The following is a 56,225-nucleotide window of genomic DNA, read 5'->3' as shown; positions in this document are numbered from 1 at the left end:
GGGTGGTGGCGCAGGCGCTCAGGAGGACGAACGGCGCACAGGCGGCAAGAAGCAAACGACGCATGCCTGAGAGTCTGGGCGTGCAAACGCGCCGCCGCAAGCGCCGCGTGGTCACAGCCGCGCAATCTCCTCTCCCCCCGCGAAAATCTCCTCTTCCCCCGCGCAGCGGAGAGGGAGAGGGCAGGGAGAGGGCGGCGCAGGCGGGCCTGCATCCCCGGCGGTTCCTCGATGGCCCTCGGGCAACCCGCGGCGCAGGGCTGAAGCGCCGAGCCGCCCTCTCCCCGCCCTCTCCCTCTCCGTTCCGCTGCGCTTCTCGGGGGGAGAGGAGTTCTACATATTCGGGTAGTTCGGGCCGTCGCCGCCCTGCGGGGTCGTCCAGTCGATGTTCTGCGACGGGTCCTTGATGTCGCAGGTCTTGCAGTGGACGCAGTTCTGGAAGTTGATCTGGAACTTCGGGTTCTGGCCGGCCTCGTCGTACAGCACCTCGTAGACGCCCGCGGGGCAGTAGAGGCGCGCCGGCTCGCCGTACTTCGGCAGGTTCACGTCGATCGGGATCGAGGGGTCGCGCAGGTGCAGGTGCGCCGGCTGGCTCTCGTCGTGGTTGGTCGACGACAGGAAGACGCTGGAGAGCTTGTCGAAGGAGAGCACGCCGTCGGGCTTGGGATAGACGAGCGGCTTGTACTCGGACGCCTTGCCGGTGGAGTCGGCGTCGTTCTTGCCGTGCTTCAGGGTGCCGAAGAACGAGAACCCGCCCAGCAGGTAGGTGGTCCACATCTCGAACATGCCGAGCGCGCCGCCGACCTTGGTGCCGAACTTCGACAGGATCGGCTTGGCGTTGCGGACGATGTGCAGCTCCTTCCGGAGCCACGAGCGGTCGAAGTTCTCCTTGTAGCCCACCAGTTCGTCGCCCGAGCGGCCCGCGGCGATGGCGGCGGCGGCGGCCTCGGCGGCCATGACGCCCGACTTGATCGCCGCATGGCTGCCCTTGATCCGCGGCACGTTCACGAAGCCCGCGCTGTCGCCCAGCAGGACGCCGCCCGGGAAGTAGAGCTTCGGGATCGACTGCAGGCCGCCTTCGGAAATGGCGCGGGCGCCGTAGGCGATGCGCTTGCCGCCTTCGAGGTGCCTGGCGACCTCGGGGTGGTGCTTGAAGCGCTGGAACTCGTCGAACGGCGACAGCCAGGGGTTCTTGTAGCCCAGGTGGGTCACGTAGCCGATGGCCACCAGGTTGTCGCCGAAGTGGTACATGAAGCTGCCGCCGCCCGACTTGTCGTCGAGGGGCCAGCCCGTGGTGTGGGTCGCCAGGCCCGGGCTGAACACCGCGTCCGGGACCTGCCACAGCTCCTTGATGCCGATGCCGTACTTCTCGACGTCGGCGTCCTTGCCCAGGTCGTACTTCCGGCGCAGGACCTTGGCGAGCGAGCCGCGCACGCCCTCGCCGATGAAGACGTACTTGCCGCGCAGCTCCATGCCCGGCTCGTAGCTGGGGCCGGGCTTGCCGTCCTTGCCCAGGCCGAACTCGCCGGCCACGACGCCCACCAGGGTGTCGCCCTCGAAGACCGGCGCGGACGCCGCCATGCCGGGGTAGATCTCGACGCCCAGTTCCTCGGCCTGCCCGGCCAGCCAGCGGCACAGGTTGCCCAGCGAGGCGATGTAGTTGCCGTGGTTGTTCATGAAGGGCGGCATCAGGGCCATCGGCAGCGACAGGCTGCCCTGCGGGCCCAGCAGGATGAACTCGTCCTTGGTGACCGGCGTCTCCAGGGGCGCGCCCCTGGCCTGCCAGTCGGGGATCAGCTCGGCGAGGCCCTTCGGGTCGATCACGGCGCCCGAGAGGATGTGGGCCCCGACCTCGGCGCCCTTCTCCAGCACCGCGACGGTGAGCTCGGGGTTGATCTGCTTCAGGCGGATCGCGGCGGCCAGGCCCGAAGGCCCCGCGCCCACGATGACGACGTCGTACTCCATCGCTTCCCGTTGGATGGCTTCGCTCATCGTCGTCCCCTAGCCTGTTCGCGTCCTTCGGCCCTCGCCCGAGGCCTTTGAAGGTCTTATCGGAAGGTCACACCGCGGCGGTCAAGCGCGAAGGCGCCGCTCAGGGCCGGCCGTCGACCACCAGCTTGACCTGGCGGCCCGGCCGCACGGGCTCTCCCGGCTCCAGCCCGTTCAGCATCCGGAATAGCGCCAGCCGGTCGCCGTCGCCCGTCATCCGCGCCGAGAGCGACTCGGCGGTGTCGCCGCTGCGCGCCGTGACCACCGCGATCCGGCGGCCCGCCACCGCGGCGGCCTCGCGCTCGGGCAGGCGGCGGAAGGAGTCGAACATCGGCTGGAACGCCGGCATCCGGCCCACCGGCGCCATGGCCACGAAGTGGTAGGTCTCGTCGCCGCCCAGGTTGTAGGCCACGCAGATCAGGTCGACGGGACGCCCGCCCGAGAAGGCCCGCGCCTCCAGCACCACCGCCTCCATGCCGTTGATCGTGGCGCGCCGGGCCACGCCCATCTCGCTGCGCCCCTGGCGGATGATGGCGCGCAGCACGTTCTCGGCGTAGCCCGGCAACTGGCGCGACGTCGCCGTGCCGCCCGAGAACTGGGCCAGCATGCCGTCGGGACCGGTCACCCGCACCGCCTCGGGCGCGTTCTCCATGGCGAAGCCGCGCGGGGCGTCGAAGCGGATCCTGAGCGCCGGGTGGATGTAGGCCCCGCCGCGGACGAGGCCCTGCACGGGATCGTCGTCGTAGGGCATGCCGTCGACGGCCAGCAGGTAGGCGGTCTCCTCGATCAGCAGCGGCCCGCCCGCCGTGCTGGCGGTGGCGGCCGCCTGGGCGCGGGCGATGCGGTCGGTGGTCAGCGGGTGCGTACGCGCCCAGGCCGGCGTGCCGCCGGACCGGCCCCTGGTGCGGGTGGCGTAGGCGTCCTCGCGCTGCAGGTCGGCCAGCACGCGGGTCAGGCCGTCGGGCGCATAGCCGGCCTGCGGCAGGTAGCGCATGGCCAGGGCGTCGGCCTCGTATTCCTGGCTGCGCGAGTAGCTGAGCGTACCAAGCTTCGCGACGCGGCCGGCCACCGACCCGGCGATGTCCGACCTGGTCGCCGCACCGATCAGCGAGGCGGCGAGGCCCGACAGCGCCTCGGCGTTCTGCTGCCGCTGGGCGTGGCTGGCGGCGACGTGGCCCAGCTCGTGGCCCAGCACGGCGGCGAGCTCCGCCTCGGAGTTCATGATCGAGAGCAGGCCGCGGGTGATGTAGACGTAGCAGCCCGGGGGCGCGGTGAAGGCGTTCACCACCTCGGTATCCAGCACGGTGAACGAACAGCGCTGGCGGATGCCCGCCGCCTGGGCCATCTGCTGGCCGATCTGCGAGACATAGCGCGCCTGCGGGCCGGAATAGACCCCGCCCAGCTCGGCGACGAACCCGGCGTGCTCCTTCGCCGGCTGCGCCGCGGCGGGCGCGGCCAGCGCCAGCGCGAGGACCAGTCCAGCCAACCGCCGCATCATCACGTCGTCTCCCCCCGGCTTTCCCGGCTGACAAGCCGGGCGCTTCGCGCGAAGAGTGGACCAAGCCCCATCCGGAGTGAACAGGGACCTTATGCCGGCCGCCGCCGACCCGCCCGAGCGCCACTTCGGCGACCGCCAGCTCGCCGAGAGCCTGCTCGCCTTCTGGGCCGACGCGGGTATCGACGCCATGCTGCTGGAGGCGCCGGTCGATCGGATCGAGGCGGGCAAGTTCGTCCCGCCGCCGCGCCAGGCCCCGGCCGCCGCGGTCGCACCCGTGGCCGCGGCCCGTCCCGGCGCACCCGCACCGGCGGACGTCTCCGGCGCGATCGCCGCGGCGCAGGCCGCGGCCGCCGCCGCGACGACGCTGGAGGACCTGGCCGCCGCCATCGCCGCCTTCGAAGGCTGTCCCCTGCGCACCGCCGGCGCCGCGACGAAGGCGGTGGTCTGCCGCGGCGAGCCCGCCGCGCCCCTGCTGGTGATCGGCGAGGGCCCGGGCGCCGAGGAGGACGCGCGCGGCGAGCCCTTCGTCGGCCGCTCGGGCAAGCTGCTGGACCGGATGTTCGCCGCCGCCGGCCTCGAAGGGCGGGTCTTGATCACCAACACCGTCTTCTGGCGGCCGCCCGGCAACCGCGACCCGTCGCAGTTCGAGCAGGCGACCTGCGCACCCTTCCTCGAACGGATGATCGCCCTGGTGCGGCCGCGGATGCTGCTGCTGGTCGGCGCGCCGTCGGCCAAGTCCATCCTCAAGCGCGAGGAAGGCATCATGCGCATGCGGGGGCGGTTCTTCGAGTGGCGCTCGGCCGACGGGACCCTGGAACTGCCCGCCATGCCCACGCTCCACCCGGCGTTCCTGCTGCGCCAGCCGGGCGCGAAGAAGCAGGCGTGGCAGGACCTGCTGACGCTGACCGAACGGCTCGACCGTCCGCCACGCGACGCGTAGGTCCGGACTCAATAGAGTTGGCCCAAAATACAGTGTCATCCCGGCCGGAGGGCCGTATTCGGCCCGTAGAGCCGGGACCCAGGGGCTTCAAGCTCTGAGTCTGGTGTTCCTGGGTCCCGGCTCTCCGCTGCGCTACGGCCGGGATGACGATCTATATTATTGAATCCAGGTTACTTTCATGCATGTGCCTTGAATTCGGACCCTGGCCGCAACGTCGCGGGAAGCGGGGCGAGCGGCAATCCGCCCCTTGATCCGGCGCAGGCGCCGCCTTAGCCTGGGGTCGGTGGGACAATGAGAAAAAGGGTTTCGCGCTCAACCTCGCGTTAGTCGTGGTGCGCGAAAAGACGGCATGACGCTAAGACAGCGCCTGCGCGTCGGGGTATTGTCCCTCGTCGCCGGAGTCTCGATGGCCAGCGTAGCGGTCGCCGATTCGACGAAGGCCCTCTCCGACGACGACGCCCGCGCCTATGCCGCCGCCTTCGAGGCCGTGGACCAGGGCGACTTCCTGGGCGCCGAACTGACGGCCGCCGAGATCCACGACAAGTCGCTCGCGGGCTACATCTCGTTCCGCGCGCTGATGCACCCGACGGCCCACAAGGCCTCGTTCGAGGAACTTTCGGGCTGGCTCACGCGATTCCGCGACCTGCCGCTGGCCGAGCGCGTCTTCTCCCTGGCCGCCAAGCGCCAGCCCGGCGAGGCGTCGAGCCTGCCGACGCCCGAGGTGGCGCTGGTCGACACCGCCCGCAGCGAGATCACCCGCCCGGCCCGCGAAGCCTTCTATTCGGGCGACGCGCGCACCGCCTTCCGGCTGGCCGTCAACGTGGGCGAGCGCTGGATCGCCGGCCTCGCGGCCTGGCGCCTCAACGACTACGACCAGGCCCGCGACTACTTCGCCATGCTGGCCCGCGACGAGGCCGAGGACCCGTGGCAGCGCGCCGCCGCCGCCTACTGGGCCGCGCGCTCGTCGAGCGCCCTGAACGACTCCGTCGCCGCGACCGCCTTCCTGCGCCAGGCCGCCCAGTCGCCGCAGACCTTCTACGGCATGGTCGCCGAGCGACAGGTCCGGATGATCCAGGCCGAGGCGCCGACCGGCCAGCTCGTGCTCGCCAGCTACCGCGCGCCGCAGGCCCAGCCCGCCGTCGACCTGCGCCAGTTCCTGCAGGACAATCCGCGCGCCCACCGCGCCGCCGCGCTCGCCCAGTTGGGCCGCGCCGAAGAGGCCCGGCAGGAGCTGCGCGCCGGCCTGGCGCTGGCCCGCTCCACCGACGAGCGCAACGCCTGGTCCTCGCTGCTGGCCAGCCTGGCCCCGCCCGGCTCGGGCGCCCAGAAGCCGCAGTACCTGAACCTCTACGACTACCAGACCCCGCCGCTGTCGCCCAAGAACGGCTTCACGCAGGACCGCGCGCTGGTCTATGCGATCGTGCGCCAGGAAAGCGCCTTCAACCCGGGCGCGGTCAGCCACGCCGGCGCCTACGGCCTGATGCAGGTGATCCCGGGCTCGGCCGCGCTGGCGACGGGCGACCGGAGCTTCCAGCGCCGCCCGCGCGCCCTGCTCGACCCCGCCACCAACCTGAAGGTGGGCCAGGACTACCTCGCCTACCTGATGGACCGCGGCGTCGGCCCCGACCTGCTGAAGATGGTCGCCGCCTACAACGCCGGCCCGGGCGCGGTGCTGAACACCCTCCAGAAGGTGGGCGACGACGACCCCTTCCTGATGATCGAGTGCCTGCCGGCGCTGGAGACCCGCAACTACGTCGAGAAGGTCATGGCGGCCTACTGGACCTACAAGCGGATGTTCGGCGAGGAGACCAAGACCCTCGACGCGCTGGCGGGCGGCGCGCGCCGCGTGGACGCCCGGCTCGACCTAGCCTATCCGCCGCCCGCCCCGCAGACGCAGCAGGCGACGAACACCGGCGACGTCGATCCCATCAGCGCCCTGCTCGAGAAGACCTCGCTCAACTAGGACGCCTTCGGGCGTCCGGGCGAAGACGCCGCCCTCCTTCAGCCCCGCCACGACGGCCTGCGCGCCACCCCCGCCGAGGTGCGCCTCGAACGCGCCGATCCAGCCGTCGCGCAGGCGCAAGGCGGCCGGGAGGACGAGCACGAGATCGGCCCGCGCCGCGCGCGCCGCCGCCGGGATGGTCGGGTGGGCGTCGGCGCCCATGTCCTCGCAGAGCGCGTCGACGCCGGGCTGACCGGGCGCCGCCACGATCGCCACCTGCCGCACGAGGCCGTCCACGGCGCCCGCCGTGAGCTGGGCCAGCAGCGCCGGCAGCCGGTCGGCGTCGCGCCGGGCGTCGATGATCACGCTGAGCATGGCCGTGCTTCGCCCGCCGCCGGCGCTTCGGCAAGCTCAGTCGTCGGCGAGCAGCGTATCGAGCAGGGTCTGCCGATGGTTGAGGAAGCTGCGCGTGACCCGCACATGGTCCGTATCCTCGTAGGCCACCCGTTCGAGGCCGTTCGGGCCGGTCTGGTAGATCCACGCGTCCGGGTAGCCCAGGATGATCGGCGAGTGGGTGGCGATGATGAACTGCGACCGCGCCATGATCAGTTCGTGCAGGCGGACGAGGAAGCTGAGCTGGCGGTTGGGCGACAGCGCCGCCTCGGGCTCGTCCATGATGTAGAGGCCGTCGCCCTTGAAGCGGTTGTCGATCAGGGCGAAGAACGACTCGCCGTGCGACTGCTCGTGCAGCGAGACGCCGCCGTAGCTGTCCGTCACGCCCAGTTCGTCGATCTGGGTGGCGACGTTGAAGTGCGACTCGGCGCGGAGGAAGTAGCCGTCGATGGGCCTGAGCGTGGAGCGCACCGGCCGGACGAACCGGTTCAGCGACGAGTGCGAGGCGCGCGTCTCGAAGTTGAAGTTCCGCGTGCCGCCTTCGGGGTTGAAGCCCCAGGCCATGGCCAGGGCCTCGATCAGCGTCGACTTGCCCGAGCCGTTCTCGCCGACGAGGAACGTGACCTTCGGGTGGAACTTCAGCGTGTGGAGGTCGCGCACCACGGGCAGGTTGAACGGATAGGCGCCGGGGTCCCAGCCGTCGCCCCGGATGAAGTCCGCGGCGATCCAGTAGTGCTTGGCGTCGATAGCGCGCATGTCGGCCCTGCGTAGCCCGGCGCGGGGCTGGCCACAAGCTCAAATGTTCTTGTTTTGTTTCAGTTGAGACGCTAGCGTGCCGGCATGTCCAGCGGCTTCACCTCGCAGATCCCCAAGGCCATGCGCGGGCGCGGCGCGCGGTCGAACGCGAGCGGGCGCTACGAGGCTGAGCAGCGCGAGGCGTTCGACGACGGGTGGACGCCGGACGATCCGGAGCCTGCGAAGCTGCAGACCACCCTGACGCCCGAGAAGGCCAAGGTGATCATCAGCCGGAACGACAGCCCCGACATCGGCTTCTCGGCGTCGATCAACCCCTACCGCGGCTGCGAGCACGGCTGCATCTACTGCTACGCGCGGCCGGCGCACGCCTACATGGGGCTGTCGCCAGGCCTCGACTTCGAGTCCAGGCTGTTCTTCAAGCCCGAGGCGGCGCGGCTGCTGGAGAAGGAGCTGTCGAAGGCGTCGTACAGGCCCGAGTTCATCCACATCGGCGGCAACACCGACCCCTACCAGCCGCAGGAGCGCAGGCTGCGGATCACGCGCGGGGTGATCGAGGTGCTGGTCGCGTTCCGGCATCCCTTCTCGGTGATCACCAAGTCGGCGCTGATCGTGCGCGACCTGGACCTGCTGGCGCAGGCGGCGCGGCTGGAGCTGACGCGGGTGGCGATCTCGGTGACCACGCTGGACCGCCGGCTGGCGCGCTCGATGGAGCCCCGCGCCGCCACGCCCGAGAGGCGGATCGACGCGATCCGGCGGCTGACGCGGGCCGGCGTGCCGGTGAGCGTGATGTTCGCCCCCTGCATCCCGGGCCTCAACGACCACGAGATGGAGGCAGTGCTGGAGCGCGCCGCGGCGGCCGGGGCGTCGGGCGCGGGCTATGTGGCGTTGCGGCTGCCGCGCGAGATCAAGGACCTGTTCCGCGAGTGGCTGGAGAGCGACCATCCCGACCGGGCGCGGCGGGTGATGTCGCTGGTGCGCCAGATGCGCGGCGGCAAGGACTACGACGATGCGTGGGGCAGCCGCATGCGGGGCCAGGGTCCCATCGGCGACCTGATGGCCGCCCGCTTCGCCGCCGCCAGGAAGCGCTACGGCCTCGACCAGGGCTGGGGGACGCTCTCCACCGCCCGCTTCCGCGTCCCGCCCAAGCCCGGCGGCCAGATGGACCTGTTCCAAGAGTAAGCGACGACGAAGTTCCTCCCCCGCCCGCGGGGGAGGGGGACCACGAAGTGGTGGAGGGGGCGCTGGAGACATCATGAGAGTCACGAGCAATGCCGTTAAGCGGGCACGACAGCTTCGCCGGAAAATGACACTCCCGGAGGTGATCCTCTGGACGGCGCTGAGAGGTCGGGAGCCCGGCAAACCGACCTTCCGGAGGCAGCATCCGTTCGGGCCGTATGTTCTGGACTTCTATTGTTCCCGGGCGAAACTGTGCGTCGAGGTCGATGGCGGCAGTCACGCGTTCGGCGACCAGCCGCAAAGAGATTCGCGACGAGACGCCCTTCTTCGCGCGCACGGGATCACGACGGTTCGCGTCTCCGCGACGGGAGTGCTGGACGACGCGACCATGATTGCGAGTTCGCTGATCGAGCTCGCGAGACGCCGCAGCGCCCCCTCCACCACTTCGTGGTCCCCCTCCCCCGCTGACGCGGGGGAGGAACTTGGGGCGTCGGCTACCGGTTGAACACCCCCACCAGCTCCACGTGGGGCGACCAGAGGAACTGGTCGACGGGCAGGACGCGTTCCAGGGTGAAGCCGGCGTCGATGAGGGTGCGGGCGTCGCGGGCGAAGGTGGCGGGGTTGCAGGAGACGCCGATGACGCGGGGGACGGCGGACCGGGCGAGCTCGGCGGCCTGTTCGGCGGCGCCGGCGCGGGGCGGGTCGAAGACGGCGACGTCGACCTTCCTCAGCTCGTCGGAGAGCATGGGGCGGCGGACGAGGTCGCGGGCCTCGGCGGTGACGCCCTTGAGGCCCGGCGCGGTGGCGAGGGCGGCGGTGAGCGCGCCTACGGCTCCGGGCCCGAAGTCGGCGGCGTAGACCGGCGCGATCTCGGCCAGGCGGAAGGTGAAGGTGCCGACGCCGCAGTAGAGGTCGGCGATGCGGGAGGCGCCGGCGGCGGCCTCGCCCACGAAGGCGGTCATGGCGGCCTCGGCGCCGGGCGTAGCCTGCAGGAAGGCGCCGGCGGGCAGCGCGACGCGGGCCGGGCCCAGGCGCACCGTCGGCTGGCGGGCCAGGTAGGCCATCTCGCCGGCGAGGGTCACGCGGGCCAGGTCGGCGGCGGCCGCCTGCTCGGCGAGCTGCGAGCGGGCGTCGGCGGAGAGGCCGCCGCTCCGGGCCTCGACGCCGGTGATATCGATGTCGAGGCCGGTGTCGGTGAGCGTGACGTGCAGGGTGGGCGCCGACTTCGGATGCTCGAACAGCGGCGCGGCAAGACGCTTCAGCGCCGGGATCGCGGCCTCGATGCACGGGTCGGCGATCGGGCAGACGGCGATGTCGACCAGGTCCCAGGACCTGCGCGCCTTGTAGCCCAGGCGCGCGGCTTCGGCGGTCCCCTTGCGGGCGTGCAGGCCGACGCGGCGGCGCGTGCCGGGGCCGGCGGCGAAGGCCGGCAGGATCTCGGTCTCGATGTGCTGGCGCGCCAGCGTGCCGCGCAGGCGCTCGACCTTCCAGGCGAGGTAGGGGCCGTGCGCCCAGTGCTGCAGGGCGCAGCCGCCGCAGGCGAAGACGTGCGGGCACGGCGGCGGCACGCGCTCGGCGCTGGCCTCCAGCACCTCCACCAGCTCGCGCCGGTCGCCCGACCCCTTCGCCACGACGCGCTCACACGGCAGGGTGAACGGGATGAAGACCGGACCGCCCCGGTCCGAGGCGGCCACGCCGTCGCCCTCCCCGCCCACGGCGTCGATTGTGAACTCGGCCGGCGGGCCCGGCGGGGGCCGCGGATCGGGACGGCCCTGAACGCGGCGCTTCGGCGATCTCATATCCGCTCCATGACCGGCGCCGCGGTTAAGCTCACGTGAACGAACATGAACGACTTTCTTAAGCGCCGTTCAGGTTGGGCGGCGCATCTTCCGGGCAAGCGTCGCCGTAAGGACGCGCAAGCACTCGATTTGAGGGATACCCAATGACCAAGCGTGTCGCCATCGGCAAGGCCGGCGCCGCCGCCTTCGCTCTGGCTCTCGCCGCGGGCGCGGCCCAGGCGCAGTCGTATCCGATCTCGGCCAACGGCCCCGGCTCGCCGGGCTACAACTACGATCCCTGCCGCCGCGACGCGAACCAGCGCGGCACGGCCGGCGCGCTGATCGGCGGCGGCATGGGCGCCGTGATCGGCTCGAACGCCGCGGCCCGCAACGCGCGCACCGAAGGCGCCCTGCTGGGCGGCCTGCTGGGCGCCATCGCCGGCGGCGTGGTCGGCAACAAGACCGCCGCCTGCACGGGGACGGGCTACACGACCGCCTCCGCGCCGCCGCCCCCGCCGCCCGCGCCCAGCGCCGGCAGCTACTACGACCGCGACGCCTACGCCGCGCGCGCCGAGCGCGACGCCCGCACCGACCCGTGGGCGGACGAGCGCCCCGTGGCCGCCGACCGCGGTCCAGGCGCCGACGGCTGCACCCTGGCCGAGAGCCCGATCTACATGCCCGACGGCCGCACCCAGACCCGCTTCGTCCGCGTGTGCCGCGACGCGACCGGCAGGTACGCGGTCGTCGACTGAACCCGCTTCAAGTCGAGTACCCTCGGGCCGTCCTGCGTATCGGGGCGGCCCTTTTCTTTGGGACCCAATCAACTCGCTGAAGAATAAGCACGGCATGGCCCGGCCCGTCCGGGCCACCCATTGGGCTGTGCGTTCGTGATGATCGGCGGCGTCGACGCTGCGCAGGTCCTGAAGCGCCCAGCGCAATGGGTCCCCCGGACAAGCCGGGGGATGACGAGCGATGGAGATGGCGCACAGCTAGAGCCCGGTGCGTGATTCGGGAATCACGCACCGGGCTCTAGATTTTTGATTTCGCATCGTTTTCGCCGAAAACCGGCCGCCACTTTTCGGCACGATGCTCTAGCGGGTCGCCCAGAGCAGGAACTCCCGGTTGCCGTCGCCGCCCTCGATGGGGCTGTCGGTCGTGGCGCGCACGGTCCAGGCCTTCGCCGCCAGGAACGTCATGGCGCCCTGCAGCGCGTCGGCGCGGGCCGCGGGATCGGTGACGAGGCCGCCCTTCCCCACCCGCTCGGGGCCGACCTCGAACTGCGGCTTCACCAGCGCAACCAGGGTCACGGCGGGCCGCGCGAGCGCCAAGGCCGCGGGCAGCGCCTTGGCGAGCGAGATGAAGCTGACGTCAGTGACGATCAGGTCCGGCGCCTCCGGGACCAGCTCCGGCGTCAGGTCGCGGGCGTCGGTGGCCTCCAGGTTCACGACCCGCGGGTCGGCGGCGACCTTCGGGTGCAACTGCCCGTGGCCGACGTCGACGGCGTAGACCTTGGCGACCCCGCGGCTGAGGCAGACCTCGGTGAAGCCGCCGGTGGAGGCGCCGACGTCCAGCACGACCTTGCCCGCGACGGCGATGTCCCAGATGTCCAGCGCGTGGACCAGCTTCAGCGCGCCCCGGCCGACCCAGGGGTGCGCCGGCGTGGCCTCGATCACGGCGTCGTCGGCGATCAGCTCAGAAGGCTTGCCGACCGGCCTGCCGTCGGCCGTGACGCCGCCCGCCTCGATGGCCGCGCGGGCCTTGGCGCGGCTCTCGAAAACGCCGCGGGCGACGAGGAGGACGTCGGCGCGGCTCCTCGTCACGTGTTCAGACCGCTCCGCCAATCCCCCTCCACCACCTGATCCGCTCATCCCCGCGCATGCGGGGATGAGCGGTGTTAGGCCGGTTCGCCCTGGAACAGCTTCTTGAGCTCGGTCTTCAGGATCTTGCCGTTCGGGTTGCGCGGCAGGGTCTCGGGCCAGAAGCGGACCTCGACGGGCACCTTGAACGCCGCCAGCCGCGAGGCGACGTGGGCCCGCAGTTCGTCCTCGGTCGCCTGCGCGCCGGGCTTCAGGGTCACCACGGCGGCGGGTTCCTCGCCCAGGGTGCGGTGCGGCCTGGCCACGACGGCGGCGTCCATCACCGCCGGGTGGTCGTAGAGGACGTTCTCCACCTCGACGCAGTAGATGTTCTCGCCGCCGCGGATCAGCATGTCCTTGGCCCGGTCGATGATGAAGCAGAAGCCGTCCTCGTCGACGCGCGCCAGGTCGCCCGTGCGCACCCAGCCGTCGACGAAGGTCTGGGCCGTCGCCTCGGGCTTGTTCCAGTAGAGCCGGCAGTTCATCGCGCCGAACGACCACAGCTCGCCCACCTCGTTCGGGCCGAGCACCGTCTTGCCGTCGCCCGGATCGCGGATCTCCAGCTTCGCCACCGCCGCGGCCGGGCCGCAACTGTCGGGGCGGTTGATGTAATCCTCGCCGTTGTTGGAGGTCACCGCCGCGCAGGTCTCGGTCATGCCCCAGCCCTGGCCGGGCTGCGACTTGGGGAACACCTCCAGCAGGCGCTTCACCAGTTCGGGGGCCGAGGGCGCGCCGCCGTACGACACCGCCTCCAGCGACGACAGGTCGTAGTTGGCCCGCGCCGGGTGCTCGATCAACTGCCAGGCGATGGTGGGCACGCCGCCGGCCAGCAGGATCCTCTCGCGCTCGATCAGCTCGAAGGCGCGGATCACGTCCCACTTGAACATCATCACCAGCTTGCCGCCGGAGAACAGCGTCGGGTTCAGCACCGCGAAGCAGCCGGTGACGTGGAAGAACGGCACGCTGATCAGCGCCGAACGCTGCGGCGCGTTCGGGTCCGGCTCGGGCGGCGCCTCGCCCTTGCGCAGGAACACCCGCGCGCCGGCCGCCGCGGCGGTGAAGATGTTGGTGTTGACCGAGCGCTGGGTGCCGAGCGCGCCCTTCGGCTTCCCCGTGGTGCCGGAGGTGTAGAAGATGGTGGCGTCGTCCTCGGGGCCGATCTCGACCGGCGGGATCGCCTGGTCCGGCAGGCCGGCCCAGGCGTCGGCGCCGCCCAGCACCGCCTCCAGCCTGGTCACCTGCGGGTGGGCCAGTTCCTCGTCGCGGGTGCGGCTGACGTAGACGCGCTTCAGGTCGGGGCAATTGCCGAGATGCTCGACCAGGCGCTGGTAGCGCTCGTAGTCCATGACCGCGACCTTGCTCCCGGAGTCGGTCAGGCCGTATTCCAGCTCGGGCCCCGTCCACCAGGCGTTCAGCGGCGTGACCACCGCGCCCACCGAGGCGGCGGCGTAGAAGGCCACCACCCATTCCGGCAGGTTGCGCATGATGACGGCGACGCGGTCGCCCTTGCCGACGCCCTGCGCCTGCAGCTCACGCGCGAAGGCGGCGACGGCGCGGTAGAAGGCCTCGAAGGTGACGCGCTCGTCCTCGTAGACCAGGAAGACCTTCTCGCCGTGGGCCCGCGAGGCCTCCACGACGGCGCGGATCGACGGCGGCAGGTTCTTCCAGACCTTGGTCGGGATGCCGCGGATGTCGACCTCCTCGACCTCCAGGGGCGACCCAGGCGCGCCCAACATGGCGTGCGCCTGCTGGATCGACATGGCCGGCCAACCGGCCGGCAACTGGGTCTCGGACATCCACTCAATCTCCCTGACGCCGCCACGGATCCACGCCCGCGGCCGGCGTCAGGTGATCAAGCATAACCCAGGGGCAGAGGCAAACCGGCGATGCGGCTACGCCACCGGCCCGAGGCTGTGCAGCCGCCGCCGCAGCATCGCGCCGGCCCCGCCGAAGCCCAGGATCATCAGCGCCCACGTGCCCGGCTCGGGCACGCCGGCGGTCGAGACCGTGAAGTTCACGCCCGTGGAGTCGTTCGAGTAGCTGCCGAAGGGGTTCACGATCACGGCCAGGAACTCGCCCGCCGCCAGGGCGATCGTGCCGCTCCGGTCGAGGCTCGTGACCGTCGAATCGAGCACGCCGAAGGTCATCGACGATGTGCCCCCGCCCGCATTGGTGACGCCGATCAGGAGGACGCCGGACGGCGACCGGTCGAGGATGTTGAACGACACCCGCCAGTCGTAGTCGCCCGCGGTCGGCGCGACGAAGAAGATGCCGATCGGGTTGGTCGCCCCCGGATGCACGAGCAACTGGTCGTTCGGCACCGTATAGGTGCCCTCGCTGAAGGTGGTGTCCGACTTGTAGACCCCGGGCAGCGCGCCGCCGTCCTGCAGGCAGAAGTCGGCCGTGACGATGCAGCCGCCCGCGGGCGCGGTCAGCGGATGGGCCGGGTCTCCGGGGTTGGCGCCCAGCGAGAGATAGTGGAACCCGCCCGCGGCCTGCGTGCCGTCGAAGCTGGTGAATGCGTCGTAGGTGACGGCGTGCGCCGTCGAGGCGAGCGCCAGCGCGCCCACGAGGCCTGCGATGAATCTCATAGGTAAACCCCCAAACATGGCCGGGCGGTCCGGCGCCCGGCTGTATGCTTCGAAGGCTAGGTCGCGAGGTGCGCCGCGGCCATTAGACCGGATGGCCTATGCGGGCTCGCCCCGGAGGCGAGGAACGCCGTCTAAGTGCTTCGCTTGACAGGGAAAGCATCGCCTCGGATCGTCCCCGCCGCGTGGGGAGCGGAGAGCGTGACGGAGTCGGCGTATCGGGATCAGGTGCTCGTCAACGAGGCGCGGACCGAGCTAAAGGGCAGCATCGCCGCCTGGGTGGCGCTCTCGACCGGCACGGCGTTCCTGGCCTTCACCTTCGCCGGGCGCGCGGAGCCGGTGGGCTTCTTCCTGTGGCTGGGGGCGATCGGCGTGTTCCTCGCCGGCTGGCTCGTCGCCTGGATCGGCTTCATCGCGCGGCCGCCGAGCGACGCGGCGATCCTGGCCCGCTGGATCCCGGGGGCGAAGGCCGGGATGATCCTCTGCAACGTCGCGACGGCCGGCAGCGTCTGGGTCTTCCTGCCGGTCGCGGAGCCGGAGTTGCGGGCGCTGATGCTGGTGCTCCTCGCCTGGTTCCTGATCATCCAGTTCGCGGCGGCGACCGAGGCGACGCAGGTGCTGCGCCCCGCCGTCGTCCTGGTGCTGGGCTCGCTCGTCGCCTGGCTGCTGGTCGCGCAGCCTCCGCATTTCCTGGTGCTGGCGATCTTCCTGCCCCTGTTCGGCGCGACGCTGATCCTGATCCGCCGCTTCGTGCGCCAGGCGGTCGTCGAGGCGACGACGGCCCGCGCGGCGGCGGAGGCCGCGCGGCGGGAGCTGGAGCGGGAGCGCGACGCCAAGACCCAGTTCATCCGCGCCGCCTCGCACGACCTGCAGCAGCCGCTGCAGGCTGCATCCCTCTTCCTGGGCCGCGTGAAGCCGGGCGGCCGCGCGGCCGACCAGACGGCGTCGCTGAGCGGCGTGCAGCGGTCGCTGACCGTCGCGCGCACGCTGGTCGGGGCGATGCTCGACCACCTGAAGCTGGAGAGCGGCGCGGTGCGGGCCGACATGGCGACCTTCCTGGCCGGCGACCTCTTCGAACGGGTGCTCCTGACGCAAGGGCCGGCGGCGGCCGACGCGGGCGTCAGGCTCTCGACCGCCGGCGCGGGCGTGGCGCTGCGCGCCGACCCGCTGCTTCTGGCGCGCGCCGTCGAGAACCTCGTCGCGAACGCCATCCGCCATTCGGGCGGACGCCGCGTCGTCCTGGGCGCGCGCGGGCGCGGCGCCACGGCCACGATCTGGGTGGTGGACGACGGCCGCGGGCTGTCCGCCGGCGACGAAGCGCGCATCTTCGCGCCGTTCGAGCAGGGCGCGCACGTCGGCGCGGCCGGCGGCTTCGGGCTGGGCCTGGCCTCGACGCGCGGCCTCGCCGAGCTGATGGGCGGCGAATGCGGCGTCCGGCGCGACCTGACGCGCGGCGCGGCGTTCTATATCCGGCTGGGCGCGGCCCCCGCCCGGGAGATCCCATGCGCGGCCTGATCTGCGACGACCATCCGCTGATGCGCGAGGCGCTGGCCGCGGCGATGCGCGACCGCTGGCCCGACCTCGACCTGGCCGAGGCCGGCGACTACCCCGCCGCCTGGGCCCTGGCGGAGGCGGAACCCGACTTCTGCCTCCTCGACCTGGGCATGCCGGGCGCCGAGCCCCTGGCGGGCCTCGCCGGCCTGAAGACGCGCGCGCCTGACGCGGTCCTGATCGTCATCACCGGCATCACGGACACGGCCCTGCTGGACTCGGTCCGCGCCGCTGGCGTGGCCGGACTGTTCTCGAAGAACGCGGAGGCCGACCTGCTGCTGGAGGCGATCCGGGCGCGCCTGCCCGGGTTACAGGCCATGGAGGCGTCGCGCCTGCCGCCGCGCCAGCAGGAGGTGCTGGCCCTGCTCGCCGAGGGGCGGACCAACAAGGAGATCGCGCAACGGCTCGGCATCTCGCCGGCCACGGTGAAGATCCACGTCGCCCGGCTGACCGCCTGGCTGGGCGCCGTCAACCGCACCGACGCCGTCGCCCGCGCCCAGCGCGGCCGGATCATCTAGGAGCCAATCGGCATCCGGCTCACCAGGCTTGGCCAACGGGACCCGCTGAGTCGGCGAACTGCCTGCACGCCGCAGGCGCCCTGATTCCAACCACGAAGATCACCAAGACCACGAAGGGTCGGAGAAGCGCGCTGCCCTCAGCTCATCCGCGGCGCCTTCGTGCTCTTGGTGATCTTCGTGGTTGAATCAAAACGGCGCTGACGCGCCCTCGAAGCTGAAAGGCCCGACCGAGGTCCTAGGTGGCGCGGAAGAGGGCCATGACGTCGCTGCGGAACGCCTCCATGCTGCCCGGCCGGCTGTAGAACATGTGGCCGCCCGGATAGAGGTTGAGCCTGATGCGGTCGGGCTCGGGCATCTGGTCGACGATCAGCTTCGAAGCGAAGTACGGGCAGCTCAGGTCGTTGTAGCCGTGGACGATCAGCGCCCGCATCTTCGGGTCGGTCGCCACCGACTGGCGCAGGTCCGTCACCGCGTCCTGCAGCTCGACGCCCTTCTCCCAGTTCTCGCCCACCTCGTCCGACAGCGCGTTGTAGCGGCCCTCCACCTTCCAGCCGACGATGCGCGTGGTGAGGTCGACGATGGCGCTGGTTGTGGGCGCGATCAGGGCGTCCAGGATCGTGTCGCCCGTGCGCCGCTGGGCCGACCACGGGAAGGGATCCTGGGCGGTGACGTTGCTGTCGTACCAGCTCCCGATCCTGCCCTCCTTGCGATAGAGCTCGCGCAGGAAGGTGAAGCTGTCGATGCGGCCGCCCGACTGCTGCACGAACGCGGGATCGAGGCCGGTGTAGGCGGTGACGCGCTGGACGATCCGCTGGACGGCGGCGGGGTCGCGGCGGCCCTTCATCAGGTCGGTGACGAACTCGCCGCGGGCGTAGGCCTCGACCTCGGCCATGGTCTGGGCGTTCAGCGGCTTGCCCTGCCGCTCGTAGTTGGCGGCCGCCATGCTGGGCAGGGTGATCACCCAGGGCATGGGCGAGAAGTCGGGCGCCTGGTCGGCCGGCGGCTCCAGGTAGGGCGAGACCATCACCAGGCCGTTCACGCCCACGCCCAGGTTGGTCTGCAGGTAGCGCGTGATGCGCGGCACGCGGAAGCCGCCGTAGCTTTCGCCCACCACGTACTTCGGCGAGGCCATGCGGCCGTTCTTCACCAGCCAGTCGAAGACGATGCGGCTGAGGTATTCGATGTCGGGCTTGATCGACCAGAACCGCTTCTTGGTCTCCTCCAGCTCGACGAGGCTGCGCGAGTAGCCGGTGCCGATCGGATCGACGAACACCATGTCGCTGAAGTCGAGCCACGTGCCCGGATTGTCGACCAGCACCGCCGAATCGGAAGGCGCGTCGCCCTGCGCCCCGAACTGCACCCGCTTGGGGCCGATGGCGCCGAGGTTCAGGTAGACCGACGCCGCGCCGGGGCCGCCGTTGAAGGCGAAGGTGACCGGCCGGCCGACGTCCCTGGGGCCGTCGAGGACGTAGGCGGTGCAGACCACCTCCCCCACCTTCCTGCCCTTCTCGTCGCGCACCGGCAGCGCGCCGACGGTCACGGTGTAGTTGAGCGTGCGGGCGCCGAGCCGCATCGTCTGCTTCGCGCTGGCGTCGGCCGGGAACGGCGGCAGGTCGATCTTGTCCTTGGCCGCGTCCTTGCCGTCCTTGGCGTCATCGGCCAGGGCGGACGACGCCACCGCCATGCCGAGCCCCGCGGCCAGCCCCGTCACCACTCCACGCCTGTGCATCGATACGCCCCTCCCTGGACCCGAGCGCGGACGCTAGGCGGTTCGCGGCCCCTGCGCCAGCACCACCCGCCGTTGCGGGGAAGCAGGTTCGGCCCGCGGCGCGGTCTGCTAGGCTCGGCCGCAATCCACGGGGAGAGAACCATGAAGCTGAAGATCGCCGCCGCCGTCCTGGCCCTGGGCCTCGCCGGACCCGCCACGTCCGCGCTGGCCCAGTCGCCGCCCGCCGACGCCATGACCGACGCCTCCATGAAGCGCGAGGAGGTCGTCGCCTTCATCGGGCTGAAGCCCGGCGACAAGGTGGCCGACGTGGTCGCGGGCCGCTTCACCCGGGCGCTGGCCGCCGCGGTCGGGCCGAACGGCAAGGTCTATGCGGTGGAGCCGGCCGAGGTGGTGAAGGCGCACCCCGAGGTCGTGCCGATGATGCAGGCCGCGGCCGGCGCGTCGAGCGGGGTGATCGAGCTGGTGCAGGCGCCGGTCGATGCTATGGGCCTGAAACCCAACTCGCTGGACGCGGTCTTCATCCGGCAGAACTACCACGACCTCTACGACAAGTTCATGGGTCCGGCCGACGTGCCCGGCTTCAACAAGCAGGTCTACGCGGCGCTGAAGCCCGGCGGCGTCTACGTGATCCTCGACCATTCGGCCGAGGCCGGCGCGCCGCTCAGCGTCACCGAGAGCATCCACCGCATCGACGAGGCGCAGGTGAGGAAGGACGTGCTGGCCGCCGGCTTCAAGCTGGACGGCGAGAGCCGGGCCTTCGCGAACCCCGCCGACGACCGCAAGACCATGGTCTTCGTGCCCGCCATCCGCGGCAAGACCGACCAGTTCCTGCTGCGGTTCAGGAAGCCGGAGTAGCCGCCGGCGGCGGCCCAGGCGGCGGGAAGTCGAGCGGCGCGACCGCGGCGCCCGGCGAGCCGGCCGTGACGGCGCGGTAGAGCGCCGCGCCCACCGGGCTGTAGGTGATCGCCTCGACCGCCACCACCGAGGCGATCATCACCGCGAAGCCGCGGATCCAGGCGGGGTGCACCCGGCCCTCGCGCCGCAGGTCCGCGGCCATGCCCGCGAGCGGGAACAGCAGGCTCGCCGCCATGGTGGCTTCCCAGGCCCACGGCATGAACATCGGCGACGGCAGCAGGCGGCCGAAGCCGGGCCCCAACAGCATGGCCATGCCGCAGAAATGCAGACGCCGGTGCCAGTCGGTGCGGCGGCGCAGGAGGATGGCCGACGTCGTCAGCCCCACGAACGTCACGAGCGCCACCGGGTCGAAGACCAGGAACTGCAACGGTCTGAAGAAGAACGGCACGCCCCCCCGGCGCAGCATGGCCACGGTGACGGCGCAGCCCAGCACCAGCATCGCCACCATCCAGCCCGCAGCGATCCAGCCCAGCCGCCGGTGCAGCGCCGTGCGGCCCGTGACGGCGAACACGTTCTGCAGCAGGTAGATTCCGACCCAGCCCATGAACACCACCGCGTGCGCATGGACCAGCAGCGGCGAAGAGAAGCTGGAGCGGCCCACGGCGAGCTGGAGCGAGAAGCCCGCCACCAGCACCAGCGTCATGGCGATCGCGCCGCCGAGGAAGAAGCCGTCGTCGCGGCCGCCCGACAGCGGCAGTCGTCCAGTGAACGTCGTCATGCGGGGACTGTAACGCCAAGCCGCAAGCTCGACCATACGGACGTCAGTCTGCGCCCTACCCGTCGCCCCAGTCCGGGTCCGAAACTGTCAGGGCGTCGACGCCGAGCGCGGTCATGGCGGCGATGTCGGCGGCGCTCGCCACGCCCCAGACGCCGACGGCGAGGCCCAGCGCCTTGGCCTCGGCCACCCGCTCGGGCGTCACGTCGGAGATGTGCGGCGACCATTCGCGGCCGCCGTGCGCCTGGATCGCCCGCAGTTCCGAGCCGTCGAAGTCGCGGGGATCACAGCCGTCGGTCCAGGGCGATGAGCCGTCCGGCAGGCGCACGATGCGGTCGTGCATGGCCGCGGGCACGGTCAAGTGGGCGGTCAGAATCTCGGGCCGCCGGGCCCTCAGGTCGCGCAGCACCGACCAGTCGAAGGCGATGATCTTGGCGCGGTCCGCCCAGCCCGCCGCGTCGAGGTCGCGCAGCACCGCATCGGTCAGCCGGACCGGATCGGCGGACTGGCGGTAGTCGGCCGGGTCGGTCTTGATCTCCACGAAGATCCAGCGCCGCTGGCCATCGGCGGCCGCGAGCGCGGCGAGCAGTTGCGGCAGGGTCGGCATGACCACGCCGTCCATCCCTTCCACGCCCAGGTGACGCCGCTCCGCCGAGCTGCCGGGCCGGAACCGCCCCAGGTCGTACGCCTGCAGGTCGGCCAGCGTCGCGTCCCGCAACAGCGGCCCCGGCGCGTCCAGGAACGCCCCGCGCAGCCGGCTCGCGTCGGCCGCGATGCGGTAGTCGTGGTGCGCCACCACGTGGCCGTCGGCGGTCAGGTGGACGTCGATCTCGATCCCGTCCACCGACGCGGCGAGGCAAGCCCGCGCGCCCTCCAGCGAGTTCGACGGCCAGACGCCGTAGCCGCACGCCCCAGCGATGATCTGGGGCGTGGCCATGGCGATCAGCCCGCCGCGCCGAGGCGGGCCAGCGCCTCTTCCAGCCTGGCCTTGGCGGCCTGGGTCTCGGCGAGGCGCTCGCGGTTCTCCTCGACCACCTCTTCGGGGGCGCGGGAGACGAAGTCGGCGTTGTTCAGCTTGCCGGAGATCTTGGCGATCTCGCCGGTGAGGCTTCCGACCTCCTTCGTCAGGCGCGCGCGTTCGGCGGCGATGTCGATGAAGTCGGCGACCGGCAGGGCCAGGGTCGCGCCTTCCACGACGTAGGGGATCGCCCCCGCCGGCACGGCGTCGACGAAGCGGACCTCGGAGACCCGCAGCAGGCGCTGGACCAGCGCGGCGTTGGCTTCCAGCACCCCGCGCTGGGCGGCCGTGGTCTCGACAACCAGCAGCGCGGGCTGCGCCGACGGTGGCACGTTCAGGCCCTGGCGGACCGAGCGGCCCTCGGTGATGGCGGCGATGATCAGGGCGACTTCGGCGTCGGCGCCCGCGTCGATCAGGCTCTCCGGCAGGTCGGGCCAGCGGGCGGTCATGAGGTAGCCGCCCTCCCCGCGCCGGGCGCCCAGGTCGGCGGTGGACAGCCACAGTTCCTCGGTGATGAAGGGCATCACCGGGTGCAGCAGCTTCAGGATGACGTCCAGCACCCAGGCGGCCGTCGCCTGGGTCTCGGCCCTGGCGGCGGCGTCGTCACCTTGCAGCAAGGGCTTGGCGAGCTCGACGTACCAGTCGCAGAACTGGTTCCAGATGAAGCGGTAGAGGTGCTCGGAGGCCTCGCCGAACCCGCAGTCGGCCAGCGCGGCGGTGACCGCCTGAGCGGTCCGCGTGGTCTCGCCCACGATCCAGCGGTTCAGCGGCGCCTTCACGGCCGCCGGGTCGAAGCCCTCGGCGCGGGCGCAGCCGTTCATCTGGCAGAAGCGCGTGGCGTTCCACAACTTGGTGCCGAAATTGCGATAGCCCTCAATGCGCTGGCGGCTGAGCTTGATGTCGCGCGCCTGGCCCGACATGGCGGTCAGGGTGAAGCGCAGCGCGTCGGCGCCGTAGTCGTCCACCAGCTCCAGGGGGTCCATGACGTTGCCCTTGGACTTGGACATCTTCTTCCCCTCGGCGTCGCGTACGAGGGCGTTGATGAAGACCCGCTTGAACGGGACCTGGCCGGTGAAATGGAGGCCCTGCATCATCATCCGGGCGACCCAGAAGAAGATGATGTCGAAGCCGGTGATCAGGGTGTGGGTCGGGTAGAAGCGGGCGAGGTCGCTCGTCTTCTCGGGCCAGCCCAGGGTCGAGAACGGCCACAGGCCCGACGAGAACCAGGTGTCGAGGACGTCCTCGTCCTGCTTCAGGGCCACGGGCCGGCCGTAGTGCTCGTCGGCCTTCTTCTGGGCCTCGGCCTCCGTCTCCTCGACGAAGGCCCTGCCGTCGGGGCCGTACCACGCGGGGATCCGGTGGCCCCACCAGAGCTGGCGGCTGACGCACCACGGCTGGATGTTCCGCATCCACTCGAAGTAGGTCTTCTCCCAGTTCTTCGGCACGAAGACGGTGTCGCCCTCCTCCACCGCCTTGATGGCGGGCTTGGCGAGGACCTCGGCGGCGACGTACCACTGGTCGGTCAGGTAGGGCTCGACGACCACGCCCGAGCGGTCGCCGTGCGGCACGGTGTGGCGGGTCTTCTCGATCTCGCGCAGCAGGCCCAGGGCCTCGAACGCCTCGACCACCTTCCTGCGGGCCTCGAAGCGGTCCAGGCCGCGGTACTCGGGCGGGGCGTTGTCGTTGAGGCGCGCGAAGTCGTCGAAGATGTTGATGACCGGCAGGTTGTGGCGCTTGCCCACCATGAAGTCGTTGAAATCGTGCGCCGGGGTGATCTTCACCGCGCCCGAGCCCTTCCCGGGGTCGGGATACTCGTCGGCGATGATCGGGATCGGGCGGTTCACGATGGGCAGGCGCACGGCCTTGCCGACCACGGCCTTGTAGCGCTCGTCGCTGGGATGAACCGCGACGGCGGTGTCGGCCAGCATCGTCTCCGGGCGCGTGGTGGCGACGACGATCTCGCCCGAGCCGTCCTCCAGCGGATAGGCGAAGTGCCAGAAGTGGCCGTCGACCTCGCGCGCCTCGACCTCCAGGTCCGAGATCGCGGTCTGGAAGTGCGGGTCCCAGTTCACCAGCCGCTTGTCGCGGTAGATGAGCTTCTGCTTGTGGAGCTGGACGAAGACCTTGCGGACGGCGGCGCTCAGGCCCTCGTCCAGGGTGAACCGCTCGCGGCTCCAGTCGCACGAGGCGCCCAGGCGCTTGAGCTGGTTGACGATGGTCCCGCCCGACTGCGCCTTCCATTCCCAGACCTTGGCGACGAAGTCGTCGCGGCCCAGGTCGCGGCGGCTGAGGTTGCCGCTCTGCGCGAGCTGGCGCTCGACCACCATCTGGGTGGCGATGCCGGCGTGGTCGGTGCCGGGCAGCCAGAGCGCCGCCTTCCCGCGCATCCGCTCGAAGCGGATCAGCACGTCCTGCAGGGTGTTGTTGAGCGCGTGCCCGATGTGCAGCGAGCCCGTCACGTTCGGCGGCGGGATCACGATCGAGAACGGCTCGGCGTTCGGGTCGTCGGTGGGCGCGAAGCCGCCGGATTTCTCCCAGGCCTCGTAGAGGCGCGGTTCTGCGGTCTTGGGATCGAAGGTCTTGTCGAGCATGTGGGCGGTCAATAGCGGGCGCTGTCGGTGGACGAAACCCCTACCTCCCCTGCGAAGCGGGGGAGGGGGACCGGTCGCCGAGCGCAGCGGAGAGCGACTGGTGGTGGGGGCGAGCCTCACGCGCGGCAGATGGATCAATCGCCGATGAGTCAGCAGAGAGGGCGCGCCCCCTCCACCATCCGCTCTTCGGCGGATGGTCCCCCTCCCCCGCTTCGCAGGGGAGGTAGGCTAGCGTACCCGGGCGCGGGCGATGCGGTCGACTTCGGCCTCGACGGCCTGCTGCACGATGCCGGGCAGGTTGTCGTCCAGCCACTGCTGGAGCAGCGGGCGCAGCAGTTCGCGCACGACGTCTTCCAGCGTCCGGTCCGAGGCGGGCATGGCGATGTTGGCCGAGAGGCGGCCGAAGGCGGCGGCCGCAGCGGTGGCGACGTGCTCGCTGACGAGGCTGGCGGCGACCGGCGCGGGCTCGGGCGGCGCGGCGACCGGCTCGGGCGCCGGCGGGGGGGCCGCTTCCACGAAGTCGAGGTCGCCGTGGGTCTCGACGCGCTGCGTCAGCTCCAGGTCGTCGTCCTCGTCTTCCGGTTCGGGCTCCGGTTCGGGCGCGGGCGGCGGAGCCTCCGCGGCCACGGGTTCGGGCTCGGGCTCCGGAGCCGGCGGCGGCGCCTCTTCGGCGACGGCGGCTTCAGGCTCCGGCTCGGGCGCGGCGGCCGGCTCACCGCCCTCGGCGGGAGCCTCGTCCTCGGAGATGATACGGCGGATGGAGGCCAGGATTTCCTCCATCGTCGGCTCTTGGGAACTCTGTTCGCTCATGACCTTGCCGCTGAGGTGGAATCTGCGCGCCCGACCCTAGGCTTACTGCGCCGATCCTGCAATTTCCCGCCTGATGCGGCGTCGACACGCCGCCGGGTTCCAGGACGACTATTTCTTGATCGCGGCCGCCGGCGGCGGCTGCAGCCCGGGGGCCATCGGCGCCTCCGTCGGCTTCTCGGCCGGCGTCGACGAGGGCCACGGCGTCGCCGCTTCGTCCAGGATGCTGATCGGCTCCTCCCAGGGCACCCAGCCCCAGGTGATGCGCAGCTTCCGGAAGTTCTTCGTCGCGTCGTAGCGCTGGACGGCCGGGACGAGGTTCCTGGCCTCCAGGCGGCCCATGGTGGCCAGCACGTTGGCGGCCGCCACATATTCGTCGCGACGCGAGCTCACCTGGTTCAGCTCGGCCTGGCGCAGCTCCTGCTCGGCGTTCAGCACGTCGATGGTGGTGCGCAGGCCCACCTTCTGCTCCTCGCGCGTGCCCTCGGCGGCGATCATGGCCGCGCGGACCTGCTCCTCGCTGGAGACGATGTTGGCACGGGCCGCGATGAGCTGGCTCCAGAACTGGGTCACGCCCTGCAGCACGTTGCGGCGGACACCCTCGACGGTGATCCGGTCGGCGTTGTTGCGCTCGACGGCCTGCCGCACGCGCGAGCTGACGAGGCCGCCCGAGAACAATGGGACCTGCACCTGCACGCCGAGGCTCGTGCCGCGGGTGAAGAAGTCGCGTTCCCAGATCTCCTCGCGGACCTGGTTGCGGAAATCGACGGTGGCCTGGACGCCGACGGTGGGCATCCGCTCGGCATGGGCGGCGGCGACGCGGGCGCGGCTGGCCTGCTCGGTGAACTGCTGGGCGCGGAGCTGCGGGTTGAACTGTTCGGCGACCTTGTAGGCCTCGTCCGGATCGCCCGGCAGCATGAAGGCGAGCGAAGGCTCCGGCTCGAGCTGGCCGGGATTCTGGCCCACCAGGGTCGCATAGCCGGCCCGCGTGATCGCGAGCTGGGCGATCGCCTGCTGAAGCAGCGCCTGCGCCTGGGCGAGACGGGCCTGCGACTGGGCGACGTCGGTGCGGGTCAGTTCGCCCACGTCGAACCGGGCCTGGCTCTCCTTGAGCTGGCTGGTCAGGACGGCGACGTTCTCCTGGCGGATGCGCAGCGACTCCTGGTCGCGGCGGGTGTCGGCGTAGGCCTGGATCACCGAGGTCAGCACCGAGGCCTCGACGCGGCGCAGGTTCTCGCGGCCCGCCAGGACGTCGGCGTTGGCGGCGTTCACCGCGGCGGCGGCGCGGCCGCCGGTCCACAGCGGCTGGGTGAAGGTCAAGGCGCCGCGGCTCAGGGCGGCGTCCTGGCGGCCGGCGCCGTCGAGGATGCCGTCGCCGTTGCGGTCGAACGCGCCGGTGGCGGCGGCGACGACGGCCGGGGTCGCGGTCTCGGAGTAGCTCCAGCTTCCGGTGACGCTGAGCGTGGGGCGAAAGTTGGTGCGGGCCTGGACGTAGGTCTCGTCGAGCGCGCGCTGGGTGGCGCGCTGGGCCTGGAGGGTCGGATTGTTCTGGTAGGCCAGCGCGATCGCGTCGGCCAGGGTCTCGGCCCCCGCGGGGGCGGCGACGGCGCCAACCGCGCCGGCGCACACGGTCGCGGCCAACAGACGGCCGCGGAAGTTCATCGGCATTTTCTTATCCCCGATCTCGCGAGAGACGCTGGCTTATATGCTGACGTCTGCCGCCTGGGCCAAGCCACGTCACCTTAAGCTTTTTTCACACCGCCGCGTTTCCAGGCGATTTCAGCGGCAACTAAAAGGCGAAACCGCGATCCGGCTCGAAACCCGCCAGCACGGGCGGGAAACAATCGAACAGGTCGCGCCGGCCGAGGCCCTCCGGCGAACGGACGTAGAGCACGGCCTGGCCCACCGGCCCGTCGCGCTCGACCACGCCCAGCCTGCCGTTCGTCGCGAGCGCGCCGGTCCACGCCTCGGGCGCACGGGCGACGGCGCCCTCGCAGACGATCATGTCGAACGACCCCGCCGGCAGCGCCTCGCCCGCCTCGACGCGGACCACGCTGGCCCCCAGTTCCTCCATCACGGCGGCGGCGTAGGGGGCGCTGATCGCCAGGGCGCGCTCGCCCGGCATCGGGCGCAGCGCCTGCACCAGCTTGCCCACGTCGCGCGGCTTCAGCAGCACGCGGCCCGGCGCGTATTCGGCCTCGATGTCGGCGTAGGCCAGATGCGCCTTGCCGGACGGCAGGAAGCTCTCGCGCGGCAGCTTCCGCATGGCGTCGTGGATGCGCACGTCGGTGACGTCCTGGGTGCGCACCTGGCTTTCCACCATGTTCTGGCGCGCGGCGGCGAAGTCGGCCATCGGGAATCCTTGGGACGGCAGTGTCCTGTGGCGGGCGTTATAGGCAGCCCCGCCTGGAAGGCAATTGCGGCTGATGGGGCGTTCTGCTAGTCCCCGCGCCTCACCTCCGGCGGCCTGATGGCGGAGTGGTGACGCAGCGGACTGCAAATCCGTGCACCCGAGTTCGATTCTCGGTCAGGCCTCCACATCGATCTGGGAAAGCCAGCCCCGAGGGGCCGAAACCCCAAGCCGCCCCCGAACAGGGCGGTTCTTTGGGACGCGCAACCCCATCCGGCCACAGCCTGCGTATCCCCCTTCAGGTAACCCCTGATGGGAGGATGTTCTTCGCGATGACCCGCCGCCGCCTCGGAGCCCTCGGCCTCGCCTGCCTCACCGCCGCCCTGCCCGGCCCGGTCCCCGCGCAACCCCGCGTCCGTGACGGCGGCCCGACGCCCGACGCCTGCGCGGCGTTCGGCTACCGCACGTCGTCCGCCGATCCGGCGTACGCCCGGGCAGGTGTCGGCGGCGGCCGGCTGTACGCCGCCCCGCCCCCGCCTCCGCCGCCGCCGCCGGTTGTGCAGAGTGCGCCGATGGTCCCGCCGCTGCCCGTGCCGCCGGTCGCCCGCCGCACCGAGGACATGCGCGCCAAGGCCGCGCCGAGCGCGCCCATGGCCGAGGTCGTCGTGAGCGGCTCGCGGGTCGCCGGGCCGTCCGCCTACAGCCCCTACCCCACGCAGCCGCGCGACACCGAGCGCTATCCCGGCGCCGTCGCCAACCCGATCCGGCAGACCGCCGCCGAGCCCGTCTCCACCTTCTCGGTCGACGTGGACACCGCCGCCTACTCGAACGTCCGCCGCTTCCTGAACGACGGCGTGCGGCCGCCGTCCGACGCGGTGCGGGTCGAGGAGATGTTGAACTACTTCGACTACCACTACGCCCCGCCCCGCGACCGGGCCTCGCCGTTCTCGAACTACGTGGCGCTGGCGCCCTCGCCGTGGTCGTCCGGGCGGCAGATCCTGCACATCGGCATCCAGGGCTTCGACGTGGCGCGCAGCGAAGCGCCGCCGCTCAACCTCGTCTTCCTGGTCGATACGTCCGGGTCCATGTGGTCCGAGGACCGCCTGCCGCTGGCGCAGAAGTCGCTGAACCTGCTGATCGACCAGTTGCGGCCGCAGGACCACGTCTCGATCGTGGCCTACGCCGGCTCGGCCGGCGCGGTGCTCGGGCCCACGGACGGGCGGCAGAAGCTGAAGATGCGCTGTGCGCTGGGCGCGCTCCGCTCGGGCGGCTCGACGGCCGGCGGCCAGGGCCTGTCGCTGGCCTACGCGCTCGCCCGGGAGAACTTCGACCGCCGGGCGGTGAACCGCGTCATCCTGCTCACCGACGGCGACTTCAACGTGGGCGTCTCCGACCCGTCGAAGCTGAAGGACTTCGTGTCCGACAAGCGCAGGAGCGGCGTCTACCTGTCGGTCTACGGCTTCGGCCGCAGCAACTACAACGACGCCATGATGCAGGCGCTGGCGCAGAACGGGAACGGGACCGCCGCCTACGTCGACAGCCTGCAGGAGGCGCGCAAGCTGTTCCGCACCGACTTCACCCGGTCGCTGTTCCCCATCGCCGACGACGTGAAGGTGCAGGTGGAGTTCAACCCGGCGCAGGTCAGCGAGTACCGGCTGATCGGCTACGAGACGCGGATGCTGAACCGCGAGGACTTCAACAACGACCAGGTCGACGCGGGCGAGGTGGGCGCCGGCGCCTCGGTGACGGCGCTCTACGAGATCACCCCGGCCGGCGCGGCGGGCTCGGCCGACCCGCTGCGCTACCAGAGCGCCCGGCCCGCCGCCGCGCCCGGAGCCGAGCTCGCCTACCTGAAGATCCGCTACAAGCTGCCGGGCGAGGCCCGCTCGCGCCTCATAGAGCGCCCGATCACCCGCGCCGACGCGGCAGCCTCGTTGCAGGCCGCGCCCGAGCCCACCCGCTGGGCCGTCGCGGTCGCCGGCTTCGGCCAGAAGCTGAAGCGCGACCCGCGCGTCTCCGACGCCTTCGGCTGGACCGACATCGCCCGCCTCGCCCAGACCGGCCGCGGCGACGACCCCTTCGGCGAGCGTGCGGAGTTCGTGCAGCTCGTGCGGGCCGCGGCGGAGGCGCGGAGCCAGAACGAATAGGCCCGACGCGAGGCGTTGCCGGCGGGCATTGCGCGCCGCAAGCGCCGTCGTTTCGAACCACCAAGGGCGCCAAGCGCACCAAGGGCGACGCCAGCCTCTTGGTGGGCTTGGTGTCGAATAGGTGATCCGCTCATCCCCGCGGATGCGGGACCCAGGCTTCACTTTGACGCCGATGCCGGACGTGGCCTGTCGGCTGATGGCTGCGCTGTGAAAGCAAGCCTGGGTCCCCGCATGCGCGGATGAGCGGCGATTGGATGAGCGGAGGTTGGGGGCTATCTGCCCGCGCGCTCGATCGCTTCGGCCAGGATGGGGCGCTGGCCCTTGTGGATCTTCACCGCGGCGGTGGCGGCGTCGAACCAGGCGGCGCGGTCCACCTCCGGGAAGCTCCGCCGGCGGCCGGTGCGCGGCGGCCACTCGATCTCGAAGGTGTTGCTGACGATCTCGGAGACGTCCAGGTCGGCCTCCACCAGCCAGGCGTGGATCACCTTGCCGGACGCGGCGCAGGGTTTGAGCGCCTGCGGTTCACCCCCGATCTCCAGCCCCAGCTCCTCGCGGAATTCGCGGCGCGCGGCGGCCCAGCCGTCCTCGCCCGGCTCGACGAGGCCCTTGGGGATCGACCAGCCCTCGGCGTCCCTCTTCGCCCAGTACGGGCCGCCCGGATGGACCAGCAGGAACTCCGGCCCGCCCGGCCGCGGCCGCCAGGCCAGCACGCCGGCGCTGACCTGGCCCGCCATCAGTCCATCAGCCGCTGCATCAGGTAGGTGTATTCGAGCGCCGCGCGGGTGGCCCGTTCGTTGAGGTTGGCGGCCGCCGCGTGCCCGCCGTCGATGTTCTCCCAGTAGAGGTAGTCGTAGCCGTATTCCTTGAGGCGCGCGGCGGCCTTGCGGGCGTGCGCCGGATGCACCCGGTCGTCCTTGGTGGACGTCTCGATGAACACCCGCGGATAGGGCTGGCCGGGCTTCAGGTTCTGGTACGGCGAATAGGTCATCAGCATGGCCCGCTCCTCGGGAACCTTCGGATCGCCGTATTCGCCGATCCACGACGCGCCCGCGCCGATGTGGTCGTAGGCGATCATGTCGAACAGCGGCACCTGGATGATGACGGCGTTGTAGAGCTCGGGGTGCTTCGTCAGCGCCACGCCCATCAAGAGGCCGCCGTTCGAGCCGCCGACGATGCCCAGCTTCTTCGGGTTGGTGATCTTGCGGTCGATCAGGTCCTGGCTGACGGCGAAGAAGTCGTCGTAGACCGCCATGCGCTTCAACTTCAGGCCCGCGTTGTGCCAGCGCGGGCCGAACTCGCCGCCGCCGCGGATGTTGGCCACGGCGAACACGCCCCCCTTGTCGAGCCAGAGCTTGCCCTGGGTCGGGATGTAGTTGGGCGACTGGCTGATCAGGAAGCCGCCGTAGGCGTTCAGCAGCGTCGGGTTGGAGCCGTCCAGCTTCATGTCCTTCGCGTGGACCACGAAGTACGGGACCTTCGTACCGTCCTTCGACGTCGCCCAGTACTGGTCGACCGCATACTTCGACGCATCGAAGCGGGCCGGCAGGCTGCGCAGTTGCTGGGCCTTGCCGCCCGCCGCGTCGGCCAGCCACTGGCTGTTGGGGCTGAGGAAGCTCGCGGCGTTCACGACCACCCGATCGTCGTGGTCCGACGCGGAGGCGATGGTCAGCGTCGAATCCTTCGGCAGGTCCAGCGTCGTCGAGGCCCAGGCATGGCCGGTGCGCTTCAAGCTGCGGACCTGGCCCTTCACGTTGTCGAGCAGGACGACGACGAGGCGATCCTTCGTCGTCTTCACCTGCTCCACCGACTGGCTGAGCGTCGGACGCAGCACCAGCGCCGGCTTCAGGTCCCCCGGCCGGACCTTCACCGCGGCGAGGTCGAAGTCGACGAGGTCGCCCTCCTTCACGCCCTTCGCGGCCCAGTCCTCCTCCAGGGAGACCAGGAGGCGGCCCGAGACGTAGCCTTGCAGGCTCGACTTCTTCGGCAGGTCGAGGCGGATCGGGCGTTGGTTGTCGACCAGCAGGTAGTATTCGGCGTTGAAGGTGTCCAAGGGCCGCCGGATCACCACCGCGGCCACCTTGCCGTCGGCCTCGCGATAGACGACCGACCTGACACCGTAGCCGCCGTCGTCCTTCTGGCCCGTGAAGACCTGCCGGGCCTGGGCGTAGGTCTGGCCCCGCTTCAGGATCTTGGCGATGAAGGGGTAGCCCGAGGTGGTCAGGTCGCCCTTGTTCCACTCATCGACCAGCAGCAGAGTGTCGTGGTCGATCCACGAGACGTCGGCCTTGCCTTCCGGCAGGCGGAAGCCGCCCTCGACCCACTGGCCCGTGGCGGTGTCGAACTCGCGAAGCTCGACGGCGTCCTTGCCGCCGTTGGAGAGGGCCACCAGGCAGTAGCGGTCGTCGGGCGGCAGGCAGGTGGCGCCCTTCCAGACCCAGTTGGCGTTCTCGGCCTTCGCCAGGGCGTCGACGTCGATCAGCGTCTTCCACTGCGGGCTGCCGGCCCGGTAGCTCTCGACGGACGTCTCGCGCCAGAGGCCGCGCACATGGTCGGCGTCCTGCCAGTGGTCGCGCAGCACGCCCTTGCCGGCGAAGCCCACGGCCGGGATGCGGTCCTTGGCGGTCGCGATCTTCAGCGCGTCGGAATAGAGGCCGGCGTAGCGCGGGTCGTTCTGCAACTGCGGCAGCGAGCGCGCATTTTCGGCCTTGGCCCAATCGAGCGCGCGGGCGCCCTCGATCTCTTCCATCCAGGTGTACGGATCGTCGTCAGGCGCGGCGGCTCCCATGAGAAAAGCTCCGGCAAGCAGGGCGACGGCGACGGCTAGGCGCATGGACGGCCCCTCATGGACATGGTCGCCGAGCCTTAACCTGCAGGCGCCTGCGGGTCACGCGCGATGCGGCGAGCGGGGGTCCGGTCAGAGGAGGCGCACGGCAGGCGGGCCATCGTTGGGCAGCCTGGCGAACTTGAGGTCGAAGGTGGCCAACTCATCGCATCCCGCGTCCACGGCCGCGAGGTAGTGCATCACGTCGGAGAAGTCGAAGCCCTGTCGGGCGAGGGCCAGCGCGCCCGCGACCCTGTCGGCGTGCTCCAAGGCGACATCGGGCAGCCCGGCCAGAGCTTCCAGCGCGGAGAACCGGCGTTCGCACGCGAAGCCGTAGACACTGCGAAGCACCCATTCCGCCTCCAGCATGACGCTCGTCGGGATGAAGACCCTGCCGTGTTGCAGCAGAGCCTCTGCCCTCGCCATCTGATCGGGATCGTCGCCTGTCATGAGGCGAACGAGGATGTTGGTGTCAACCGCGATCACGGAACTTGCGATACTCGCGCATGATCCGCGCGTCGTCCTCCGCCGCCGCCTCGACGACGCCTTCGTGCATCGCCTCGATCGTCTTTGCAGGACCATCGTACCTGAGGCGCCCGACAACATCCCCGAGCGTGGTCGGCGGGAAGGGGTTTTCGCGGGTGATGAGCACGCCGGACGCCGTTTCCTTCACGACCAGCCGCGCGCCCGCCTCCCAGCGGAGCTTGTCCCGGATGGCCTTGGGCAGGATGACCTGCCCTTTGGTCGAGATGACGGTCGTCTGTCGCAGCGGCGCGTTCATGGCAAAGTAAGATGCTCGTCTTACCTTGTCGCGTCAACCACCGACGACCCCGACGTAGAGCACCGGCAGCACCCAGACGATCGCGGCGGCGGCCCCGAGGAGCAGGCGCCGCCGACGGCGGCGCGGGCGGATGTGGGTCTCGAAGAAGCTGGCGTAGTCGAGCGTGGTCATGGGTCGTCTCCGTTGGCTGGAACGACCCTGGAAACGACCTACGTCAGAAACGGACGCCGGTTTGCTTCCAAACTCCAATTCTTCCTCGTCATCCCCCGGCTTGTCCGGGGGACCCATTGGGCTGTGAGTCGAACATGAGCCCCGCAGCGTCGAGGCCGCGGATCATCGCCGGCTCACAGCGCAATGGGTGACCCGGACAAGCCGGGCCATGACGTTCCCCAGGTGGTCACTGCCCCTACTCCCGCAGCGCTTGGTCGAGGTGGCGCAGGAGGTGCGCGCGGGTGGCGGCTTCCAGCGCGTCGGGCCAGGGCGCGCCGACGCGGGCGGCGAGGCGCCGGGCGCGGGGCAGGAAGACCGCGGCCAGCGCGGCGTTACCGGCCAGGATGCCCTCGCGGTCGGCGCGGACCGGCGGCAGGGCGGCGAGCTCGGCCCGCTGTTCGGGCGTCAACAGCGGGTTGCGCCTCAGCGCGCCGCCACGCTCGGCGACCCCCACGCCGTTCTCGTCCAGCATCAGGTCGACGATCATGCGGCGCAGCAGCTCCTGGCCGGACAGGCTGACGACGTGCTCCCCGCGACCCAGGCCGACAACGCTGAGGCCCAGGACGCGCCAGAACTCGGCGATGGTCCGGCCCAACGCCTCGGGCTCGACCCGGTGCGGCGGCGTATTGCCGGCCGGCGGCTCGTGGCCGATCCGGTTGAACAGCGGCGTCAGGCGGTTGCGGTCGTAGCGGTCGAGTTCGGCGGGCTCGACGAAGCTGAGGTCGAAGCGACGCCAGTCGTCAGCCACGGCGCTCACCACGCGGCTGTACAGCACGTTCACCAGCACGACCGGCGCGATGGCCGAGAGGTCGGCGGCGTAGCGCGCGGCGACCTCCCCGGCGCGGCCCGCCGGCGCCAGGGCCAGGATGTCCACGTCGCTGAACGCGTCGCCGCCGCCCGCGCCCAGGCTCCCGGCCAGCCAGGCCGCGTCGACGTCGGAATCACCCGATAGCACGGCCCGGATCGTCTCGATCAGCGCACGCTGGGCCCCGGTGGTCATGCCCGGCCGCCCAGGTGCGTCCGGAGCGCCACGGCCAATTCGCCGGCCATCATGTCCTGCAACGCCGGTGGGCCGACGATCTCGACCCTGTCGCCCCAGGTGAAGAGGTGCCAGGCCAGCTCGCGCATGCCGCTGGCGCGGAAGCGGACGAGCGTCGAGCCGTCGGCCTGCGGCTCGACCTTCTGGCGGGCGTGGAAGCGCCAGCGAAGGGCGTCCTCGCGGCCTTCCGGCGTGATGCGCAGGACCACGTCCTCGGTGTCGTCCTGATAGATGCCGAAGCTCTCGTCGGCATAGGCCTGGAGCGAGAAGTCCTCGGGCCGGTCCGACGGCCGGCTGGTGATCTCGGGATCGGACACGCGGTCGAGGCGCCAGTTGCGCGGGCCCGTGCCCGACCCGACCTCCTCGGCCACCAAGTAGTTCGAGCGCCCGAACAGGATGCCGTAGGGGGTGACCTCGCGGGTGCGGCCCGGCTGGGAGCCGCCGTCGTAGCGGAACCGCAGGGTGGACAGCGCCTTCAGCGCCTCGCGCACCGCCGCCAGCACCGTCTCCTCCTCGAACGGCCGTGGGCCCGCCTGCACGGCGATGGTCTCGGCCTGGAGCAGAGCCTCGAGATCGGGCGCCAGCCGGCGGCGCGCGGAGGCCCGCATGGCCGACAGCACCTTCTGCTCCAGGGTGCGCAGCGCCGCGGCGCGGGCGTGGGCGCCCTGACGGTCCTGCTGCTCGGCCGCCGCGGTCAGCGCGGCCAGCTCCTCCGCCGTCGGCGCCTGGAAGAGGCCGTCGAGGCCGGACGGGATGCGGAAGCGGCGGTCGCGGCCGTCCTCCACGATCTCCATCGCCGGGAAGACGCCGGCCACGGCGTCGCGCATCCGCTCGGCGGTGCGGCGCCCCACGCCCATCCGCTCGGCGATCTCGTCGAGGCTCAAGCCCTCGGCGCTGCTCGCCAGCAGCCGCGCCAGCTCCAAGAGCCGGGCCCCTTTTTCGTGACGCATCGGAGAAACCTACGTCCGTTTTTGTCGCACGACCCAGACAAAACCAGAACCATCGGAAGTTCGCAAGCAAGGACAACATCGATGGCCACCCGGTTCCAGCCCCGCCGCGCCGCCTTCACCCAGGGCCGCCTCGCCGGCGACCGCTTCGGCGGTTTCGGCCCCGCCGTCCGCACCTCGCCGCGCCCGGTCCAGGCGCCGCAGCCCGTCCGCCCGCCGCCGCCGGCCACGCTGGTCGACGCGGTGCTGCGCTTCCACGACGTCGAGGTGGATCAGGGCGGCGAGCGCACCCTGCTGCGCCTGTCCGAGCGCCGCATGCGCGACGCCGAGGTCGCCTCGGCCCTGGGCGCCGACGCCGCCCGCGCCGCCCGCGTCGCCATCCTCTGGAACGAGCGCGAGAGCGAGATCATCCGGGTGCTGGAAGCGGCGTGAGCCGCTCAGCCCGCCGGAGCCGGCGTCCCCTCGGGCCGGTAGTTCGGCTGGTCGATGGCGATCTGGTCGCGGGCCATGGTGGTCAGCGCGGCCATCAGCCCCGGCGTCTCGCGGGTCAATTCCCCCGCACGGATGCGCGCGCAGAGCTCGGCGTTGAGATCCTCGAACGACCCGTCGTGGCCCAGCACGCCGGCCATCCCGGCGACGGCGTTGGCCTCCGCGGCGGGGCCCTGAGTCAGCTCGCGGCAGATCGTGGCCATGGCGTTGGCGGCCACGCGGGCCAGGAAGGCGTTGCGCGGGTCCAGCGTGGGGCGGATCTCGTCGATCCAGAGGCGGACGGATTCGGCCAGTTCCTCGGTCTTCGGGTGCGTGATCAAAGGCCTTCCTCCAGCAAGACGACCAGGTCGGCCTCGGTCTCGGAGACGCGGCGGCCGATCATCGGGCGCTCCACCGACTTGTTCGCCCCATCGCGCCACGACAGGTACATGGTCAGGCACATGACGCCCCAGCGCAGCGACCCCAGCGTCTGCCAGAACCGCACGCGGGACAGGTCGATGGCCCGCCCGCCCGCCGCGACGTAGCCGGCCAGCAGGTCCGCATAGTCGCCGAACCCGCCGACGGGCCGGTCCGGCCGTCCGAAGCGCCATGAATTGGTGCAGATCCAGCCCATGTCCTCGGCCGGATCGCCCACATGGGCCAGCTCCCAGTCCAGCACGGCGGCCACGCCCTGCTCCGAGTCGAACATGATGTTCCCGTTGCGGAAATCGCCGTGCAGCAGCACCGGCTCGACCGGCTCGGGGATGTGCTTGCGAAGATACTGGAAGGCCAGTTCGAGGATCGGGCGCCGGGCGCCGGTGGCCCGGTAGATCTCCTCGTAGCGGTCGAGCTCGAAGGCGCCGTCGACGACCTTGAGGTCGATCCCCTCCGGCACGGGCGTGCGATGGATGCCGTAGAGCACCTCGCCGCACTGGCGCGCCAGCCCCGGCCGCACCGCGTCGAACCGGGGGTCGGAGGTGATCTTGCGGCCCAGCGTCTCGCCGTCCACGCGGACCATCACGTAAGCCTCGCCCAGCCCGTCCCGGTCGTCGCACACGTGGCGGACGTGCGGCACGCGCGCGCCGTTCGCCTCGGTCGCGGTGATCAGCGCCGCCTCGGTCGCAAGGCTCACCGCGCGGCCGTTCGCCGGGTCGAAGGGCGCGTTGCGGCGGCGCACGATCAGGCGCTCGGCGCCGCGCGGCCCCTCGAACGAATAGGCGTAGGTCTCCATGCTGGCGCCGCCCGAGAGGCGCTGGGCCTCGGTGACCCTGGCGCCCTCCCCGCCCAGCCTCACGGCGAGCTTCTCCAGGCCTGCGCGGACATCGACGGTCATGACCCGGGGGAACCTTCAACTTGGTCTAAAGTCGCCCCGATCTGGCGGGGTCGCCGGGGCGTTGTAAACGGGTCCCCCGACGTCAATCCCGCCCCTCGAGACGAAGCGCGTTGGGAGAATGCGGCATGGATTTCGATATCCCCAAGGACATCCAGGACTATCTCGGCGAGCTGGACCGGTTCATCGACGACGTCATCATGCCGCTGCAGCACGCGGACGATAACGACCGCTTCTTCGACCATCGCCGCGAGCACGCCCGCACCGACTGGGACAACGACGGCCTCCCGCGCCCCGAGTGGGAGCAACTGCTGGCCAAGGCCCGCAAGCTGGCCGACGACGCCGGTCACCTGCGCTTCGCCTGGCCCAAGGAGATGGGCGGCAAGGGCGGCAGCCAGCTCGCCATGGCCATCATCCGCGAGCACCTGGCCGCCAAGGGCCTGGGCCTCTTCAACGACCTGCAGACCGAGCACTCGATCGTCGGCAACAACCCGTTCGTGCTGATGTTCAAGGAGTTCGCCACCAACGAGCAGTACGACCGCTACGCCGACGACCTGCTGAACGGACGCATGCGCACCGGCTTCGGGCTGACCGAGCCCAACCACGGCTCCGACGCCACCTGGATGGAGACCCGCGCCGTCCCGCACGAGAAGGACGGCAAGCCGGGCTGGCTCATCAACGGCGAAAAAATGTGGACAACCGGAATGCACGTCGCGAACTACGTGATGTGCTTCGCGCGCACCTCCGGCAAGGACGGCGACGCCATCGGCATCACCTGCTTCATCGTCCCCGCGGACGCTCCCGGCCTGAAGATCGAGGAGTACCTGTGGACGTTCAACATGCCGACCGACCACCCGCGGATCAGCTTCACGGACGTGTGGATCCCCCAGGACAGCTACTGGGGCCAGATCGACCGGGGGCTCGGGATCGGGCAGTCGTTCGTGCATCAGAACCGGATCCGGCAGGCGGCGTCCAGCCTGGGCGCGGCGCAGTTTTGTGTCGATGAATCCGTGCGTTACGCGCGGGAGCGGAAGCCGTTCGGCAAGGCGCTGGCCGAGAACCAGGCGATCCAGTGGCCGCTGATCGAGTTGCAGACCCAGTGCGAGATGCTGCGCCTGCTGATCCGCAAGACGGCCTGGCAGATGGACAACATGGAGCACAAGGAGATCGAGCGGACGATCTCGGACAAGGTCTCCATGTGCAACTACTGGGCGAACCGGCTGGTCTGCGAGGCGGCCGACCGGGCGATGCAGGTGCACGGCGGCATCGGCTATTCGCGCCACAAGCCCTTCGAGCACATCTTCCGCCACCACCGCCGCTATCGCATCACCGAGGGCTCGGAGGAGATCCAGATGCGCAAGGTGGGCGCCTACCTCTTCGGCTACCTGGGCCCGAAGCGGGCGGACCCGTTCTTCAAGGCGCACAACGAGGCGGAGAAGGCGGCCAAGGGCGCAGACTACGTCCAGCCCGTGCCGGCGCACCACAACGCATCGCGCTAGGCGGCGGCCTCCGCCGCCGCGTACAGCCTGTCGAACACCGGCGGCAGGCTGTCGGGGAGGCCCAGAAGGGGGCCGGACGACAGGAGTAGCACCACCTCGTCGCCGCTCAGGCGGCTGAGGGCGGCGGTGGCGGCTTCGGCGGTCTCGACCGCTTCGACCGGGACGCCCGTCGCGGCCACGCGGGCCAGGATCTCGGGCAGCGACGACTGCTGGTGGCTCGCCGCGCCGTGGGTCGGCGGCGGGATGACCAGCACGCGGGCCACGCCCTCGAACACCGTGTCGTACCAGGGCAGCGCGTCGCGGTTGCGCCAGGAGAAGGTGTGGGGCTCGAACACCACGGTCAGCGGGCGGGTCGGATAGTGCAGCAGCATGGCCTCGATGGCCGAACGGGCCTTCTCGTAGGAGCTGCCGAACCCCTCGATGACCGGAACGGACGAGGCCCTGGTCAGGCGGTCGAGGCGCCGCCGGATGCCGGCGAAGCTCTCGACGGCGCGGGCGAGGTCGGCCTCGGAAGCCAGCCCGCGCTCCAGCACGTAGGCCGAGACGCCGACGATGTTCTCGACGTTATGCTCGCCCAGCAGCGTGGTGGCGAGCGGCACGCGGCGGCCGCCGGGGCCCACGAGCGTGAAGCGGGTCACCTCGCCGTAGGCCACGTCCTCGCAGTACCAGCCGTCACACGCTGAGGTGTCGTACCAGACGACGCGCGAGGCGGCCTCGCCGGCGATCATGCGGATGGCGGGGTGCTCGCGGGCCACCAGCAGGCCCTCGGCGGGCAGCAGGCGCAGCAGCTCGCGGAACGGCTTCTCGTAGTCGGCGAAGGTCGGGAAGACGTTGACGTGGTCGTGGATCAGCGAAGTCAGCAGCACGTCGCGCGGGTGGTAGAGGACGAACTTCGAGCGCCGGTCGTTCGGGCCCACGATGTACTCGTCGCCCTCAAGGACCACCTCGGGCGCCACGCCCCAGTGGCCGGTGTCGGGCAGCGACGGCGAGATGGCGCCGATCATCCAGCCGGCGTCGCGGCCGCTCGTCCGCAGCACATGGGCCAGGAGCGCCGTGCAGGTGGACTTGCCGAACGAGCCGGCGACCACGGTGTTGCGCTTGATCCCGGTCGCCTCGCCGACCAGTTCCGGGAAGGTCGTGACGCGCACGCCGCGCGCGCGGGCCGCCTTCACCTCGACGTTCGATTCGCCGCCCAGCTTGGCCGACGCGCCCAGCACCAGGAGGTCCAGCCCCTCCGGGAGATTCGCCGGATCGAACCGCCAAGAGATCGGGAATCCCAGGCCCTCGACGTAGGTCGACATGGGCGGGAACACGTCCTCGTCCGAGCCGGTGATCGCATGCCCCGCCTCGCGCATCATCAGCGCCGCCGCGGCCATGCCCGCGCCCGCGATGCCGGTGAAATGGATGCGCATCGGCCCTCTTTTCAAGCTGTCGGCGTCTCGTGATCGACCGATCCGCAGCCTTCGTCCAGCCCCGCGCGACAATGCGCCCGTCGCGCGAGTCCCGCACGCTCCGCGCGAAGCTTGGCCATGGGGTCACCGCGCCCCCGCGCGATTAACTTCAGCTTAACCACAGAAGCCGAGTCTCAGGGCGTCTTCTTCGAAGACACCCCACCATCACCGAACTTTTTGTGTGGCCCGGCGCTCGCGCCGGGCTTCTTTCGTCAGATCACACTCGCGCGCTCGAGATCGCAGCGATGACCTGTCGGGCTTGCAGCCAGGCGCCTCGCGACCTCAGCGCGCTCGGCCGCGCCGCCCTTGCGGATGTAGGCCAACTCCTCCGCGGTCAAGAGGACGATCGGCACGATGCGGACCGGCGACAGCGGCATGCCGGGGACCGACACGGGAAAGTCGGGGGTCGGCGCGCCCAGGAGGAACCCGAGAGAGTCGTCGAGGATGAAGCGTGAAGGCACCTGTCCCGCGATCCTGGGCGAGCCGGACGCACCGGGCGCTTCCGTCGAGATGAACCCGCCGAAGTCGTCCAGCCGGTCCACGATGCCCCCGACACCGGCGACCGTGGAGGCCATGGTCACGAGGACATCGAAGGCCCAGCTCTCCTTCAGCCGGTCGATTCCGCCTCCGGGCGGATCGGCGAGTTCGTCCGGAATGTGCGCGGTCTCCAGCATCAGCTCCATCTCGAAGCCGTTGCCCTCCTCAGCATCGTCGAACGGATCCGACATCCCATCGGTCGCCAGGATCACGGACGAGCCGCGGCGCACAACGCGGTAGGCCTGCCGAAGCGTCGGCCAGGCGGGTTCACCCATCAGGCCCGGACTGATCAGATGCGAGATGACATCGGGTTCGACCTCGCCGATCGAGGCCCAGTAGCGATCGCGAGCGTTCGCGCTGGCCTGGAAGGCCGGATTTTCCGCGGGAGAAGCCTGAGGTTCCGGAGGTGGAACGGCCGCTGGCGGCGACGGCCGCGAGATCGGAGCCTGCGGTGCGGGGGCCTCGAAACGCCCGCCGCCGAACAGTCGTCGAAAGAAATCCCCGATGGCCACGCGCGCTTCCCCTCCGCCACCTTCGCAACGCGGAGGCCGCCAGCCAAGGCGTGACGGTATCCACGGGGCGTCCTGCAACACGGTCCTCGCCCCGCTTGCACATCCCAACGGCGCGCAGTATACGCCCGCCCTCTCGACGGTGATCCCCGATAGCTCAGTTGGTAGAGCAGTCGGCTGTTAACCGACTTGTCGTAGGTTCGAGTCCTACTCGGGGAGCCATCGAGACCTTCCGGACAACCTGATCCGCACGGCGCGCACGCTTCGCGGCGCCGTACCGGTGTTCGCGCGTTTGGTCGCGGCGAAGGCCCTGGCGCAACGGCCCCGCCTCGCCATATGGAGGGTCCCCTGCCCGCTCCGGACCAGATGCCCGACCTGACGCACCACCTGGCCACGCTCGGGCCCTTCGCGATCCTGGTCGGCTCGGCCGTCGAGGGGCAGCTTTCGGCCATGGCCGGCGGGGTGATGGCGCGCGAGCACCTGATGTCGCCGCTGGCCGTGTTCGCCGCCGCCGTCGCGGGCACCGCCCTGGTGGACTACATCCTCTTCGTCCTGGGCCGCAGCTTCCGCAGGAGCGGCTTCGTGACCAAGGCGTCGAAGCGCCGGAGCTTCGCCAAGGCCGTCGAGCTGATCGAGCGCTTCCCCACCGGCTTCATCCTCAGCTTCCGCTTCATCTACGGCCTGCGCGCCGCCGGCCCGGTCGCCATCGGCGTCACACGGATCGGGCACCGGCGGTTCGCCGTGCTGAACGTCGTCGGCGCGCTCATATGGGCGACGGTGTGCGTCGGGCTGGGCTACCTGATCGGGCCCGCGCTGATGACGCTGATGCACAGCACCGCCGGCGAGGCCGCGCCCATCGTCGTCGCGGCGCTGTTCGCCGCGGTGATCGCCGGCGTCCTGCTGTGGCGCCGACGCGGCAAGGACGAGACGCCGGAGTCGGTGCTCGACTGAATCGTCCCGAAACACCGCGTCAGCGCCGCGAATTCGACACCAAGCCCACCAAGGTCACGAAGAGGCTGGCGTCGCCCTTGGCGCCCTTGGCGGCCTTGGTGGTTCGAAACGACAGCGCCTGCGGCGCGCAGACGGTCGCCGGCTCATCCCTCGGAGACCGGGCCTTCGGGTCCTAAGCGGCCGTGTAGCCGCCGTCGATGACCAGTTCCGAGCCGGTCATGAAGCTCGACTCGTCGGAGGCGAGGAAGACGATGGCGTCGGCGATCTCGCGCGCCATGCCGAGGCGGCCCAGGGCGTGGCGCGAAACGATCATGTCGCGCATCTCGTTCTCGCTTTCGGAGTTGCGGAACGTGTTCCAGACCATCGGCGTCTCGATGAAGCCGGGATGCACCGAGTTGATCCGCACTCCCGCCGGCGCCAGCTCCAGGGCGACGGCCTTGGTGAGCAGCGCCACCCCGCCCTTGGACGCGCAGTAGGCCGAGGCGCCGGGCAGGCCCACCTTGCCGAGGATCGACGACAGGTTGACGACCGAGCCGCCGCCCTGCGCCACCATGATCGGGGCCACGTGGCGGACGCCCAGGAAGGTCCCGTCGAGGTTGATGCCGACGATGCGCCGCCAGACCTCCAGCGTCGCTTCCAGGATGGGCTGGCCGCCGTCGGCCACGCCCGCGGAGTTGACCAGCACGTCGATGCGGCCGTGGCGCGCCATCGTGGCGGCGACCACCTCGGCCCAGCGGGCGTCGTCGGTGACGTCCTGGGTGAGGAAGCAGGCCTCGCCGCCCGCCGCCAGGATCTCGTCGGCCACCGCCTGGCCGGCCTCGGCGGCGAGGTCGGTCAGCACGACCTTCGCGCCCTCGCGCGCCAGCCGGCGGCCGCTCTCGGCCCCCAGGCCCGACGCCCCGCCCGTCACCAGCGCCACCTTGCCCTCGACCCGTCCCGCCATCGCCGCCTCCCGTTGTTTCGCGCCAGCCTAGAGCGGCGCCGTGGCGTCAGACGAGGACGCCCTGCCCGCTACCAGACCCCGGTGTTGGGCATCGAGGCCCAGGGTTCGGCCGGCGGCAGGGCCGGGCCGGCCTGGAGCAGTTCGACCGAGATGTTGTCGGGCGAGCGGACGAAGGCCATGCGGCCGTCGCGCGGCGGGCGGTTGATGACGACGCCGGCGTCCTTCAGGCGCTGGCAGGTCGCGTAGATGTCGTCGACGGCGTAGGCCAGGTGGCCGAAGTTGCGGCCGCCCGTGTAGGCCTCCGGGTCCCAGTTGTAGGTCAGCTCGACCATCGGCGCCTTCTGCTGGCGCGCGGCCGCCTCGTCGCCCGGCGCGCAGAGGAACACCAGGGTGAAGCGGCCCGCCTCGCTCTCCGAGCGCGAGACTTCCTTAAGGCCGAGCTTGTCACAATAGAACGCGAGGGAGGCGTCGAGGTCGGTCACGCGGACCATGGTGTGCAGGTACTTCACGGCGGAACGGTCCTTGAGCGGTCGCACGGGTGGCGATTCGGTCGCTTACCCTGTAAAATCGCACGGAGGTTGCGTGTGGAGCGCAAATCTTCGCCGCGTTGCAGTCAGGGTTCGCTGCGGCCAATTAGACCCGCCGGCCTACGTGACCGCAAATTCATTTGCGATCGCATAACGGCGGCATCACAAGCACCACAAGCCACGAAAGATGGCGATACGGGCGTGACTGGGATGGTTGTCGTCGCGTCCGCAGCTAAGCCGGGGATGAGAGTTTCATGCGACTGAAGCCGCAGTATGTTTTCGTCATCGCCGTCGCGGCGGTGCTTTTCCTCGCGTTCCTGCTGGGCTCGGTCTTCGGCGGCGGCGGCCGCAAGGCCCAGGCCAAGGCCCCCGCGCCGGCGGAGGCCAACGCGGTCCCCGGCGTCCAGGTCACGCTCGCCCCCGAGCAGATCCGCGAATCCGAGGTCGTCATGCGGGGCCGCACCGAAGCGGCGCGCACGGTCGTGGTCCGCGCCGAGACCGCCGGGATCGTCGCCTCCACGCCGACGCCTCAGGGCGCGTTCGTGCGCCAGGGCCAGGTGCTGTGCCGCCTGTCGGTGGATGCGCGCCAGGCCGCGCTGGACCAGGCCAAGGCGGCGCTCTCCATGCGCCAGCTTCAGCGCAAGGCCGCCGCCGACCTCGCCGAGAAGGGCTACCGCTCGCCGACCCAGGTGCTGGAGGCGCAGGCCAACCTCGACGCGGCCCACGCCCAGGTGCGCGCCGCCGAGATCGCGCTGGGCCAGGTGAACATCCGCGCCCCCTACTCCGGCGTGTTCGACCACCGCGACGCCGAGATCGGGACCTACCTGTCGCCCGGCCAGCCGTGCGGCACGATGATCGAGCTGGACCCGCTGCTGGTGGTGGGCGACGCGCCCGAGACCGAGGCGGCCAAGCTGCGCGTGGGCGCGCCGGCCACGGCGCGGCTGGTGAGCGGCCACGCGCTGAACGGCGTCGTCCGCTACGTCTCGCGCGACAGCGATCCGCAGACCCGCACCTACCGGGTCGAGGTGTCGGTGCGCAATCCGGGCAACACCGTGCGCTCGGGCCTCTCGGCCGAGCTGCGGGTCGGCGCGGGCGCGGGCGCGGCCCACCTGGTGCCGGTGTCGTCGCTGGTGCTGGACAGCGCCGGCCGCCAGGGCGTGCGCTACGTGCTGGCCGACAACCGCGTCGCCTTCGCGCCCGTCAAGGTGCTGGAGGAGACGCCGCAGGGCATGTGGGTCTCGGGCCTCTCGGGCCAGGTTCGCGTGATCACGGTCGGCCAGTCGTTCGTGGCCGACGGTCAGAAGGTTCGGGTCGCGGTCGCCCGCTAGGGCGCCCTGCGGCGGGCGCTCGGGCGAGCGCCCTTGCTCTAAGGTTTTGGAGCGCTCCGGCGGAGCGCTCCGGGGAGAAAGTCCATGATCGGTCCGCTGATCGACGGAGCCATCAAGCGGCGGAAGGTGGTGCTGGGCGTAACGCTCATCGCCGCCATCTTCGGTCTGTTCGCCTACCTGAACATGCCGCGGGAATCGCAGCCCGACATCGACCTGCCCTACATCTCGGTGATCGTGCCCTACCCCGGCGTGTCGCCCGAGGACGCCGAGCGCCTGCTGGTGAAGCCGCTGGAGCTCGAACTCCAGACGATGGAGGGGATCGAATCCATGAACGCCGTGGCCCGCCAGGGCTCGGCGGTCGTCACCCTCGAATTCGAGGCCGACTTCAACAAGGACAAGGCGCTGCAGGACGTCCGCGCCAAGGTCGACCTCGCCCGCGGCAAGTTCCCGCCCGACGCCGAAGAGCCGATCATCCAGGAGCAGAACTTCTCGGGCGAGCCGATCATCGGCATCGTCGTCTCGGGCGCGGCGCCCGAGCGCGAGCTGCACCGCGTCGCCACCGCGCTCAAGGAGAAGCTGGAAGGCACCGAGGGCGTGCTCGAGGTCTACATGGCCGGCGGCCGCGAGGAGGTGCTCGAGGTCAATATCGATCCGTTGCGGATGGAGGCCTACAACGTCACCACCAGCGAGGTTTCCCAGGTCATCGGCCGCAACAACCAGCTCGTGCCGGCGGGCAACCTGCGCTCGGGCCCGGGCCAGTTCGCCGTGAAGGTGCCGGGCGTCGTCGAGGAGCCCGCGGACATCCTGTCGCTGCCGATCAAGAAGGCCGGCGACCGCGTCGTCACCATGGGCGACATCGGCGACGTGCGCCGCACCTTCAAGGAAGCCAGCTCCATCAGCCGCTTCAACGGCCACCCCGCCTTCGTGCTGGAGGTCTCCAAGCGCGGCGGGGCCAACATCCTCGAAACCGTGAAGACGGTGCGCGAGGTCACCGACGCCGAGGCGAAGAAGTGGCCGTCGACGGTCAAGCTCGACTACCTCTACGACGAGAGCGACTTCATCGGCCGTACGCTGGTGGTGCTGGAGTCCGGCCTGCTGATGGCCAGCCTGCTGGTGATGATGATCATCGTGGCCAGCCTGGGCATCCGCCAGGGCCTGATGGTCGGCGCCTCGATCCCGATCTGCTTCCTGCTGGCCTTCCTGATCATGACCGGCATGGGCGTGACGCTGAACATGATGGTGATGTTCGGCCTCGTGCTGGCGGTCGGCATCCTGGTCGACGGCGGCATCGTGGTGGTGGAATACGCCGACCGCCGCATGGCCGAGGGCCTGCCCAAGACCGAGGCGTTCACGGCGGCCGGCAAGCGCATGTTCTGGCCCGTGGCCAACGGCACGCTGACCACGCTCTGCGCCTTCGTGCCCTTCATGTTCTGGAACTCGATCGCCGGGAAGTTCATGAGCTTCCTGCCGCTGACGCTGTTCTTCGTGCTGGGCTGCTCGATCTTCGTGGCGCTGATCTTCACGCCGGCCCTGGGCTCGATCTTCGCGCGCAAGACCGCCGTCGACGAGGAGCACCTGGCCGAGATCGCCAAGTCGGAGCACGGCGACCCCACGGAGATGAAGGGCTTCATGGGCTGGTACGCCCGCTCGCTGACGGCGATGACGCATCACCCGACCCGGACGTTCGCGGGCGGATTCCTGCTGGTCGCCGCGATCATGGCCTGGTTCGTCATGACGCCGCACAAGACCGAGTTCTTCTTCACCGACGACCCCGAGTTCACCCAGGTGTTCGTGAAGGCCCGCGGCAACCTCTCGCCCGAGGCGCAGGACGCGCTCACCAAGCAGGTCGAGGCCAAGCTCGCGGGCATCAAGGGCGTGGAGTCGTTCTACGTGCGCGCGGGCGGGTTCACCTCGAACGGCGGGCCGAACTCGGCGCCGAACGACACCGTGGGCCGCATCCGCGTCGACTTCCTCGACTACGAGGACCGCCTCGCGCTGGGGCTGAGCGGCAAGGACATCGAGAACACCGTCCGCTCGAAGCTGGGCGAGATCCCCGGCCTGCAGCTCGAGGTGCGCGGTCCGCAGAACGGGCCGCCGGTGGGCAAGGACATCCAGGTCCAGCTCTCCAGCCACGACCCGGCCCAACTGAACGACGCCGCCGACATCGTGAAGGCCCGCTTCGCCCAGGACCGCCAGCTCATGGAGCTGGAGGACAACCGCACCTCGCCGGGCATCGAGTGGAACCTGGCGGTGGACCGGCAGGCCGCCGGCCGCTATGGCGTCGACGTGCTGTCGGTGGGCCAGACCATCCAGTTCCTGACCGGCGGCGTGCTGATGGGCCGCTTCCGCCCCGACGACGCCGAGGACGAGCTCGACATCCGCGTCCGCTTCCCGGCCAGCGACCGCAACGTGGCGGCCCTGGACCAGCTCAAGATCACCACGCCGCAGGGCCCGGTGCCGGCCAGCTACTTCATCAAGCGCGTACCCGCCCAGCAGGTGACGCAGATCCAGCGCCGCGACGGCCAGCGCCTGGTGATCGTCCAGGCCAACATGGTCGGCGACGCCGCCTCGAACCTGAAGATCAACGCGCTGCGGCCCTCGCTCTCGAAGGCGCTCGACGCGTACCCGGAGGTGAGCTGGAAGTTCATCGGGGCCGACGAGGAGGGCCAGAAGGCGGCGGGCTTCTTCGTCGCGGCCATGGCCGCCAGCCTCTTCATGATGTTCGTCATCCTGCTCTGGCAGTTCAACAGCTTCTACGGCGTGTTCGTCACGCTGTCGGCGGTGATCCTGTCGACCGTCGGCGTGCTGCTGGGCGTGCAGGTGAACCTCGGCAACACCTTCCCCTACATCTCGGTGATCATGCTGGGCACGGGGGTGGTGGCGCTGTTCGGGGTGGTCGTGGGCCACAACATCGTGCTGGTCGACACCTACTACCACCTGCGCCACGCCGGCTATGCGGCCGACGAGGCGGCGATCCGGGCGGCGGCCCAGCGCTTCCGGCCGGTGGTGCTGACCACGATGGTGACGGTGGTGGGCCTCCTGCCGCTGATGTTCCAGATCCACCCGAACTTCCACACCCTGCACCTCGAGTACAAGGCGCCCGGCTCCACCTGGTGGGTCCAGCTCTCGGCGTCGGTGGTCTGGGGCCTGTCGTTCGCGACCCTGCTGACCCTGGTGCTGACGCCGGTGATGCTGGCCGCGCCCAAGGTCTATTCGCGGCGGTTCGGCTGGCTTCGCGACCACACGGTGGGCCGGCCCATGACCGGGCGCGGGAAGGCGCCGCGGCCGACCGTGCTCGGCGGCAACGACGACCTCCCGAAGGCTGCGGAGTAGCCGCCGCCCGCGCACCGGAGGCCTTGCGCCGGGGCGGGATCGGGCCGACGCTGGCGGGCATGAAGCTCGCCATCGCGCTCGCCGCCTCCGTGTTCGCCGCCGCGCCGTCGGCGCTGGGGACCAGCCCCGGCCCCAGCCTGACGGGCATCGGCTTCATCTGCAGCGCCGAGCAGGCGGGCGGGTCCGGCGGACCGCTGGCGCTGATGAAGGACGTCGGCAACGGCGGGGCGCGGGCCGACACCGCCAACCCCGAGGCGCAGGCCTGGTTCGAGAACGCGCTCGACCTCTACCACGCCTTCAGCCACGACGAGACGAAGGCCGCCTTCGCCAGGGCCGCCGCGCTCGACCCCGCCTGCGCGCTCTGCGCCTGGGGCGTGGCGATGAGCCTGGGCCCCACGCTCAACACCCAGATGACCGAGGCCGAGCGCGTCGAGGCGCTGGCCATCGCCGACCGGGCCGCGACCCTGGTGAAGCCCGGCGACGCCCGCACCGCCGGCCTGATCGCCACCCTGCAGGGCCGCTATTCCGACGCGCCCGCCGCGGGCGGCGGCGAGATGGCCTACGGCAAGGCGCTGGACGCCCTGCTGGCGAAGAACCCCGGCGACGCGATGATCGCCAACCTCGCCGCCCACGCCCTGATCACGCCCGCGCGGCAGGACGACTATTCCGGCGTGCCCCGCGCCATCGCCATCCTGGAGGAGGTGCTGGCGGCAAAGCCCGACGACACGGCGGCGATCCACTACTACATCCACGCCACCGAGTTCGCGCAGAAGGCGCCGCTGGCCCTGCCCTACGCCGTGCGTCTCGACGACCTCGCCCCCGGCGCGGCGCACCTGGTCCACATGGGCACCCACACCCTGATGCGCGTGGGCCGCTACGAGGAGGTGGCCGTCACCAACGCCCAGGCGCTGAAGGTCGACGCCGAGACCCGCTCCGCGCTCGGCCCGACCGCGCGGCCGCTGACCCAGCGCTACTACACCCACAACTACCTGTTCGGCCTGGGCGGGGCGCTGATGGCCGGCGACGGGCCGCTGGCGGTGAAGTACGCCGACCACGCCGCCATCGCCTATCCGTCCTCCGCGCCCGAGGAGCGGCGCACGATGGCGCAGGCCCGCAGCCTCGTGGCGCTGGGCCGCTACGCGCCGGACCGCGCGCTGGCGGTGGCGGAGGACCCGCAGGCCCCGCGGCTCGTGCGCCTCTATCGCCACTACGCCCGCGGCGAGGCGCTGGCCGCGAAGCGCGACGTCGCCGGCGTGGCGCGCGAGGCCGAGGCCGTCGCGGCGCTCTCGGCGGAGGCCGCGAAGGACGCCGAGACCGGAAACGTGACGCTGGCCGACATCATGGAGGGCGTGCTGCGCGGCCGCGCCGCGATGCTGGCCGGCAAGCCCGCCGAGGCGGCGCTGCACTACCGCCGCGCGGCCGACGCGCAGGAGAAGGCCTTCCCCGTCCCGCGGAACTTCGACCCGCCGCCGTGGTGGTACCCGGTGCGCCGCAGCGTCGCCGCCGCCGAGTTGAAGGCCGGGCGCAAGGCGCAGGCCGCCGCCGCCGCCCGCGCCAGCCTCGCCGAGTGGCCGCACGACCCGCTGGCGCTGCGCGTCCTGGCCCAGGCTGACCGGAAGGACGCCGCCGCCAACCGCGCCGAGGCTCGGAAGGTCTGGCAGGGCGACCTCGCCAAGGCGCCCCTCGACCTCACCTGACCGCTCGTCGCTGCGGCAGGCGGTAACGCCGGCGCGCAACGTTACGCATCCCTCACTTGCCCGCCGCGCGGGCAGCGGGCAGCTTCACCGCCAGGGACGGGGTGAAAGTGAGCCTATGCTTTCGATTAGCGGCCTGACGCACGTCTACCCGAACGGGACGCGCGCGCTCGACGGAGTCGACCTTTCCATCGGCAAGGGCATGTTCGGCCTGCTGGGCCCCAACGGCGCCGGCAAGTCGACCCTCATGCGCGCCATCGCCACGCTGCAGACGCCCACCAGCGGGTCGATCACCTTCGGCGACATCGACGTCGTCGCCGAGCCGCAGAAGCTGCGCCGCACCCTGGGCTACCTGCCGCAGGACTTCGGGGTCTACCCGCGCGTGTCCGCCGCCGACCTGCTCGACCACATGGCCGTCCTGAAGGGGATCGCCGACCGCGGCGAGCGCAAGGACACCGTCGAGACCCTGCTGCAGCAGGTGAACCTCTGGGACGTGCGCAGGAAGGCCGTCGCCGGCTACTCCGGCGGCATGCGCCAGCGCTTCGGCATCGCCCAGGCGTTGATCGGCCAGCCGCAGCTCATCATCGTCGACGAGCCCACCGCCGGCCTCGATCCCGAGGAGCGCAACCGCTTCCTGAACCTGCTGGCCGAGATCGGCGAGAACGTGGTGGTGATCCTGTCGACCCACATCGTGGACGACGTCTCCGACCTCTGCCCGCGCATGGCCGTCCTGGCCGGCGGCCGGATCCTCACGGAAGGCGCCCCGTCCGCCCTGATCGGCGAGCTCTCGGGCAAGGTCTGGAAGAAGACCATCGACCGCGCCGACCTCGACGGTGAGCGCGCCGCGCACCAGGTGATCTCGACCCGCCTCGCCGGCGGCCGCACGGTGATCCACGTGCTGGCCGACCGGAACCCGGGCGCCGGCTTCGAGCCGGTCCAGGGCGGGCTGGAAGACGTCTACTTCTCCACCCTGGCCGCCTCGCGGCGCGTCGCCGCCTAGGCCGCCCGGCATGTTCGGCAAGATCGCGGCCTTCGAGCTGCGCTACCAGATCCGGCAGCCGATCTTCTGGATCAGCGCGGTCGTCTTCTTCCTGATGCCCTACATCGGGGTGGTCAGCGACAACCTGACGATCGGCGCGCCCGGCAACATCCACAAGAACTCGCCCGCCGCCATCGCGCTCTGGATGGGCACGATGGCGACCATCTTCATGTTCGCCGCCACCGCCTTCGTGGCGAACGTCATCACGCGCGACGAGGAGACGGGCTTCGGCCCCATCGTGCGGTCCACGCGGATCAGCAGGTTCGACTACCTGTTCGGCCGCTTCGCCGGGGCGTTCGGCGCGGTGTCGCTGCTGTTCCTCGCCTCGCCGCTCGGGATGTTCGTCGGCGCGCTGATGCCGTGGATCGACCCCGACAAGCTGGGGCCGCACATGCTGGGGGCCTACGCCTTCGGCTACCTGTGGATCGCCCTGCCCTCGATCTTCCTGGTCTCGGCGCTGTTCTTCGCGGTCGCCACGATCACGCGCTCGATGATGGGGACCTACGTGGCGGCCGCGGCGTTCCTCGCCGCCTTCCTGGCGGCCGGCGTGATGCTGGCCGACCCCGACAAGCTGGCGATCGCGGCGATGATCGACCCGTTCGGCGGCGCGGCCTTCCAGCTCGCCACCCGCTACTACACCGCCGCCGACGCCAACACCCTGGTCCCGCCCATCGCCGGCGCCCTGCTCTGGAACCGCGTGGTCTGGATGCCCGTGGGCCTCGCCGCCCTCGCCGCGGCCTACGCCACCTTCCGCTTCGGCGAACGCGCCGGCCGCCGCCGCCCCGACAGGCCCGCCGCCGCGCCGGCCGCCCGCAGCGCGCCGGGGCCGCTGCCCAGGCCGCGGTTCAACGCCTTCACCGCCACGGTCCAGCTCTGGGAACGCACCCGCTTCGAGGTGAGCCAGACGTTCAAGAGCCCGGCCTTCGTCGTCCTGCTGCTGCTGGGCGTCTTCAACGCGCTGGGCAACCTGCTGGGCGGCGCCGAACTCGGCGGCGCGGCGCTCTATCCGGTCACGCGCTGGGTGATCGAGGTGCTGCAGGGCAGCTTCGTGATCCTGATCTGGGTCGTCGCCATCTACTACGCGGGCGAGCTGGTCTGGCGCGAGCGCGACCGGCGCACCCAGGAGCTGGTCGACGCCAGCGCCCTGCCCGACTGGGCGCTGATGGTCCCCAAGGCCTTCGCGCTGGTCCTGGTGATGGCCTCGATGCTGACGGTCGCGGCGCTGACCGGGATCGCGGTGCAACTGGGCAAGGGCTTCACCCAGATCGAGGTCACGCACTACGTCTTCTGGTACATCCTGCCCGGCGTCGTCGACTGGTCGCTGCTGGCGATCCTGGCGGTGTTCATCCAGGCGCTGTCGCCCAACAAGTTCGTCGGCTGGGGCATCCTGATCCTGGTGCTGGTCGCGCGCCTGGTGGCGCCGCGCCTGGGCTTCGAGCACGCGCTCTATCTCTACGGCGGCAAGCCCGCCTACCCCGGCTTCAACGGCGAGCCGCTCTCCGACATGAACGGCCAGGGGAACTTCGCCGCCATCGCCGCCTGGTTCCGCGCCTACTGGACGGCCTTCGCCGTCGTCCTGATGGTGATCGCCCATGCGCTGTGGCCGCGCGGCTCGGCCTGGCAGATGCGGGCGCGCCTGCGCCGCCTGCCGTCGCGGCTGAAGGGCGGGGCCGGCGTCGTGGGTGCGCTGGCGCTGGCGTCCTTCGTCGGCCTCGGGGTCTTCATCTTCCACAACACCAACCAGTTGAACGACTACCGCACCCGCATCGGCGACGAGGAATGGCTGGCCGACTACGAGAAGGCCTTCCTCAGGTACGAGACGCTGGCCCAGCCGTCGGTCACCGACGTGCAGCTCGACGTCCAGATCCATCCGAGGGCGCCGAAGCTGGTGACCGAGGGCGTCTACCATCTCGTCAACGACACCGGCGCGCCGGTCAGCGAGCTGCACGTGCGCCTCGACCGCGACACCAAGGCCCTGCAGATGAGCGTCAACGGCGCGTCGCGGGTGAAGACCTACGACCGCTACAACTACCGCGTCTTCACCTTCGACCGGCCGCTGATGCCCGGCGAGCGCACCGCGCTGTCGTTCCAGACGGTGATGGGCCAGGTCGGCTTCAGGAACTCGGGCAACATGACCCGGATCGTCGAGAACGGGACCTTCGTCGACAACTTCGAGTTCGGCCCCGTGGTGGGCATGGACCGCAGCCGCCTGCTGCAGGACCGGGTGAAGCGCAAGAAGTACGGCCTGGCGCCGCAGCTTCGGCCGCCGAAGCTGGAGAACCTCTCGGCCACGCGGCGCAACTACCTGGCCAACGCCGACTGGGTGAACGCCGACATCCGCGTGACCACCGACGCCGACCAGACGCCCGTCGCCCCCGGCTACCGCGTCTCGGACGAGACCAAGGGCGGGCGGCGCACCATCCGCTACCGCACCGACGCGCCGGTGCTGAACTTCTTCTCGGTGCAGTCGGCCCGCTACACGATCAAGCGCGAGGCCTACAAGGGCGTCGAGCTGGCCGTCTACTACGACGCCCAGCACCCCTGGAACGTCGAGCGGATGCTGGCGGCGCTGCGCACCGGGCTCGACTATTTCCAGGCCAACTTCAGCCCCTACCAGTTCCACCAGGCGCGGATCCTGGAGTTCCCCGGCTACGCCCGCTTCGCCCAGGCGTTCGCGAACACCATGCCCTATTCCGAGGCCATCGGCTTCGTCACCGACAACACCCGGCCCGACAAGATCGACTATCCGACCTACGTCACGGCCCACGAACTCGCCCACCAGTGGTGGGCCCACCAGATCATCGGCGCCGACATGCAGGGCGCGACCGCGCTCTCCGAGACGCTGGCCCAGTACTCGGCCCTGATCGTGATGGAGAAGACCTATGGCGCCGACGGCATCCGCAAGTTCCTGAAGTACGAACTGGACCGCTACCTGCGCTCGCGCGGCGGCGAACTGGTCGAGGAGTTGCCGCTGATCCGGGTCGAGAACCAGGACTACATCCACTACCGCAAGGGCTCGCTGGTCATGTACCTGCTGCGCGACCGGATCGGCGAGGCCAAGGTCAACGCGGCGCTGCGCCGGCTGCTGGGGCAGTACGCCTTCAAGGGCGCGCCCTACCCGCGCTCGCAGGACCTCGTCGATGCGCTGCGCGCCGAGGCCGGGAACGATCCCGCCGCCCAGCAGCTCATCACCGACCTCTTCGAGAAGATCACCCTCTACGACCTGCAGACCCGCTCGGCGGTCGCCAAGAAGCGCGCCGACGGCCGCTATGACGTGGTCCTGACGGTCGAGGCGAAGAAGGCCTATGCCGACGGCAAGGGCAAGGAGACGCCGGTGGCGATCCCGGCCACAGAGGCCTTCGACGTCGGCGTCTTCACCGCCGAGCCGGGCAAGCCCGGGTTCGGCAAGGCGAACGTCCTGGCGTTCAGGACGACGGGCCTGCGCAGCGGCGTCCAGACCCTTACGGTCACCGTGGACGGGCCGCCGAAGTTCGCCGGCGTGGACCCCTACAACAAGCTGATCGACCGCGCCTCCGTCGACAACGCGATCGCCGTGACCACCCGCTAGGATTCCGGACTCGATCACAGATGCGATAAAGTATCATAGATTCAATGATATAGATCGTCATCCCGGCCGCAGCGCAGCGGAGAGCCGGGACCCAGGACCACCGGACTCAGAGCTTGAACCCCCTGGGTCCCGGCTCTACGGGCCGAATACGGCCCTCCGGCCGGGATGACACTGTGTTTTTGCGGCAGCCCTATCGAGCACCCGCCCCTAGGCCGCCGCCACCATCATCACCACCGCCACGGCCACCGCCATGACGGAGAGGATCGTCGTGAACCTCATCTCCGTCCCCCCATCACCGGGGACGACGATGCCTCGCGCCGGAGCGGACGGCCTCCCCCGATCGGGGGCCTCTTGCGTCGCGCGAACAATTGCGGAACATTGAGCGTCGCCATGGCCCGCCCCCTCGCCATCGAAGACGCCGCTCCGCAGCCCGACTTCTGGCGGGTGAAGCCCGCGCCAGCGGAGAAGCCGCATTATGCCGGCCATCGCCAGCGGCTGCGCGAGCGGGCCGCGGCGGGCGGCCTGGCGGCCCTGCCGGACTATGAGGTGCTGGAACTGTTCCTCTTCCGCTCGATCCCGCAGGGCGACGTCAAGCCCCTGGCCAAGCAGCTCCTGGCCCGCTTCGGCTCGCTGGGCGGGGTCCTGGGCGCCACCGCCGAGGAGCTGCGCACCGTGAAGGGCGTGGGCGACGCGCTCGCCCTCGACCTCAGGCTCCTGCACGAGGCGTCGCTGCGCACGGCGAAGGAGCAGGTGGCGCGCCGCCCGGTGATCTCTTCCTGGAATGCGCTCCTCGCCTATGTGAAGGCCGCCATGGCCCACGAAGGCCGCGAACAGTTCCGCGTCCTCTTCCTGGACAAACGCAATAGCCTAATTGCGGATGAGGTCATGGGACATGGCACTGTGGACCACGCTCCCGTGTATCCGCGCGAAGTGGTTAGACGCGCATTGGAGCTATCCGCCAGCGCGATCATTTTGGTGCATAACCATCCGTCTGGCGATCCTACCCCATCGCAGGCGGATATCGAGATGACGCGCCAAGTGATCGAAGCCGGTCGTTCGTTACGGATCGCTATCCATGATCACTTGGTCGTTGGTCGTGATGGTGTCGCCAGCTTCAAGGCTCTCGGACTGCTCTGAAACGCACTCAGCAATTGCGCTTCTGGCGAGCAGGTCGCGCGTAGGTTAAGTCAAAGCTCGAAGATGGGGGCTGACCGATGACTGAGAGCGCAGGCGGAAATCTGATCGTCATTCCAGTAGGCGAATGGACAGGCTTAGCGAAGGTTCTGTTTGTCTCGACCTATTTCGCGGATGTGGTCCTGATTAAGTTGTTTCGATTGAAGATAGCGAGCACACAGCGAGTCGATCCAACAGATTTCCACGGCCCTTTCGACCTGTATTACACAAGTGTGGAGCCAATTCGGCGAAGGCGTTGGAAGAAAATCGGGACTGAAGAGGTTTCAGCGTCTGAATTCGCGCTGACTAAGCGAACGAGCGGCGGTGAAATATGGATTGGAGATCAACACATCGGCCCTGCGTCCGACATGGACTTGGCCACGCTTCCAAAGATGCAAATCTTCGGATTCAAGCTCATCGAGAAGTATGCCGACCGGATGGTAGCTGCCTCATAGTGGCTTAGGCGTTCCGCAAAACGCCGTCTTCCTCGACAAACGCAATAGCCTAATTGCGGATGAGGTGATGGGGCACGGCACCGTGGACCATGCCCCGGTGTATCCTCGCGAGGTGGTAAGGCGTGCTTTGGAGCTATCGGCCAGCGCGATCATCTTGGTCCACAACCACCCGAGCGGCGTCCCCACGCCCTCGCCGGCCGACGTCGACATGACCCGCCAGATCGTCGAGGCCGCCCGCCCCATGCGCATCGCCATCCACGACCACCTGGTCGTCGGCCGCGACGGCGTCGCCAGCTTCAAGGCGCTGGGCCTGATGTGATGTCGGCGGGTCGGCCCCAACGCGAACCTCCCCCATTCACGGGCAGGGC

48 protein-coding genes, 2 tRNA genes and 1 pseudogene (1 of these 51 running past the window's edge) are annotated in these 56,225 nt (G+C 70.6%); 22 read left to right on the top strand and 29 right to left on the bottom strand.

Annotated features, from left to right (window positions below):
- The 3 genes from KF737_RS16430 to KF737_RS16420 all read right to left on the bottom strand — a co-directional run.
- Positions 1 to 64: the 5' portion of a tetratricopeptide repeat protein gene (locus KF737_RS16430; RefSeq protein ID WP_296457219.1), read on the bottom strand. Its footprint begins 1,622 nt before the window's first position; 64 of the gene's 1,686 nt are visible here — the first part of the coding sequence; its start codon is at positions 62 to 64; the stop codon falls past the left edge of the window.
- Between the two features lie 266 nt (positions 65 to 330).
- On the bottom strand, positions 331 to 1,989 hold the full coding sequence (locus tag KF737_RS16425) for an electron transfer flavoprotein-ubiquinone oxidoreductase (protein WP_296457215.1): 1,659 nt from the start codon (positions 1,987 to 1,989) through the stop codon (positions 331 to 333).
- Positions 1,990 to 2,089: 100 nt separating this feature from the next.
- Positions 2,090 to 3,472 (bottom strand): M48 family metalloprotease, encoded by a 1,383-nt coding sequence (locus KF737_RS16420; RefSeq protein WP_296457212.1) that lies wholly within the window; start codon positions 3,470 to 3,472, stop codon positions 2,090 to 2,092.
- Between the two features lie 103 nt (positions 3,473 to 3,575).
- Here KF737_RS16420 and KF737_RS16415 point away from each other — a divergent pair, with 103 nt between their 5' ends.
- Positions 3,576 to 4,424, top strand: coding sequence for a uracil-DNA glycosylase (locus KF737_RS16415; RefSeq protein WP_296457274.1), 849 nt, complete (start codon positions 3,576 to 3,578; stop codon positions 4,422 to 4,424).
- A gap of 406 nt (positions 4,425 to 4,830) precedes the next feature.
- Complete coding sequence (locus tag KF737_RS16410; RefSeq protein ID WP_296457209.1) at positions 4,831 to 6,387, top strand: lytic transglycosylase domain-containing protein; 1,557 nt, start codon at positions 4,831 to 4,833, stop codon at positions 6,385 to 6,387.
- Here the strand turns inward: KF737_RS16410 and KF737_RS16405 are convergent.
- A complete protein-coding gene (locus KF737_RS16405) occupies positions 6,289 to 6,741 on the bottom strand; it encodes a cell wall biosynthesis glycosyltransferase (protein WP_296457207.1) in 453 nt (150 codons plus the stop codon). The two genes, KF737_RS16410 and KF737_RS16405, sit on opposite strands and share 99 nt — an antisense overlap.
- Positions 6,742 to 6,777: 36 nt before the next feature.
- The gene (locus KF737_RS16400; protein WP_296457204.1) at positions 6,778 to 7,515 is read right to left on the bottom strand and encodes an AAA family ATPase; all 738 of its coding nucleotides are present in this window, start codon (positions 7,513 to 7,515) and stop codon (positions 6,778 to 6,780) included.
- A gap of 84 nt (positions 7,516 to 7,599) precedes the next feature.
- Here KF737_RS16400 and KF737_RS16395 point away from each other — a divergent pair, with 84 nt between their 5' ends.
- The gene (locus KF737_RS16395) at positions 7,600 to 8,694 is read left to right on the top strand and encodes a PA0069 family radical SAM protein (protein WP_296457201.1); all 1,095 of its coding nucleotides are present in this window, start codon (positions 7,600 to 7,602) and stop codon (positions 8,692 to 8,694) included.
- 73 nt (positions 8,695 to 8,767) lie between these two features.
- Positions 8,768 to 9,196, top strand: a complete 429-nt coding sequence (locus KF737_RS16390) for an endonuclease domain-containing protein (RefSeq protein WP_367273246.1) — start codon at positions 8,768 to 8,770, stop codon at positions 9,194 to 9,196.
- Here the strand turns inward: KF737_RS16390 and KF737_RS16385 are convergent.
- Positions 9,186 to 10,490 (bottom strand): class I SAM-dependent RNA methyltransferase, encoded by a 1,305-nt coding sequence (locus KF737_RS16385; RefSeq protein WP_296457197.1) that lies wholly within the window; start codon positions 10,488 to 10,490, stop codon positions 9,186 to 9,188. The two genes, KF737_RS16390 and KF737_RS16385, sit on opposite strands and share 11 nt — an antisense overlap.
- 143 nt (positions 10,491 to 10,633) lie before the next feature.
- Here KF737_RS16385 and KF737_RS16380 point away from each other — a divergent pair, with 143 nt between their 5' ends.
- A complete protein-coding gene (locus KF737_RS16380) occupies positions 10,634 to 11,221 on the top strand; it encodes a glycine zipper 2TM domain-containing protein (RefSeq protein WP_296457193.1) in 588 nt (195 codons plus the stop codon).
- 339 nt (positions 11,222 to 11,560) lie between these two features.
- On the opposite strand, the gene KF737_RS16375 is transcribed toward KF737_RS16380, so the two are convergent.
- From KF737_RS16375 to KF737_RS16365, 3 genes are all read right to left on the bottom strand, one after another.
- Positions 11,561 to 12,289, bottom strand: coding sequence for a TlyA family RNA methyltransferase (locus KF737_RS16375; RefSeq protein WP_296457190.1), 729 nt, complete (start codon positions 12,287 to 12,289; stop codon positions 11,561 to 11,563).
- Positions 12,290 to 12,363: 74 nt separating this feature from the next.
- Positions 12,364 to 14,121, bottom strand: a complete 1,758-nt coding sequence (locus tag KF737_RS16370; protein WP_296457187.1) for a class I adenylate-forming enzyme family protein — start codon at positions 14,119 to 14,121, stop codon at positions 12,364 to 12,366.
- 96 nt (positions 14,122 to 14,217) lie between these two features.
- Positions 14,218 to 14,916: a PEPxxWA-CTERM sorting domain-containing protein gene (locus KF737_RS16365; RefSeq protein ID WP_296457185.1), complete on the bottom strand. Its 699-nt coding sequence runs from the start codon at positions 14,914 to 14,916 to the stop codon at positions 14,218 to 14,220.
- A gap of 198 nt (positions 14,917 to 15,114) precedes the next feature.
- Here KF737_RS16365 and KF737_RS16360 point away from each other — a divergent pair, with 198 nt between their 5' ends.
- Together KF737_RS16360 and KF737_RS16355 are read left to right on the top strand one after the other, a co-directional pair.
- Positions 15,115 to 16,428 carry a HAMP domain-containing sensor histidine kinase gene (locus KF737_RS16360; RefSeq protein ID WP_296457182.1) on the top strand — a complete coding sequence of 438 codons (1,314 nt, stop codon included), beginning with the start codon at positions 15,115 to 15,117 and terminating at the stop codon, positions 16,426 to 16,428.
- Entirely contained in the window at positions 16,416 to 16,982 is a 567-nt protein-coding gene (locus KF737_RS16355) for a response regulator transcription factor (protein ID WP_296457179.1), read from the top strand. Before KF737_RS16360 ends, KF737_RS16355 begins: the two co-directional genes overlap by 13 nt.
- Before the next feature lie 235 nt (positions 16,983 to 17,217).
- Here the strand turns inward: KF737_RS16355 and KF737_RS16350 are convergent, their stop codons facing one another.
- On the bottom strand, positions 17,218 to 18,711 hold the full coding sequence (locus KF737_RS16350) for a peptidase S10 (RefSeq protein ID WP_296457176.1): 1,494 nt from the start codon (positions 18,709 to 18,711) through the stop codon (positions 17,218 to 17,220).
- A gap of 141 nt (positions 18,712 to 18,852) precedes the next feature.
- Here KF737_RS16350 and KF737_RS16345 point away from each other — a divergent pair, with 141 nt between their 5' ends.
- Entirely contained in the window at positions 18,853 to 19,566 is a 714-nt protein-coding gene (locus tag KF737_RS16345) for a class I SAM-dependent methyltransferase (protein WP_296457173.1), read from the top strand.
- On the opposite strand, the gene KF737_RS16340 is transcribed toward KF737_RS16345, so the two are convergent.
- The 6 genes from KF737_RS16340 to KF737_RS16315 all read right to left on the bottom strand — a co-directional run bounded on the left by KF737_RS16340 (position 19,550) and on the right by KF737_RS16315 (position 27,110).
- Positions 19,550 to 20,344 carry a hypothetical protein gene (locus tag KF737_RS16340; protein WP_296457170.1) on the bottom strand — a complete coding sequence of 265 codons (795 nt, stop codon included), beginning with the start codon at positions 20,342 to 20,344 and terminating at the stop codon, positions 19,550 to 19,552. The two genes, KF737_RS16345 and KF737_RS16340, sit on opposite strands and share 17 nt — an antisense overlap.
- A 55-nt stretch (positions 20,345 to 20,399) precedes the next feature.
- A complete protein-coding gene (locus KF737_RS16335) occupies positions 20,400 to 21,278 on the bottom strand; it encodes a glycerophosphodiester phosphodiesterase family protein (RefSeq protein ID WP_296457168.1) in 879 nt (292 codons plus the stop codon).
- Between the two features lie 5 nt (positions 21,279 to 21,283).
- Entirely contained in the window at positions 21,284 to 23,950 is a 2,667-nt protein-coding gene (locus KF737_RS16330; RefSeq protein ID WP_296457165.1) for a valine--tRNA ligase, read from the bottom strand.
- Positions 23,951 to 24,178: 228 nt separating this feature from the next.
- Positions 24,179 to 24,760, bottom strand: coding sequence for a DUF2497 domain-containing protein (locus tag KF737_RS16325; RefSeq protein WP_296457162.1), 582 nt, complete (start codon positions 24,758 to 24,760; stop codon positions 24,179 to 24,181).
- Positions 24,761 to 24,868: 108 nt separating this feature from the next.
- Positions 24,869 to 26,425, bottom strand: coding sequence for a TolC family outer membrane protein (locus KF737_RS16320; RefSeq protein WP_296457159.1), 1,557 nt, complete (start codon positions 26,423 to 26,425; stop codon positions 24,869 to 24,871).
- A 121-nt stretch (positions 26,426 to 26,546) separates the two neighbouring features.
- Positions 26,547 to 27,110: a protein-L-isoaspartate O-methyltransferase gene (locus KF737_RS16315; RefSeq protein WP_296457155.1), complete on the bottom strand. Its 564-nt coding sequence runs from the start codon at positions 27,108 to 27,110 to the stop codon at positions 26,547 to 26,549.
- Between the two features lie 111 nt (positions 27,111 to 27,221).
- Here KF737_RS16315 and KF737_RS16310 point away from each other — a divergent pair.
- Both KF737_RS16310 and KF737_RS16305 read left to right on the top strand, forming a co-directional pair.
- Positions 27,222 to 27,295 (top strand) — tRNA-Cys (locus KF737_RS16310).
- 144 nt (positions 27,296 to 27,439) lie between these two features.
- Entirely contained in the window at positions 27,440 to 29,254 is a 1,815-nt protein-coding gene (locus KF737_RS16305) for a VWA domain-containing protein (protein WP_296457153.1), read from the top strand.
- Between the two features lie 272 nt (positions 29,255 to 29,526).
- Here KF737_RS16305 and KF737_RS16300 read toward each other — a convergent pair whose 3' ends face one another.
- The 7 genes from KF737_RS16300 to KF737_RS16270 form a co-directional block, all read right to left on the bottom strand.
- Entirely contained in the window at positions 29,527 to 29,988 is a 462-nt protein-coding gene (locus KF737_RS16300) for an NUDIX domain-containing protein (protein WP_296457149.1), read from the bottom strand.
- Positions 29,988 to 32,084: a prolyl oligopeptidase family serine peptidase gene (locus KF737_RS16295; RefSeq protein ID WP_296457146.1), complete on the bottom strand. Its 2,097-nt coding sequence runs from the start codon at positions 32,082 to 32,084 to the stop codon at positions 29,988 to 29,990. Before KF737_RS16295 ends, KF737_RS16300 begins: the two co-directional genes overlap by 1 nt.
- Before the next feature lie 84 nt (positions 32,085 to 32,168).
- Complete coding sequence (locus tag KF737_RS16290; RefSeq protein WP_296457142.1) at positions 32,169 to 32,561, bottom strand: type II toxin-antitoxin system VapC family toxin; 393 nt, start codon at positions 32,559 to 32,561, stop codon at positions 32,169 to 32,171.
- A complete protein-coding gene (locus tag KF737_RS16285; RefSeq protein ID WP_296457138.1) occupies positions 32,548 to 32,856 on the bottom strand; it encodes an AbrB/MazE/SpoVT family DNA-binding domain-containing protein in 309 nt (102 codons plus the stop codon). The genes KF737_RS16290 and KF737_RS16285 overlap by 14 nt, the downstream gene beginning before the upstream one ends.
- A 33-nt stretch (positions 32,857 to 32,889) precedes the next feature.
- Entirely contained in the window at positions 32,890 to 33,027 is a 138-nt protein-coding gene (locus tag KF737_RS16280; RefSeq protein WP_296457136.1) for a hypothetical protein, read from the bottom strand.
- Between the two features lie 235 nt (positions 33,028 to 33,262).
- Positions 33,263 to 34,066, bottom strand: a complete 804-nt coding sequence (locus tag KF737_RS16275) for a hypothetical protein (protein ID WP_296457132.1) — start codon at positions 34,064 to 34,066, stop codon at positions 33,263 to 33,265.
- Positions 34,063 to 35,055 carry a WYL domain-containing protein gene (locus KF737_RS16270; protein ID WP_296457129.1) on the bottom strand — a complete coding sequence of 331 codons (993 nt, stop codon included), beginning with the start codon at positions 35,053 to 35,055 and terminating at the stop codon, positions 34,063 to 34,065. Before KF737_RS16270 ends, KF737_RS16275 begins: the two co-directional genes overlap by 4 nt.
- 81 nt (positions 35,056 to 35,136) lie before the next feature.
- Here KF737_RS16270 and KF737_RS16265 point away from each other — a divergent pair, with 81 nt between their 5' ends.
- Positions 35,137 to 35,484 (top strand): hypothetical protein, encoded by a 348-nt coding sequence (locus KF737_RS16265; protein ID WP_296457126.1) that lies wholly within the window; start codon positions 35,137 to 35,139, stop codon positions 35,482 to 35,484.
- 5 nt (positions 35,485 to 35,489) lie between these two features.
- Here the strand turns inward: KF737_RS16265 and KF737_RS16260 are convergent, their stop codons facing one another.
- Both KF737_RS16260 and KF737_RS16255 read right to left on the bottom strand, forming a co-directional pair.
- On the bottom strand, positions 35,490 to 35,861 hold the full coding sequence (locus tag KF737_RS16260; protein WP_296457121.1) for a DUF6285 domain-containing protein: 372 nt from the start codon (positions 35,859 to 35,861) through the stop codon (positions 35,490 to 35,492).
- Complete coding sequence (locus KF737_RS16255; RefSeq protein WP_296457118.1) at positions 35,858 to 36,853, bottom strand: phosphotransferase family protein; 996 nt, start codon at positions 36,851 to 36,853, stop codon at positions 35,858 to 35,860. Before KF737_RS16255 ends, KF737_RS16260 begins: the two co-directional genes overlap by 4 nt.
- Before the next feature lie 125 nt (positions 36,854 to 36,978).
- Between KF737_RS16255 and KF737_RS16250 the strand changes: the two genes are divergently transcribed.
- The gene (locus KF737_RS16250; protein ID WP_296457117.1) at positions 36,979 to 38,349 is read left to right on the top strand and encodes an acyl-CoA dehydrogenase; all 1,371 of its coding nucleotides are present in this window, start codon (positions 36,979 to 36,981) and stop codon (positions 38,347 to 38,349) included.
- Here the strand turns inward: KF737_RS16250 and KF737_RS16245 are convergent.
- Both KF737_RS16245 and KF737_RS16240 read right to left on the bottom strand, forming a co-directional pair.
- Complete coding sequence (locus tag KF737_RS16245) at positions 38,346 to 39,761, bottom strand: Mur ligase family protein (RefSeq protein WP_296457114.1); 1,416 nt, start codon at positions 39,759 to 39,761, stop codon at positions 38,346 to 38,348. The two genes, KF737_RS16250 and KF737_RS16245, sit on opposite strands and share 4 nt — an antisense overlap.
- 251 nt (positions 39,762 to 40,012) lie before the next feature.
- Positions 40,013 to 40,849 (bottom strand): suppressor of fused domain protein, encoded by an 837-nt coding sequence (locus KF737_RS16240; protein WP_296457111.1) that lies wholly within the window; start codon positions 40,847 to 40,849, stop codon positions 40,013 to 40,015.
- Positions 40,850 to 40,992: 143 nt separating this feature from the next.
- On the opposite strand from KF737_RS16240, the gene KF737_RS16235 reads away from it, so the two are divergent.
- Positions 40,993 to 41,068: transfer RNA gene (locus tag KF737_RS16235), tRNA-Asn, on the top strand.
- Positions 41,069 to 41,212: 144 nt separating this feature from the next.
- A complete protein-coding gene (locus tag KF737_RS16230) occupies positions 41,213 to 41,797 on the top strand; it encodes a DedA family protein (protein WP_296457108.1) in 585 nt (194 codons plus the stop codon).
- Between the two features lie 172 nt (positions 41,798 to 41,969).
- On the opposite strand, the gene KF737_RS16225 is transcribed toward KF737_RS16230, so the two are convergent.
- Both KF737_RS16225 and KF737_RS16220 read right to left on the bottom strand, forming a co-directional pair.
- Positions 41,970 to 42,740 carry an SDR family NAD(P)-dependent oxidoreductase gene (locus KF737_RS16225; RefSeq protein ID WP_296457105.1) on the bottom strand — a complete coding sequence of 257 codons (771 nt, stop codon included), beginning with the start codon at positions 42,738 to 42,740 and terminating at the stop codon, positions 41,970 to 41,972.
- A 68-nt stretch (positions 42,741 to 42,808) separates the two neighbouring features.
- Complete coding sequence (locus KF737_RS16220; RefSeq protein ID WP_296457267.1) at positions 42,809 to 43,249, bottom strand: VOC family protein; 441 nt, start codon at positions 43,247 to 43,249, stop codon at positions 42,809 to 42,811.
- A gap of 272 nt (positions 43,250 to 43,521) precedes the next feature.
- On the opposite strand from KF737_RS16220, the gene KF737_RS16215 reads away from it, so the two are divergent.
- The 8 genes and pseudogenes from KF737_RS16215 to KF737_RS16180 form a co-directional block, all read left to right on the top strand.
- Positions 43,522 to 44,595: an efflux RND transporter periplasmic adaptor subunit gene (locus KF737_RS16215; protein ID WP_296457102.1), complete on the top strand. Its 1,074-nt coding sequence runs from the start codon at positions 43,522 to 43,524 to the stop codon at positions 44,593 to 44,595.
- An 84-nt stretch (positions 44,596 to 44,679) separates the two neighbouring features.
- Entirely contained in the window at positions 44,680 to 47,928 is a 3,249-nt protein-coding gene (locus tag KF737_RS16210; RefSeq protein ID WP_296457099.1) for an efflux RND transporter permease subunit, read from the top strand.
- A 59-nt stretch (positions 47,929 to 47,987) separates the two neighbouring features.
- The gene (locus KF737_RS16205; protein ID WP_296457096.1) at positions 47,988 to 49,625 is read left to right on the top strand and encodes a hypothetical protein; all 1,638 of its coding nucleotides are present in this window, start codon (positions 47,988 to 47,990) and stop codon (positions 49,623 to 49,625) included.
- 115 nt (positions 49,626 to 49,740) lie between these two features.
- Positions 49,741 to 50,622: an ABC transporter ATP-binding protein gene (locus KF737_RS16200; RefSeq protein WP_296457092.1), complete on the top strand. Its 882-nt coding sequence runs from the start codon at positions 49,741 to 49,743 to the stop codon at positions 50,620 to 50,622.
- Between the two features lie 10 nt (positions 50,623 to 50,632).
- Positions 50,633 to 54,229, top strand: a complete 3,597-nt coding sequence (locus tag KF737_RS16195) for a M1 family aminopeptidase (RefSeq protein WP_296457089.1) — start codon at positions 50,633 to 50,635, stop codon at positions 54,227 to 54,229.
- Between the two features lie 390 nt (positions 54,230 to 54,619).
- Complete coding sequence (gene radC, locus KF737_RS16190; RefSeq protein WP_296457086.1) at positions 54,620 to 55,366, top strand: DNA repair protein RadC; 747 nt, start codon at positions 54,620 to 54,622, stop codon at positions 55,364 to 55,366.
- Between the two features lie 77 nt (positions 55,367 to 55,443).
- Positions 55,444 to 55,857, top strand: a complete 414-nt coding sequence (locus tag KF737_RS16185; protein ID WP_296457084.1) for a hypothetical protein — start codon at positions 55,444 to 55,446, stop codon at positions 55,855 to 55,857.
- A gap of 25 nt (positions 55,858 to 55,882) precedes the next feature.
- Positions 55,883 to 56,176: pseudogene (locus tag KF737_RS16180) on the top strand (RadC family protein); the annotation flags it as partial.
- Positions 56,177 to 56,225 lie beyond the last annotated feature (49 nt).

Source organism: Phenylobacterium sp. (assembly GCF_019636135.1).
In the GTDB taxonomy this organism is placed as follows: Bacteria; Pseudomonadota; Alphaproteobacteria; order Caulobacterales; family Caulobacteraceae; genus Phenylobacterium.
This window is presented reverse-complemented; position numbering and strand designations above follow the sequence as displayed.

What these genes read in the sequence shown, in the direction of transcription:
- KF737_RS16350 (WP_296457176.1), bottom strand. Translation starts at nt 18,711, where the DNA reads ATGCACAGGCGTGGAGTGGTGACGGGGCTGGCCGCGGGGCTCGGCATG.
- KF737_RS16320 (WP_296457159.1), bottom strand. Translation starts at nt 26,425, where the DNA reads ATGCCGATGAACTTCCGCGGCCGTCTGTTGGCCGCGACCGTGTGCGCC.
- KF737_RS16395 (WP_296457201.1), top strand. Translation starts at nt 7,600, where the DNA reads ATGTCCAGCGGCTTCACCTCGCAGATCCCCAAGGCCATGCGCGGGCGC.
- radC (WP_296457086.1), top strand. Translation starts at nt 54,620, where the DNA reads ATGGCCCGCCCCCTCGCCATCGAAGACGCCGCTCCGCAGCCCGACTTC.
- KF737_RS16270 (WP_296457129.1), bottom strand. Translation starts at nt 35,055, where the DNA reads ATGCGTCACGAAAAAGGGGCCCGGCTCTTGGAGCTGGCGCGGCTGCTG.
- KF737_RS16405 (WP_296457207.1), bottom strand. Translation starts at nt 6,741, where the DNA reads ATGCTCAGCGTGATCATCGACGCCCGGCGCGACGCCGACCGGCTGCCG.
- KF737_RS16305 (WP_296457153.1), top strand. Translation starts at nt 27,440, where the DNA reads ATGACCCGCCGCCGCCTCGGAGCCCTCGGCCTCGCCTGCCTCACCGCC.
- KF737_RS16300 (WP_296457149.1), bottom strand. Translation starts at nt 29,988, where the DNA reads ATGGCGGGCCAGGTCAGCGCCGGCGTGCTGGCCTGGCGGCCGCGGCCG.
- KF737_RS16325 (WP_296457162.1), bottom strand. Translation starts at nt 24,760, where the DNA reads ATGAGCGAACAGAGTTCCCAAGAGCCGACGATGGAGGAAATCCTGGCC.
- KF737_RS16295 (WP_296457146.1), bottom strand. Translation starts at nt 32,084, where the DNA reads ATGCGCCTAGCCGTCGCCGTCGCCCTGCTTGCCGGAGCTTTTCTCATG.
- KF737_RS16285 (WP_296457138.1), bottom strand. Translation starts at nt 32,856, where the DNA reads ATGAACGCGCCGCTGCGACAGACGACCGTCATCTCGACCAAAGGGCAG.
- KF737_RS16225 (WP_296457105.1), bottom strand. Translation starts at nt 42,740, where the DNA reads ATGGCGGGACGGGTCGAGGGCAAGGTGGCGCTGGTGACGGGCGGGGCG.
- KF737_RS16425 (WP_296457215.1), bottom strand. Translation starts at nt 1,989, where the DNA reads ATGAGCGAAGCCATCCAACGGGAAGCGATGGAGTACGACGTCGTCATC.
- KF737_RS16265 (WP_296457126.1), top strand. Translation starts at nt 35,137, where the DNA reads ATGGCCACCCGGTTCCAGCCCCGCCGCGCCGCCTTCACCCAGGGCCGC.
- KF737_RS16355 (WP_296457179.1), top strand. Translation starts at nt 16,416, where the DNA reads ATGCGCGGCCTGATCTGCGACGACCATCCGCTGATGCGCGAGGCGCTG.
- KF737_RS16210 (WP_296457099.1), top strand. Translation starts at nt 44,680, where the DNA reads ATGATCGGTCCGCTGATCGACGGAGCCATCAAGCGGCGGAAGGTGGTG.
- KF737_RS16200 (WP_296457092.1), top strand. Translation starts at nt 49,741, where the DNA reads ATGCTTTCGATTAGCGGCCTGACGCACGTCTACCCGAACGGGACGCGC.
- KF737_RS16230 (WP_296457108.1), top strand. Translation starts at nt 41,213, where the DNA reads ATGCCCGACCTGACGCACCACCTGGCCACGCTCGGGCCCTTCGCGATC.
- KF737_RS16380 (WP_296457193.1), top strand. Translation starts at nt 10,634, where the DNA reads ATGACCAAGCGTGTCGCCATCGGCAAGGCCGGCGCCGCCGCCTTCGCT.
- KF737_RS16315 (WP_296457155.1), bottom strand. Translation starts at nt 27,110, where the DNA reads ATGGCCGACTTCGCCGCCGCGCGCCAGAACATGGTGGAAAGCCAGGTG.
- KF737_RS16345 (WP_296457173.1), top strand. Translation starts at nt 18,853, where the DNA reads ATGAAGCTGAAGATCGCCGCCGCCGTCCTGGCCCTGGGCCTCGCCGGA.
- KF737_RS16280 (WP_296457136.1), bottom strand. Translation starts at nt 33,027, where the DNA reads ATGACCACGCTCGACTACGCCAGCTTCTTCGAGACCCACATCCGCCCG.
- KF737_RS16410 (WP_296457209.1), top strand. Translation starts at nt 4,831, where the DNA reads ATGGCCAGCGTAGCGGTCGCCGATTCGACGAAGGCCCTCTCCGACGAC.
- KF737_RS16335 (WP_296457168.1), bottom strand. Translation starts at nt 21,278, where the DNA reads ATGGCCACGCCCCAGATCATCGCTGGGGCGTGCGGCTACGGCGTCTGG.
- KF737_RS16365 (WP_296457185.1), bottom strand. Translation starts at nt 14,916, where the DNA reads ATGAGATTCATCGCAGGCCTCGTGGGCGCGCTGGCGCTCGCCTCGACG.
- KF737_RS16185 (WP_296457084.1), top strand. Translation starts at nt 55,444, where the DNA reads ATGACTGAGAGCGCAGGCGGAAATCTGATCGTCATTCCAGTAGGCGAA.
- KF737_RS16195 (WP_296457089.1), top strand. Translation starts at nt 50,633, where the DNA reads ATGTTCGGCAAGATCGCGGCCTTCGAGCTGCGCTACCAGATCCGGCAG.
- KF737_RS16330 (WP_296457165.1), bottom strand. Translation starts at nt 23,950, where the DNA reads ATGCTCGACAAGACCTTCGATCCCAAGACCGCAGAACCGCGCCTCTAC.
- KF737_RS16275 (WP_296457132.1), bottom strand. Translation starts at nt 34,066, where the DNA reads ATGACCACCGGGGCCCAGCGTGCGCTGATCGAGACGATCCGGGCCGTG.
- KF737_RS16215 (WP_296457102.1), top strand. Translation starts at nt 43,522, where the DNA reads ATGCGACTGAAGCCGCAGTATGTTTTCGTCATCGCCGTCGCGGCGGTG.
- KF737_RS16255 (WP_296457118.1), bottom strand. Translation starts at nt 36,853, where the DNA reads ATGACCGTCGATGTCCGCGCAGGCCTGGAGAAGCTCGCCGTGAGGCTG.
- KF737_RS16385 (WP_296457197.1), bottom strand. Translation starts at nt 10,490, where the DNA reads ATGAGATCGCCGAAGCGCCGCGTTCAGGGCCGTCCCGATCCGCGGCCC.
- KF737_RS16205 (WP_296457096.1), top strand. Translation starts at nt 47,988, where the DNA reads ATGAAGCTCGCCATCGCGCTCGCCGCCTCCGTGTTCGCCGCCGCGCCG.
- KF737_RS16370 (WP_296457187.1), bottom strand. Translation starts at nt 14,121, where the DNA reads ATGTCCGAGACCCAGTTGCCGGCCGGTTGGCCGGCCATGTCGATCCAG.
- KF737_RS16245 (WP_296457114.1), bottom strand. Translation starts at nt 39,761, where the DNA reads ATGCGCATCCATTTCACCGGCATCGCGGGCGCGGGCATGGCCGCGGCG.
- KF737_RS16250 (WP_296457117.1), top strand. Translation starts at nt 36,979, where the DNA reads ATGGATTTCGATATCCCCAAGGACATCCAGGACTATCTCGGCGAGCTG.
- KF737_RS16340 (WP_296457170.1), bottom strand. Translation starts at nt 20,344, where the DNA reads ATGACGACGTTCACTGGACGACTGCCGCTGTCGGGCGGCCGCGACGAC.
- KF737_RS16390 (WP_367273246.1), top strand. Translation starts at nt 8,768, where the DNA reads ATGAGAGTCACGAGCAATGCCGTTAAGCGGGCACGACAGCTTCGCCGG.
- KF737_RS16400 (WP_296457204.1), bottom strand. Translation starts at nt 7,515, where the DNA reads ATGCGCGCTATCGACGCCAAGCACTACTGGATCGCCGCGGACTTCATC.
- KF737_RS16415 (WP_296457274.1), top strand. Translation starts at nt 3,576, where the DNA reads ATGCCGGCCGCCGCCGACCCGCCCGAGCGCCACTTCGGCGACCGCCAG.